This is a genomic window from Streptomyces sp. NPDC002730 (assembly GCF_042888805.1).
Classification (GTDB): domain Bacteria; phylum Actinomycetota; class Actinomycetes; order Streptomycetales; family Streptomycetaceae; genus Streptomyces.
In genome coordinates, this window is the sequence record NZ_JBIAQG010000004.1 from 400,198 (window position 1) to 457,868 (window position 57,671).

Here is a 57,671-nt window from a genome sequence, read left to right on the forward strand (position 1 = left end):
GAGAGCTGGGGCGGGAGCAGGTAGTCCACCTGATCGGCCGCCCAGCCCAGGTCGTCGAGGAGTTCCCAGAACATCTGCGATGCCAGGCCGGGCACAGCCGCTTCGATGGCCTTGTAGTCCTCGGAGATCACCGTCCGGTCGCTGTGCCGGTCTCCGAGGCCGAACCAGTCGATGACCTGCCCCGGCTTCTTGCCGAGGCCCACCAGCCGGTTGAGCACCTGGCGGATCTCGATGCCGTGGCCGAGGGGCTCTGCGCTGAGCACCGCGGCACCTGCTCCATCGCCGAAGAGCACGTAGTTGACGAGTTCGGCGGAGGTACGGGAGCCGGGGTCGAAGTCCGTCTCCAGGTGTTTGGCGCACACATCGCCGCCGATCACCAGCACGGTCGCGCAGCGCCCGGCGAGCAGCAGGGTGCGGGCCACGTCGAGTGCCTGAACGGCCCCGGCGCAGCCGGACTGGAGCTGGTAGGTGGGAACGTTGTCGATGCCGAGACGGTCCGCCACGAGGTTCACGGTGGCGGGCATCAGCTGGTCCGGGGTGGCCGTGCCCATGACGATGCAGTCGACGTCCCCCGGTTCCAGGCCCGCTTCCGTCAGGGCCCGGTCCCCGGCGGTCGCCGCGATGTCGGCGAGGCTGTGCCGGACGTGACCGGTCGCCAGGTCGACGGCGAAGTACCTGCTGGTGTTGCCGATGAACATCTCGGCCCACCGCTCGTCGACGCCCACGATTTTTGCCAGTGTCGCGTTGTCCACCGGTTCGCCCGGCAGACAGGTGCCGACCGAGACCAGGTGCGCGGTGGGGACGGTCATGAGTGCCTTCCTTCCGGTATGGACGGTGTCAGCAGACGGTCGTGCAGATAGCGGGTGAGGTCGCCCACGGTCTCCAGACTCGCGAGCAGCTCCTCGATCGGGAGACTGCCGAGCCGGGGCAGCTCGTTCTCGATACGGGTCTTGAGCTCCATCACCTGGATCGAGTCGAAGCCGAGGTCTTCGTGCAGGCGTGAACGGCCGTGCACCTGGGGCGGTTCGTGCCCGCCGACCTGGCAGATCAGACGGTGCGTCACCTCGGAGACGAGGTGCTGGGGTTCACCGGCACGGGCCGGCGGGCACGACTCTCCACGGTCCGCCGTCGGCGGTGCCGCGGCTGCCGCGTCCGTGGCGAGGGAAGTGGACACGGGCAGTTCTGGTGCGTCGGCGGAGCGCCAGGCGCGGAAGGTGTCGTCGAAGAGATACGGCGGCAGCCGGCGCGGCACCCGGTCCGCCTCCTGGTACAGCGCGTCCCAGTCGGGGGTGAGCCCGGCGCACCACAGTTCCCCGAGCAGCTGGTACAGCCGGTGTCCCGGCGCGCGGTGCCCGGGGTGGGCGGCGTGGCAGCTCACCGGGCGGCCGGTGTCCGGCTTGAGGCGGGCGAGCAGCGGAGTGAGTGCGGCGCGCGGGCCGATCTCCACGATGTGGGTGGCTCCGGCGGCGAACAACCCGGTCGCGGCCTCGGCGAACCGTACCGGCGCGGTGATCTGTTCCGTCCAGTAGTCCGCGTCCAGGTTCTCGTCATCGGCCGTGCGGCGCCCGTACACGGTGGAGAAGTACGGCACTGTGGGCCGGCGCACCGGCACGTCTGCCGCGCGGCGGAACTCCTCCACGACGGGCCGCATCAGCGGCGAGTGGAAGGCGTGTGAGACGGCCAGCGGACGCGAGGCCATACCCCGGTCGGCCAACGCGGCGCGCAGCGCGTCCAGTTCGGCCACATCGCCGGCGACCACCGTGCTGTCCGGGCCGTTGAGCGCGGCAACACACAGCCGCGTATCCTCGCCCAGCAGCGCCTCTACGCCGGTCGCGCCCAGCGGCACCGAGAGCATGCCGCCCCCGTCGGGGAGTGCCTCCATCAGGGCGCCCCGGCGCGCGACCAGCCTGGCGGCGTCCCCGGGATCGAGCGCGCCGGCCGTGCACGCGGCGGCGAACTCGCCGACGCTGTGTCCGATGACGAACGAGGGTCTGATCCCGGCCTCGACGAGGGTGCCGGCCATCGCGTACTCCACCGCGAACAGCGCGGGCTGGGCCAGGCCCGTACGGTCGATGCCCGGGTCGCCGTCGAGTACGGCGTCGCGCACCGACAGCCCGAGGTGGCCGGCGAGAATCTTGTCGATCTCGTCCAACAGCCGCGCGTAGACGGGGGACTCGGTGTACCAGGAGGCGGCCATACGGGGGTGCTGCGCGCCCTGACCGGTGAAGGCGAACGCCACCGCGGGTACCGTCCGCCGCGAGCCGCCGGCCGGCCCGCCGACCTCGGAGCGCTCCGCCGCGTCGCGCAGCCCCGCCACCAGTTCGGTCAGGCCCGCGGCGGCGACGGCCACCCGGTGCGGCAGCCGGGACTTGACCCGGTTGCTGGTCCAGCACAGTTGCGCCAGCCGGTCCTCGGGCAGGCGGGCCAGAGCCTCGGCCTGGGCCAGCAGGTTGGGGCGCAGTTGGCGTGCGGAACGGGCGGACACGGTGAACACTCCCGGCGCCCTGTCGCCGGACCGGTGTACCGCTCGAGGCGCGGAGGACAGTACCGCGTGCGCGTTGGTGCCGCCGATGCCGAAGCTGCTGACGGCGGCGTGCACGGTGCCGGACGGAAGCCGCAGCGGGGACTTGAGCAGCGACAGCCGCCGGTCGGCCAGCTGGAGTTCGGGGTTCTCATTGTCGGCGAAGCGGCTGGGGGGCACGGTCCGGTGATGCAGAGCGAGCGCGGTCTTGACGATTCCGGCGATCCCGGCCGCTCCCTCGGCATGCCCGAAGTTGCTCTTGACCGAACCCAGCGCGATGCTCCCGACGCGGCGGTCAGCGGCAAAGTGACCGAGCGCCTGCGCCTCCATCATGTCGCCGAGCAGGGTGCCGGTGCCATGCGCCTCGATGAAGCGGATGTCGTCCGCGGTGACCCCGGCCGACTGCCAGACGCCCTCGATGAGTTGCTGCTGGGCCCAGCGATTGGGAGCGGTGATCCCATTGCTGCGCCCGTCCTGGTTGACCCCGCTCCCACTCAGCACGGCGTACACCGGCTGCCGGTCGGCCAGGGCGTCGCTGAGCCGGCGCAGCACCAGCACCGCGACGCCCTCGGCCCGTCCGATTCCGTCGGCCGATGCGCTGAAGGGCTTGCATCGTCCGTCCGGCGCGGAGAGGCCGGCCTGGGCGTAGAAGATGTTGATGACCGGCGTCATGATCAGGTTGGTTCCCGCTGCCAGGGCGTAGTCGCAGTCGCCCGCGCGCAGTGCGCCTGCCGCGAGATGGACTGCGACGAGCGACGAGGAGCAGGCCGTGTCCACCGCCAGGCTGGGGCCCTTGAGGTCGAGGTGGTACGAGACCCGGTTGGCGCCCATGAAGTAGCCGTTGCCGGAACCGTAGCGGGCGGTGATCCTGTCGTAGTCCGACAGTTGCAGATACGCCCATTCGTTGGCCATGACTCCGACGAACACTCCGGTTCCGGTGCCGGCCAGGTCCTCGGGGGCGACCGCCGCGTCCTCGATGGCGCGCCAGGAGCACTGCAGCAGCAGCCGTTGCTGCGGGTCCATTGCGGCCGCCTCGCGTGGTGAGATCCCGAAGAACTGTGGGTCGAAGGCGTCCGGATCGTCGATGAAGCCACCGCGTACGGTGTTGCTGCGGCCGGGCGGCCGGGCCTCGGACGTACTGGCGGGACTGGTCGGGGGCGCCATGTGGTAGCGGTCGGCGTCCCAGCGCTGTTCCGGGACGCGGCGGGTACCGTCCCGGCCTCCCATGAGGAGCTCCCAGAACTCCTTCGGGTCGCGGGCACCCGGAAAGCGGCAGTCGAGGCCGACGACCGCGACCGCTTCGCGATCGGTCATCACGCCCCTCCGCCGCTACCGTCGGCGAGGCGTTCGGCGAGATGCGTACTGATCGCGCGGACCGTGGGGAAGTCATAGGCGATCGTCGGGGAGACCGGCAGCCGATGCCGCTCCTCGATCTCGCCGCAGATGCCGATCGCCGCGACCGAGTCGATGCCGTAGTCGGCGAGCGGCGTGGTCGGGTCGATCTCATCGGCGGACCGCTGCAGATGGAAGGCAACGCGGTCGGTGAGCCACTGCTCGAGGTCCGGAGCGGTCAGGCCGGACAACGCGATGTCCAGATTCTCGGGGCGGGTTTCGGGGGCGATGTGCATGGCGTACCTCTCCCTTGGGGGTCCGGGTGGTCTCAGCGACCGGGGGCGGCCAGCGGGGCGGGCTCCGGGTTGTTGTCGGCGCCGCCGTCGATCAGGGCCACGACCGGTCGTTCCAGGCGTTGGTGCAGGACGGGCAGGGCACCGTCGAGGAAGAGCTGCCGCATGAGGGTGCGCTGCGTCTTGCCGCTGGTGGTCTTGCGGATCACACCGGGTCGCACCAGCACCACGCTCGCGGCGGGCAGCTGGAACTCGCGGCTCACCAACTCCCGTACCGACGCGGCGAGTCCCGGCAGGTCCGGCTCGTCGTAGGTGCGCGGACGGATCTCCTGCACCACCACCACATGGGCGCGCTCGGCCCCCTCGTCCAAGACGGTGAACACGGCGCCGCCGCCACGGCGGAACGCGGGCCCCGAGTCCTGCACGGCATGCTCGATGTCCTGCGGGTAGAGGTTGCGGCCGTGGTGGATGAGCATCTCCTTGATCCGCCCGGTGACGTACAACTCCCCGCCGAGCAGGGCGCCGAGGTCGCCGGTGCGGAAGTACCCCGAGCGACCGTCCGCGGTCGACGCCCGGAAGGACTCGGCGGTCTCCTCGGGGCGGTTCCAGTAGCCGGCGGTCACCGAGGGGCCGTGCAGCCAGATCTCGCCGACCCGGCCGTCCGGCAGTACCTCGAGGGTCATCGGGTCCACGAGGAGGACCTCGGTGCCCTTCGGGCGGCCGCAGCCGACCAGGGTTCTGGTCGCCCGGCCGGGTTGTGCGGGCTGCAGCTCGTCCTTCTCCAGACCCTGGGCATCCACGCTCAGTTCGATGTGCGGTCCGGCGGTGTCGCCGCCGGAGACCAGCAGTGTGTTCTCTGCCAGCCCATAGCAGGGGAGCATGGCCTGGGGGCGCAGTTTGTTGGGGGCGAAGCGCGCGCTGAAGGCGCGGATGGTGCCGGCGCGCACCGGCTCGGCCCCGTTGAGTGCCACGCGCAGGGTGGAGAGGTCGAGCCCGGCGGACTGTTCCTCGGTGACCCGGCGGGTGCACAGCTCGTAGCCGAAGTTGGGTGAGGCGGTGCCCTCGACCCGGTAGTCGTGAATCATGCGCAGCCAGCGGTGCGGCTGCTTGATGAACGAGATGGGTGACATCTGGACGCTCGTGCCCCCCATCCACAGGGGGTGCAGGGTCATCCCGATGAGGCCCATGTCGTGGTAGAGCGGCAGCCAGCTGCCGGTGACGACGCCCTTTCTGGTGTCCATGGCCCGCTGGATGGCCTCCTGGTTGGCAGCCAGATTGGCGTGCGTGACCATGACTCCCTTGGGCTCGCTGGTGGAGCCCGAGCTGTACTGCAGGAAGGCCACGTCCTCGTCCCGTACGTGCGGCGAGAGCCAGGCGTCGGGCTCTGTGGCGTCGTCGCCGCCGGCCGCGAGGCACACCACATCGCGTTCTTCGGATGCGGCCAGCCAGGCGGCCAGGGCCTGCCGGTGCTCGGGAAGCGTCAGTACCGCGCCCGCCGAGGCGTCCCGCAGGATGCCCCTCACCCGGGCGAGCCGCTCACCCGGCTCGTCGGGGAGCGGTGCGGGGATGGCCGTGCGCCCGGCATAGAAGCAGCCGAGGAACGCGGTGACGAAGTCCAGTGTGGGCGGGTAGAGCAGCAGTACCGGGCGTGAGTCGCCGCCCTGGGAAGCTTCGCGCAGCCGGGTGGCCACCAGGCGGGCCCGGCGGTCCAGTTCCCTGTACGTGAGCCGCTCGGGCCGCATCTTCCGGCCGTCTTCGTGCAGGTACACGAACGCGGCCCGCTCGGGGTGTTGTTCCACGCCGGCGCGTACGGCGTCCGTCAAGGTCCTGCGCATCTCTTCCCCTGTCGCTCGCCGGCGGTTGCTCCGCCGGTACGGGATACGGGTCAGGCGGCACCAAGTGCCACCCCGGTTCCTCCATCATTGGTGGGTGGTGAAAAGGAGTCGTAAAGGCGCGCTTGATGCGCACGTCGCAGGTCCGGAGTTTCCAGGACTGCGTCGCCCGGAGGCGCTAGAACAGTGGGTACGCGCTTGTGTACGTCGTGTGTTGGCACGCGGTGCCGCCAAGGCGTGATGCCGCCGAGGCGGAGACCGTGGGGGACGACAGGAGGACGCGGCTGTGGTGGAACCAGGTGCGGCGTCCTTCTCGGTCGGCCCTCTCCTCCCCGATTCAGGGCCCTGGGGTGCCGTCAGCGAGAACGTGCGGCGCGACGGGTACGCGGTGTGCCACGGACGGCTGGCCGACTGGGCGTCCGCCCCGTGCACACCGGCGCGCGAACTGCTTGGTGCGGACTGGCCGAGGTATCAGGCGACGCGTGAACCCACGTTACGGGCGCGGCTGTTCGGGTCCCGGTTGCTGCTGCGTCAGGCGGTCGCCGTTGCGGGTGGCGTCGATCCTGGGGGCGTGGTGCTGGGGCGGGGCGCACGCGGGCGCCCCGGCGTAATCGAGCCGGCGGGCTTCGACGGGGGCATCAGCCACACCGCCGGTCTCCTGGTGGTCGGTGTCTCAGGCACGTTCCGGATCGGCGTGGACGTGGAGGCGCAGGACCGGTTGCTGCTCACGCCGGGGCTGCCGGAGAAGGTCTGCCACCCGGAGGAGCTCGCCGCGCTGCGACTGCTCCCGTACGCCGAGCGCAATCGCATGCTCGTACGGCTGTGGACGCTCAAAGAGGCGTATGCGAAGGCCCTGGGCATCGGGTTGGGGCTGGACTTCTCGCGTGTGTATTTTCAGCCGCGCCGGGTCGGCCGGGTAACAACTCTCTGGCGCTCTCGGGCAGCACCGGACTGGCACTTCCAAAGCGGCGTCGTCGCACGGCACTTCGTTGTGGCATGTGCGGTCGGACCGGGGGTCGGTCTTTGATGGCCAGATACGAGTCAAGGTTGTTTCGATACGGCATTGACTCGATGGAGAGTCGGGCCTAGCGTCGAACTGCACGGCATCAGACGGAAGTTCACGCAGCACCCTCTTCTTGCGAGGAGCGGAAACCGTGACAACACAGCCCCGACTCCGTACCGCCGAGCAGGTCCCCGCCCCTGACGCCCGCCGCTGGTGGGTCCTGGGCGTGCTGCTCGTCAGCCTCCTGCTCGTGGTCCTCGACACATCAATACTGAGCGTGGCGCTGAAGACGCTGGCTCAGCCCGAACCCGTCGGCCTGGGCGCCTCGCAGAGCGAGCTGCAGTGGTCGGTCGACTCCTACACACTCGTCTTCGCCGCGCTGCTCTTCACCACCGGTGTGCTCGCCGACCGCTGGGGCCGCAAGCGCACGCTGGTGGCCGGGCTCGTCGTCTTCGGTGCCTGCTCGCTGTGGTCCGCCTACGCGGGCAGCGCCGACGAGCTGATCGTCGCCCGGGCCGGACTCGGTGTAGGCGGCGCGCTGGCGATGCCCGCGACGCTGGCGATCATCATGAACGTCTTCCCACCCGCGGAGCACGCCAAAGCCGTCGGCATCTGGGCCGGCGCGGCCGGCCTCGCCGTTGCCATCGGGCCCATCGCCGGCGGCGCACTCCTCGAACACTTCTGGTGGGGCTCGGTCTTCCTGATCAACATCCCGATCGTCGCGGTAGGAACCGTCGCCGCCCTCGTCGTCGTACCCGAGTCCAGGGACCCGGGGCGCGGCGGCTTCGACCCGGCCGGCGTAGCCCTGTCCGTCGTCGGCCTGACCCTGCTTGTGTACGGCGTCATCAAGGGCGGTGAATCGGACGACTGGGCGCAGGCCCAGGTGTGGGGGCCCATGTTCGGCGGGCTCGCCGTGCTGGCTGTCTTCGTCGCCTGGGAGCGGCGAACCCGGCGTCCCGCACTGGACATCGCCCTCTTCCGCATCCCGCGTTTCTCGGCGGCCGTAACCGTCATCGGCCTGGTGTTCTTCGCACTGCTCGGTGCGACCTTCTTCCTCGTCTTCTATCTGCAGAGTGTGCGCGGATGGACACCGCTGGAGGCCGGGTACTGCCTGCTGCCGCTGGCCGTGGCCCAGTTGGCGTTCTCCCCGCCGGCCAGTCTCGCGGCCGAGCGGATCGGGATCCGGCCGGTGTGCGTCACCGGCATGCTGCTGACCACGCTCGCGTTTCTCACCGTCGCCACCATCGACGAGCACACCGAGCTGTGGCTGCTCGAATCCGTCTTCTTCGTCCTGGGCGTCGGTATCGCGTGCGTGATGCCACCCGCCACGACCGCCGTCATGTCCGCCCTGCCGCGGGAGAGGGCGGGCACCGGATCGGCCGTCAACACCACCTTCCGCCAGGTCGGCGGCGCTCTCGGGGTCGCCGTGCTGGGCTCGGTGCTGTCCACTGTCTACCGCTCCGAGGTGGCCGACCGGCTGGCGGACCTGCCCGCCGCAGTCCGCGACAAGGCCGAGGAGTCCGTCGAAAGCACGCTGGCCGTCGCCGATTCGCTCGGCCCGCGCGGGTCCGGGCTCGCGGCCGGGGCCGTCGACTCGTTCGTGTCCGCCATGCATGTCACCGCTCTGGTCGCCGCTGGAGCCACCCTCCTCGGCGCCCTTGTCAGCCTGCTGTTCCTGCCTCCCCGTAGGAGTGCGGACAGCCCGAACATCCAGGAAGCGGTAAGAACCGACCACACCACGGAGGTCTGAATGGAGGCACAGGTTCAGCCGGAGGCCGAGGGCGACATGCCCGACGGCCTCCGGCCCGCATCCGCGTCGGGGGACCGGCGCGGGCCGAATGCCGCTCCGGTGCGCACCGCCCGGGGCGGCCGCCAGCGCGATCCCGCCGCGGACCGGGCGATCCTGAAGAGCACACTCGGCCTGCTCGGCGAAGGGTGCAGCTTCAGCGCACTGTCCATGGACCTGGTGGCGCAGCGGGCCTCGGTCGCCCGCGCCACCATCTACCGCCGCTGGCGCAACAAGGAGGAATTGGTACTCGCCGCCCTGAGCAGCCTCGACCTCCCCATCCCCCCGCTGGACGGACTCTCGGTGCGGGACCAACTGGTGAGCCTGGTCGACCAGATCCGGAACCGGGGTCAGGACACCAACCTGCACCGTCTGCTCGCCGGACTGCTCGGCGAGGCGGTGCGCCGCCCGCAGCTGGTGGAGCGGTTCGAGAACTCGGTCGTCGCCGCGCGGCGGGACGCAATGCGCCGGGCGTTGCGCGAAGGCATGGACAGCGGAGAGCTGCGTCCCGGCCTGGACGTGGACCAGGCCATCGAGCTGCTCACCGGACCGATGCTCTCCCGGCTGATCCTCCGGCAGCGGCCGGTGGAGTCCGCCGCGTTCGCCGAGTCGATCGTCGACGCCTTCCTCAACGGGACGAGGACTCACCCGGAACCCCGGTAGGCACTCCGCCGCCGACACAAAGGACCAGCGCCACCCCGTACGCACAGATCGGTCACCCCACGCGCCCGATCCAGGGCTTTGGAGCACCACATTCGACCCAGGAGCCGCAGCCATGAAATTCCTCTTCGACGACCCGGCCTTCGATTACGAGGCATTGCGCGCCGCCGGTTACGCCGACCTCGGCGGTGCACAGCTCGGCGAGGTCATCGCCGTCGCCTCGCGCATCCAGGACGGCGACACCGACGCCTGGCGGCGCGAGTGGACCGCCATGGCTGAGCGCGTACACCGGCTGGGCACGGCGGCACTCGGTGAGAAGCGGACCGTCGACGCCCGTGCCGCACTGCTGCGCGCGCACAACTACTACCGGACGGCCGAGTTCTTCCTGCGCGACGACCCCGCCCACGACCCCGAGGCCGGCCGGCTGATGCGCCTCTCCAAGGACACGTTCGCTCAGGCCGCCGAACTGATGGAACGCCCACCGCAGTTCGTCCGCATCCCGTACGAGAACGGATCGCTGCCGGGCCACTTCTACCGGGCCGACGACTCCGCCGGGCCACGGCCCACCATCATTCACCACGGCGGGATCGACTCCACACTCGAGGAGGGCTACTTCTTCGTCGCGGCGGCCGCCGTGGCACGCGGCTACCACTGTCTCTGCTTCGAAGGGCCGGGACAGGGGTCGGTGCTGCGCGAACAAGGCCTCACTTTCAGGCCCGACTGGGAGAACGTGGTCGCCCCGGCAGTGGACTTCGCGCTGGCTCAGCCGGGAGTGGATGCCGAGCGTCTGGCGCTGATCGGCACCAGCCTCGGTGGACTGCTGGCCGTACGCGCCGCGGCGTTCGAGCACCGGCTGGCAGGCTGCGTGGCCCACGACGCGGTCTGGCAGCTCGGCGATGTCGTGGCGCTGCCCCCGTTCGTACTGGAGTGGGTCGAGCAGGGCTGCGACGACTTCGCCAATCCCGTGATGTACGGGATCGCCATCCAGCAGACGTTCACCCGCTGGCTGCTGCGCCAGGCACTGTGGACGTTCGGCGCGGAAACACCCGCCGAACTGCTGCGACGTATGCCCGCTTTCAACCTCTCGGAGGTCGTGGGACAGGTGCGCTGTCCCGTGCTGGTGCTCGACGCCGAGGAGGACATGTTCTTCTCCGGTCTTGAACACGCGAAGAAGGTGCATACGGGGCTGAACAGCGCCAAGACACTGCATGTCTTCACCGCGGACGAGGGCGGGGGCGCCCACTGCCACTCCGGAGCCATGAGTCTCTACCACGACCGGCTGTTCTCCTGGCTGGCCGAGACGCTGGCACCCGACCGGGTGCCGGCCACCTGATCCGACACACATGCAAGGACGAGAGGCGGCCGGCGCAGGGGATTCCCCGAGCCGGCCGCCTCTGCCGCTCCATCAGTGCCGCTTCAACAATTGAATTCCAGCTGTTCAATGGCTGGAAATAGACATTCGGGCCTCATCTCGGCTGTTATCTTCCTTTTAATGACCACGTAACGACGGCCGCGCTAGGGTGTTTATCGGCAAGCGTGTACTCCATGCGACATCAGGGAGTAGACGGGGGATTCCGAACTATCGAATGCGTGACACGCATTCAGGGGGTTTACGTGTCCCTGCACTCTGCGCAAAACGGCCAGCCGCTGCGCTATGAGGTGCTCGGTCGGCTGAGGGTGACCCGTGGCGGTGTCGACCTGACGCCGGCGCCACCGAAGATCGCCAAACTGCTGGCCCTCCTGACCGTTCGGGCGGGGGAGACCGTACCGGGGGACAAGCTGGTCGCGGAGTTGTGGGAGCAGGAGCCGCCGCGCTCTGCGACCGCAAGCCTGCGCGTCTATGTGTCGCAATTACGGAAACTCCTCAGCGAACCCGGAAGGATCTCGCCGATTATTACGGTGTCGCCCGGTTACATTCTCAATGTCAGTACGGCGCAGCTCGACGTCCGGCTGTTCGACGAACTCTACGAAATCGGCAGATCCCATTACTTTGCGGCTGACCATCTGGCCGCATCGGAGCATCTCGGACAGGCCCTCGCCGTGTGGCGGGGGCCTGTCCTGGACGGTATTGCAGGATCTCTGGAGATCAACTCGTTTGCCGCCGTCGAGGAGGAGAAACGGCTCAATTGCATCGAGTTGAATATCGAATCCGCCCTGGCTCTCGGCCGCCACTACGCCGTGATCGAGGAACTCAAGGGCCTGGTGGTCCAGCATCCGCTGCGGGAGCCCTTCTACCGGCAGCTGATGGTGGCTCTCTACCGGGTGGGCCGGCAGGGCGATGCGCTGGGCGTGTACCGCAGGGTCCGGCAGATCATCAGGGAAGAACTGGGGATCGAGCCGGGCCCGCCCCTGCGCCTCGCACAGGAGGCCATCCTCCGGGCCGACCCCGCTGCGGGTATGACGCCTTCCCTTCGCTGACGGTGCGGTGTTGTGCATTGCGATCCCCGGCGAGCGGATCGTGACCTGCTCACCGGGTTAACGCGGCGAAGGCACTGGTGGCGATCCATCACGCCCCTCATGGATCCGAGACTGCTGACGAGACGTGTTGACGTGGGACGAGTGGCGGATACCTCAGGGCCTGCGCAGGTCGAGGACGTGAGCGGAGCAGCCCGGGCCAGAGCGGACGCGGAGTGGGGTGGGGTGGGACGCCGGCGGCGCTGGGCAACTCCGGCGCGACGTGGCACGATCGTGCAGGTGACCAGCAGACCCGCCGCGGCGCACCGCCTGAGCGACCTCGCGCGGCTGCGCCGCGTCCGCGACCGGATCGACCGCGAGTACGCGCAGCCGCTGAACGTCGAGGCCCTCGCCCGCGGCGTGAACATGTCCGCCGGGCACCTCAGCCGCCAGTTCCGGCTCGCCTACGGCGAGTCGCCGTACGCCTATCTGATGACGCGTCGCATCGAGCGCGCGACGGCGCTGCTGCGTCGTGGCGACCTCAGCGTCACCGAGGTCTGTTTCGCGGTCGGCTGCTCATCGCTGGGGACCTTCAGCACCCGCTTCACCGAGCTGGTCGGCATGCCGCCCAGCGTCTATCAGCGCCGGGCGCCAGGCGCGACGGCGGGGATGCCGTCGTGCGTGGCGAAACAGGTGACCAGACCGATCAGGAATCGAGAAGCGCCGGTCACGGGGTCGCAGCTAGCGTGACTGCCATGGACATCACCATTCACACGAGCTTCCTCCCGCATGACGACCCGGACGCGTCCCTGGCGTTCTATCGCGACACCCTCGGTTTCGAGGTCCGCAGCGACGTCGGACAGGGCAAGATGCGCTGGATCACGGTCGGCCCCGTCGGCCAGCCCGGCACGTCCATCCTCCTGGCGCCGCCGGCCGCCGACCCTGGGGTCACCGAGGACGAGCGCCGCACCATCGCCGAGATGATGGCCAAGGGCACCTACGGCTGGATCCTGCTGGCCACCCGGGACCTCGACGGCACTTTCGAGAAGGTGCAGGCCGGCGACGCCGAGGTCGTCCAGGAGCCGACCGAGCAGCCGTACGGCGTTCGCGACTGCGCCTTCCGCGATCCCGCGGGCAATCTGATCCGCATCCAGGAGCTGCGCTGAGCCGTCCGGCTGTCGCAGCCAGGACCTGCACAGACGGCCCCGTGAAGGAGCCCGCGCACGACGTCGGTGGCGGCCGCCTGGTGGGCACCGTCACCGACCCCGATGGCAACGTCCTCGGGCTGCTTCAGGACCGATGAGTGCCGACCTCCCGCTCCCGCGCTCAGCGTCGTCGCGACACCGAGCATCGGCTCGGGGCTGGGCCACACCCGCGACGTGTGCATGATCGAGGGCGAGGGCGAAGTCGAGGTCCTCGAGATCGACGCGCTGCCGCAGCAGCGGGTGACCGGTTCGCCGCGCGCACCGGCTTCGACCCGCGTGCGCCGGCCACCCCGTACCGCTGGTTCCGCATCTCCCCGCGGCCGCATCCAGGCCTGGCGCGCCGCGTGGCCGGGGCCCACAGGCTCCACGGGCCGAAGCGAAGGAGGACCGGACGGTACCGCTCGAAGCTGGTTAGATCGAGCCAGGCGACGCCGACGGAGACCGCGAAGACGGCCCCGCCCAACAGATGGAGACACGATGAGCATGGCCACGAGGACGGACACGCAGTCGCCTGCGCTGCACGCTGCCGACAGCCACGACCTGATCCGCGTGCACGGCGCGCGCGTGAACAACCTCAAGGACGTCAGCATCGAGATCCCGAAGCGCCGGCTGACGGTGTTCACCGGTGTCTCCGGCTCGGGCAAGAGCTCTCTGGTGTTCGGCACCATCGCCGCGGAGTCACAGCGGCTGATCAACGAGACCTACAGCGCTTTCGTGCAGGGCTTCATGCCCACCCTGGCGCGGCCCGAGGTCGACGTACTCGATGGGCTGACGACCGCGATCATCGTCGACCAGCAGCGGATGGGTGCCGACCCCCGCTCCACGGTCGGCACCGCCACCGACGCCAACGCGATGCTGCGCATCCTGTTCAGCCGACTCGGGCAGCCGCACATCGGCTCGCCCCAGGCCTTCTCCTTCAACGTCGCCTCGATCAGTGGAGCGGGTGCGGTCACCCTGGAGCGCGCCGGACGGACCGTGAAGGAGCGTCGCGACTTCAGCATCACCGGCGGCATGTGTCCGCGCTGCGAAGGCCGGGGCACGGTCTCCGACATCGACCTCACCCAGCTCTTCGACGACTCCAAGTCGATCGCCGAGGGCGCGTTCACCATCCCCGGCTGGAAGTCGGACAGCTTTTGGACCGTGCGGACCTACGCCGAGTCGGGCTTCCTCGACCCCGACAAGCCGATCCGCAAGTTCACCAAGAAAGAGATGCAGGACTTCCTCTACCGGGAGCCGACCAAGGTGAAGGTCGAGGGCGTCAACCTCACCTACGAGGGGCTGATCCCCAAGATCCAGAAGTCGTTCCTCTCCAAGGACCGGGAGGCGATGCAGCCGCACATCCGGGCGTTCGTGGACCGGGCGGTCACCTTCACCGCCTGCCCCGAGTGCGGCGGCACCCGGCTCAGCGAGGCCGCCCGGTCATCGAAGATCAAGAAGATCAGCATCGCCGACGCCTGCGCGATGCAGATCAGCGACCTGGCCGAATGGGTCCGCGGCCTCGACGAGCCCTCGGTGGCGCCGCTGCTCACCGCGCTGCAGCAGACCCTCGACTCATTCGTGGAGATCGGCCTCGGCTACCTCTCCCTCGACCGGCCCTCGGGCACGCTGTCGGGCGGCGAGGCACAGCGCGTCAAGATGATCCGCCACCTCGGCTCCTCGCTCACCGACGTCACCTACGTCTTCGACGAGCCCACCATCGGCCTGCACCCCCACGACATCCAGCGGATGAACGACCTGCTGTTGCGGCTGCGCGACAAGGGCAACACGGTACTCGTCGTGGAGCACAAGCCGGAGACGATCGCGATCGCCGACCACATCGTCGACCTCGGCCCCGGCGCCGGCAGCGCGGGCGGCACCGTCTGCTTCGAGGGCACCGTCGAGGGACTGCGGGCCGGCGGCACCATCACCGGCCGTCACTTCGACGACCGGGCCACCCTCAAGGAGACGGTGCGCAAGCCCACCGGGGCGCTGGAGATCCGCGGCGCGTCGGCGCACAACCTGCGCGACGTCGACGTCGACATCCCGCTCGGGGTGCTCGCCGTCGTCACCGGCGTCGCCGGCTCCGGCAAGAGCTCGCTCGTGCACGGGTCGATCCCCGCCGGCGAGGGCGTGGTGTCCATCGACCAGGGCGCGATCCGCGGCTCCAGGCGGAGCAACCCGGCGACGTACACCGGACTGCTCGACCCGATCCGCAAGGCGTTCGCGAAGGCCAACGGCGTGAAACCGGCGCTGTTCAGCGCCAACTCCGAGGGTGCCTGCCCCAGCTGCAACGGCGCCGGCGTCATCTACACCGACCTGGCGATGATGGCCGGCGTCGCCACCATCTGCGAGGAGTGCGAGGGGAAGCGGTTCCAGGCATCCGTCCTGGACCACCACCTCGGCGGCCGCGACATCAGCGAGGTGCTCGCGATGTCGGTGACCGAGGCCGAGGAGTTCTTCGGCGCCGGCGAGGCGCACACGCCGGCCGCACACAAGATCCTCGACCGGCTCGCCGACGTCGGGCTCGGCTACCTCAGCCTCGGCCAGCCGCTCACCACGCTGTCCGGCGGCGAGCGGCAGCGGCTCAAGCTGGCCACCCATATGTCCGAGAAGGGCGGCGTCTACGTCCTCGACGAGCCGACCGCCGGCCTGCACCTCGCCGACGTCGAGCAACTGCTCGGCCTGCTCGACCGGCTCGTCGACTCCGGCAAGTCGGTCATCGTCGTCGAACACCACCAGGCGGTCATGGCGCACGCCGACTGGATCATCGACCTCGGCCCCGGCGCCGGCCACGACGGCGGCCGGATCGTCTTCGAGGGCACACCCGCCGACCTCGTCGCCGCCCGCTCCACCCTCACCGGCGAGCACCTCGCGGCCTACGTCGGCAACTGACCGAGGCCCTCGCGGACACCGTGAGACGATCAGGCCCAACACGCCTGCTGCCTCTGGGCTTCGGCCTTACTGATGACGCTGGTGTGACATCAGCGGCGGGGCAGGGGGACGACGCCCTTGGCGTCGTCCCCCTGCTCTTGGTCCGGGACCGGAGCGGGGAATGTACGGCTGAACATGCTCAGCTCGCGGCGAGCCGCTGGAGCTCGTCGTCCTTGGCTGTCAGGGCTGACAGGGCCGGCTGGTGACGTTCCTTGAGGTGGCCCCAGGTCCGATAGAGGGCCGCGCGGGAGATTCCGGCCTCGCGGGCCGGCGCTCGCCCTCCGGGATCCACAGCTGGATGACGCCGGTGGCTACGACCACTGCGACGCCTCGTCCGGCGGCGCGTACGGTCGGGCTCCTCGCTTGGGCGGGTCCGACCGAGTAGAAGAGAGAAGGGTGCTCACGTCCGGTGCCCCAGCCGCCGGCCGCCGTGGGGCGGTGGCTTGCTCACCTCAGGGAGTCGCCCGTGAAAGCCCTCGTCGCCACCGACTACATGCCGCTGGACCAGATCACGATCACCGAGCTCCCCACACCCACCCTGGAACCCGGCCAGGTGCTGATCAAGGTCGAGGCCGCGGCACTCAACCCGCTCGACCTGAAGCTGATCACCGGCGAGGCGAAGGACCTCTTCCCGGTCGAGCACCCGCTGGTGATCGGAATGGACGCGGCGGGCACCGTTGCCGAAGTGGGGGAGGGCGTTTCCGGATACGCGCCGGGTGATCCGGTGCTCGCCTTCACCGGGCAAGCGGGCGCCGTGTCCGAGTACACGGTGGCGTCGCCCGGTCCCTTGCTCGCCCGCCGGCCTGCGGGCCTGGACAGCCCGCACGGCGCCGCCATCCCCGAATCGGGGCTCACCGCGGTCTGCCTGGTGCGCGCCGTCCGGCTCACGGAGGGCGAGAGCGTGCTGGTGGTCGGGGCGACCGGCGGCATCGGAATGTACGCCGTGCAGCTGGCCCACGCGCTCGGGGCCCGTGTGATCGCCACGGCCATCGCGGACGACGAGGAGTATGTGCGCGGCCTCGGCGCCACCGACACCGTCGACTACAAGAACGCTGATGTGGTGGAGGAGACCCTGCGCCTGGTCCCCGGCGGCGTCGACGTCGTCGTCGACCTGGTCAACTCGGGTGAAGGACTCACGAACACCGCGCGTGCGGTCCGCCCGGGCGGCCGGCTGGTGTCGCCGCTCTTCGGGCCCGACGACCTGGGCCGCGACGTTTCGCCGGTCTACATCGGCTCCTTCCAGGCGGAGCCGGGCGATCTCGACGATCTGGCGGCCCGGGTGGCTGACGGGCGGCTGAAGGTGGAAATCGGTGCACGCTACGGGTTCGCGAACGCTGTACAGGCCGCCGCCGACTTCGCCGGGAAGCACATCCGGGGCAAGGTTGTCATCACCACCTCATGAATGACGGTCTCTGAGCGGAACCGGCGTCGGGGAAGCTCACTGCAGCCGACCCTACGAAAGGCGTGGCTCTCATGAAGCGCAGGATCCTCGGTGGTACGGGTATCTCGGTGAGCGAATACGCGCTGGGCACCATGATGTTCGGCGCCTGGGGCAATGGCGACCAGAACGAGTCCGTCCGTATGATCCACCGGGCGCTGGACGCAGACATCAACTTTGTGGACACCGCAGACGTCTACAGCCTGGGCGAATCGGAGGAGATCGTCGGCAAGGCGCTCAAGGGCCGCCGGGACGATGTCGTACTCGCCACCAAAGGCAGCAGTTCGATGGGCGACGATCCCAACCACAGCGGAAACTCGCGGCGCTGGCTCACCTGCGCCGTGGAGAACAGCCTCCGCCGCCTGGGCACCGACTACATCGATCTGTACCAGGTGCACCGACCCGACGCGGACACCGACATCGACGAGACCCTTTCCGCCCTGTCCGATCTCGTACGCGCGGGAAAGGTACGCGCGATCGGCCACTCCACATTCCCCGCGGAACAGATCGTCGAGGCCCAGTGGACGGCCGAGCGGCGCGGCCACATCCGTTTCCGCACCGAGCAGCCGCCGTACTCGATCCTGGCCCGGGGCGTCGAGGCCGCAGTGCTGCCCACCGCCCAGCGCTATGGCATGGGTGTGCTGACCTGGGGCCCGCTCAGCGCGGGCTGGCTCTCCGGCAAGTACGCCAGGCCGACGGACATCAACCTCACGGCGGGCAGCGGCCGGGCGGCCCTTGAGCGGCACAAGTTCGACCCGTCGGTGCCGGGCAACGCCCGCAAGCTGGAGGCCCTCGGCGAGCTGACGACGCTGGCCGACGACGCGGGCCTGAAGCTCGCGCACCTGGCGATCGCCTTCGTACGCGCCCACCCGGCCGTCACCTCGGTGATCATCGGCCCGCGGACGAGCGAGCACCTGGAGGATCTACTGGCGGGTGTGGACGTCGGGTTGAGCGCGGACATCCTGGACCGGATCGACGACATCGTGCCTCCGGGCACGGACCTGAACCGGGACGATTTCTACTACACGTCGCCGGCGCTGTCCGACGCGTCCCTGCGGCGCCGCTGACGCCGGGGACGGCCCGGGCTGCCGGGGCACGTCGGAAATCTCCTGGAGGGGATCGGGGGCGGCTCCGCTGCCGTGACTCGGGGCATCGCCCTGTCCGAGGCAGTGTTGACACCCGAGTCAGGCAAGGGCGGTACCCCGCACCAGGAGCAGCGCCACATCTGCCGCCGCCACGGCGACCGTCCCGGCGAACCCCGCCTTGCGCCAGTACCGGCCAAGTGCGAGCCCGGCGACCGCTGTCGGCGGCGCCGCCAACAGTGCCGCCGCTCCCCACACACCCGGGGGTCCCGCGGGTCCCAGCACCAGTACCGCCGTTGCCGCCACCAGGGGGACCGGCAACAGCAGCCGGGTGCCGCTGACGCCCAGCCGCTGCGGCAGCCCGCGCATCCCGGTCCCCAGATCATCGCCGATGTCCGGGAGCACGTCGCCCAGATGGGCCGCGATGCCGAGCAGCGCTCCGGCCGTCACGGCCCACCACTGGGGCCAGGGGTGGCCGGGTTTACTCAGGGTGACGACAGCCGGCAGGGTACCGAATCCGATCACGTACGGCAGCCAGGACAGCACCGTCGCCTTGAGCTTGAGGTTGTACATCCATGCCGCCGCCACCGCGGTCAGGTGCACCGTACCGGCGAAGAGACCACAGGCCAGCGACAGAGGCACACACAGCAGGAGGGCGGCGAACGCCGCCGCCCACACCGCGCTCCGGCCCACCGCGCCATCGGCCACCGGTTTGCCGCGGCGGCCGACCGCGGCGTCGCGCCGGGCGTCGAAGGCGTCGTTGCACCAGCCCACCGAGAGCTGGCCGGCCAGCACCGCCGCGCCGATCAGCGCGCAACGCGCCCCGCTCAGGTCGGCGCTGACGGCCAGCGCGGTAGCCAGGACAGTCACAGCGACCACAGGCCCCGGATGGCAGGACAGGGCCAGCCCCACCATACGGCGGAGCGGCCACGCGGTCGTGCCGCATACCTGTGACTGATCCGTAGTGCCCATCGGGCGATGGTAGGCACTCCGGGACGGACGGGTGTGACAGCCGCACGGGCTACTTGAGGTGTCCTCCGCCTTTCTGCGGGCAAGGAATGGGGCCATGATGCCTCCGAAGCGGGAAGCGGGATGACCCGGATCGCGGCTGTTCACGGCTCCCTGGCACCGCACCGCCACACCCAGGGCGAGATCACCGACATGGTGGCCCGCACCTGCCTGCCACCGGGCGCCGATCGCCGTGCCCTCGATCGCCTTCACGAGAACACGCAGGTGCGCACGCGGCACATGGTGCTGCCGTTGGAGCGCTATTGCGAGCTGGATGGCCTCGGCGCGGCCAACGACGTCTTCATCGGTGCGGCTGCCGATCTGGGGGCCGAGGCCGTCCGCGGTGCGCTGCGGACGGCGGGGCTGCGGCCCGCTGATGTGGACCTGCTGATGTTCACCTCCGTCACCGGAGTGGCCGCACCATCCATCGATGCCCGGCTCGTCGGGCGTCTCGGCCTGCGACCCGATGTGAAACGGCTGCCCATCTTCGGCCTGGGCTGCGTCGCCGGGGCCGCCGGTGTGGCTCGGCTGCACGACTACCTGCTCGGCTGGCCCGACCATGTGGCTGTGCTGCTCTCGGTCGAACTCTGCTCCCTCACCTTCCAGCGCAATGACGCGAGGCCCGCCAACCTGGTGGCGACCGGGCTGTTCGGCGACGGGGCGGCCGCTGTGGTCGCCGTCGGCGACCGCCGGTCGTCGACGGCCGGCCCGGAGGTAGTGGCCACCCGCAGCCGTATGTACCCGGACACCGAACGGGTGATGGGCTGGGACATCCGAAGCTCTGGCTTCAGGGTGGTGCTGGACGTGGCCGTCCCGGACGTCGTCCGCCGGTATCTCGCCGACGACGTCCACGGATTCCTGGAGGAGCACGGGCTCAAGCCGAAGGATGTGGCCCACTGGGTGTGCCACCCCGGCGGCCCCAAGGTCCTGGAAGCCGTTTCCGAGGTTCTCTCCTTGCCCGAGGGCGCCCTCGACGTCACCTGGCGCTCGCTGGCCGAGGTGGGGAACCTGTCGTCGTCCTCGGTCCTGTACGTCCTTAGGGACACGCTGGAGCGGAGGCGGCCCGAACCGGGAACGCCCGGTCTGCTGATGGCCATGGGCCCCGGATTCTGTTGCGAACTGGTACTGCTGCGCTGGTAGGTCGGAGGACGCATGATCTGGTACACCGCTCTGGTGCTGGCTGTCGCGGTCGAGCGCTGCGCCGAACTCGCCGTGGCGCTGCGCAACACCCGTTGGAGCCGGGCCCGCGGCGGCATCGAGGCCGGCAGCGGGCACTACCCGGCCATGGTCGCCCTGCACACCGCCCTGCTCGGGGGCTGCCTCGCCGAAGTCTGGCTGGCCGGCCGCCCGTTCCTCCCGCTGTTCGGCTGGACCATGGTGGTCGTGGTCGTCGCCGCTCAGACGTTGCGCTGGTGGTGCATCCGTACGCTCGGACATCAGTGGAACACCCGAGTCATCGTCGTCCCGGGTCTGCCCCTGGTGACCGACGGACCCTACCGATGGCTGCGCCACCCCAACTACGTCGCGGTCGCCGCCGAGGGGCTGGCGCTGCCGCTGGTCCACAGTGCGTGGGTGACTGCCGTCGGCTTCACCGTGCTCAACGCGGTGCTCATGGCTGTCCGCATCCGGTGCGAGGACGGGGCGCTGGCCTCCGCGGCGGCAGCGGACGTACGGTCGTGATCGACCTCCTGGTGGCGGGCGGAGGCCCGGCCGGCCTGGCGGCAGCGATCCACGCCGCTCGGGTGGGTATGGAAGCCGTCGTGGTCGAGCCCCGCGCCGCTCCCGTCGACAAGGCCTGCGGCGAGGGAATCATGCCCAGCGGTGTGGCGGCGCTGCGTTCGCTGGGTGTCGAGGTGTCCGGCCACGACCTGCGCGGGATCCGCTACCTCGCGGGCGCCCGTCGCGCGGAGGCAACGTTCCAAGGCAGCCCCGGGCTCGGCGTACGGCGGACCGAACTGCACGCCGCCCTGTATCAGCGGGCCGTGGAACTCGGGGTGCGGATCGTTCCGGGCAAGGTGGGGGAGATCCGCCAGGCCCACGACCGTGTCAGCGCGGCGGGGCTGACGGCGCGGTGGCTGATCGCCGCCGACGGCCTGCATTCTCCGCTACGCCGGGAGCTCGGCCTGGACCGTCCCGGGGGCGCATCGCGGCGATACGGCATGCGCCGCCACTACCGCATCGCCCCGTGGACCGACTTCGTGGAGGTCCACTGGTCCCGCCACGGCGAGGCGTACGTGACGCCGGTCGGGGACAACCTGGTGGGCGTCGCCGTGCTCAGCCGCGACCGTTGTTCCTACGACGAGCACCTGACGGCGTTTCCCGCTCTCGCCGCTGTGCTCGGGGGCCGCGGGGCGAATTCGGTGCGCGGCGCCGGGCCGTTGCGGCAGCGGGCGCGGAGTCAGCGGGCCGGACGTGCCCTGTTGGTCGGTGACGCGGCGGGCTATGTCGACGCCCTGACGGGCGAGGGCATCGCACTGGCCATGGCGACGGCCGCGGCGGCGGTCAGGTGCCTGGCCGCCGTCCGGCCTCAGGCCTATCCCGCGCAGTGGGCAAGGCTGACGAGACGTCACCGGCTGCTGACCGAGGGCCTGCTGAGAGTAGCTCGGTACCCCGCCACAGCACGTCTGATCGTCCCTGCCGCTCACCGCGCGCCGGCGGCCTTCAGAGCGGCGGTACACGCATTGCAGTAGGTACGGCAGCGGAATCCTGCCGTGCCATATTGCCGTCCTCGGCGTCCTCGGCGTCCTCGCCCCCTCGTCCCGTACTCGGTGCGAGTCCCCCTCCGCACGGCCGCAGAGTGGACTCTGCGATGCTGAAAGGGTGCCGCCCACGCCCCGTGCTCCCCAATCCATAACGGCCGACTCACCCCACCCCGGGGTAAGCCCCCTGCTGACCCAGTCCTGGCTGGACCTGGCATTCCTGCACTGGGCCGCCGATCCGGCAGATGTGGCACCGCTCCTGCCGGCCGAGACCGTTCCCGACACGCTCCATGGGGTCACCTACATCGGGCTCGTCGCCTTCCGGATGCACCGGGTCGGCTGGTTCCGCCTCCCCGGCGTTCCTTATCTGGGTACTTTTCCCGAGACGAATGTCCGTCTGTACTCGAGGGATGCCCATGGGCGTCGCGGGGTGGTCTTCCGATCGCTCGATGCCTCCCGGCTGATCCCGGTGGCGGTCGCGCGCACGGTGTTCCGGCTGCCGTACCTGTGGTCCCGGATGGCGATCCGGCGCGACGGCGACACACTCACCTACACCAGCACGCGGCGCTGGCCAGGGCCGCGAGGCGCGCACAGCCGTATTGCTCTGCGGATCGGCGAGCGCGTCGAGACCCCCAGCGAGCTCGAACACTTCCTGACCGCACGCTGGGGCATGCACAACACGTTCTTCGGACGGTCGGTGTACCTGCCGAACACGCATCCGCGCTGGCCCCTGCACCGTGCCGATCTGATCGAGTGCGACCAGGACCTGGTGGCGGCGGCAGGACTGCCCGAACCTGCGGGGGAGCCGGTGAGCGTGCTGTATTCGCCTGGCGTCCCGGTACGCTTCGGCCTCCCGGCCCGCCCCGGCGGCATTCCTACCCCTTGAAGCGGCCGACCGTGCGCTTGGACCGAGCTGCTGCATGCGGGGCCCTGTCCGCCGGATCATGAGTCTCATCGGTTCTCCGGGATACGGCGGCTGACGTCGGGGGTGCGGGTGGGCACGGTGGCGCGAGCGACCACCGTCACTGTCCCCCAGGCGGCGGGCACTACCGCTGGGACGGGGTGCTGCCCCTGCGGACCCTGTTGGTCCAATGGCCCGAAGACCAGCAGGCACCGACCGACTACTGGATGTCTGGATCAGAAGCCGAGCAGCCCCAACCCAACGGAGCACTAATAGGTGGTGATTTTGAAAAGGAAATCCCGAAGTGCGTTCGAATTCACGCTTTCTTCACCGGTGTTAATGCGGGGCGTTCGGTGGAGCTGCCCCGTTCTCACAACGGAGGCAAGTGTTGAGAGAGGCGTAATGCACTCTCGATTAACTGACCCGTAGTGCCGGGGAATCGTCGCGCCGGTCCACTCCTTCGCATCGCTACTCATGTGACCACGACAGGAGTGCCCATGCCCCTTATTCCCAGGGCGTCTTGGCCGGCAGATCACCGCGACGAGGTCGTCGCGGGTGTGCTTGTCGCGGCGGTGGTCGTGGTCCTTGGATACGCCTCCGGCATCGGCGCGCCGGGGGCCGGTGCCGTGAACAGTGCCTCACCGCCGGCTACTTACCCGTCGGCGCCGCCGTCCGCCTCGCCGCCATCTGCGGGCGCCCCCGAGGTGGACACCCCTGAGACAGATGTGCCCGGCATTGGTGGTGGGTGGCAAGACGGCGGCGCAGGTGCGATGTTGCCGGTGACGGATGCGCCCGGCGGGGGATACGACCACGATCACGGTTCTCAACCTGGAGGCCACTCAGGCCATTCGACCGGCCCCAGCCCCGGCCCCGGCACGCCGTCGTCGCCCAGTCCCTCGCCGTCCGAGTCGCAGGCGTGCAATGACGGCGAGGTTCACCTCGTACAGCCCCTGCTCAACGGTGTCGTCGCGCCCGTGAAGGGATTGCTGGACAGCCTCCTCGTGTCCGCCCCCTCGTCCCCGCCCTCGTCCCCGCCCTCGTCCCCGCCATCGTCCCCGGCGGCGGCCTCGGCTCCGCCCCTGTGCACCGGCCTCATGTCCGGCGTCGTGTCCGCTGTCGTGCCGAGCGCCGGCGTGGAGGCGACGCCGTGACCATCCGCCGAGCGAGCGTCGTCCTGCTCGCGCTCATCGCAGTGCTGCTGTGCGCGCCCGCGGCCTCCGCTCACACCGAACTCACCTCCTCCACGCCCAAGGACGGCGCCCGGCTCGACCACATCCCGAGCACCGTGCAACTCACGTTCAATGAACCGGTTGATCCCGCGGAAGTGCGGGTGACGGCAGGCGGCAAGAAGCTGGCAGTCACCCAGTCCGATGCCGGGCACTCCCAAGCCGTCGCAGTCGCCGTTCCCAAGTCCCTGGGCGCCGCGGGCGAGCGGCTCACCCTGGTGTGGCGAGTGACCGACGAACACGACGGCCACGCCACCGCAGGAATGCTCTCCTTCCAGGTAGGCGCCACCGCCGCGATCGGGGGCGGCGAGGATGCTGTCCCGGCGCCCTCCTCCACGCTGCGGGACTCCGTCACCGTCGCACGCTGGGTCGAATACCTTGCCCTCGTGGTGTTCGTCGGCGGCCTCGGATTCCTCACGCTGCTATGGCCGCAGGGCAGTGAGGACCGCCGTGCCCGCGCTGTCCTCACGCTTGCCTGGCTGTGTGGGCTCGTCGCAACGGTGGCCGGCACTGGGCTGCAGGGGGCGTACGCCGCTATGGGATCGCTCGGCGATGCCCTCGACGCGGCGACGTACGCCGATGCGCTGGCAGGCGAGGCCGGGCTCGCGCGTGCCGCGCGGGCTCTGCTTTGGCTGCTGGCCACTGTCGTACTGGCCGCCGTGCTGCAGGGCGGGGAGCGGACCGCACGCTCGCCGGGCTGGCGGGTGGGCGCGGCCGTGGTCTGCCTCGGGCTGTTGCGCACGGTCGGTATGTCCGGGCACGGCACCGAGGGCACCCACCCCGGCTGGGGTGCGGTCGCCGATCTGGTGCACCTGCTGGGCATTTCGCTGTGGATCGGCGGTCTCGTGCTGCTGCTGACCGGCGTACTGCCGCGGCGCCGACCGGACGAGCTGGCCGCGGTCGTGCACGGCTACTCCACGCTCGCGGGGGTGTCGGTGGCGGCCGTCGCGGTGGCCGGAGTGGTGCTGTCCTGGCAGGTCCTCGGCTCCTTCGGGGCGCTGTTCGACACGTCGTACGGGCGGCTGCTGCTGGTCAAGGTCGCGCTGCTGGTCACCGTGCTGCTCGTCGCGCAGCGCAGCCGGAGCTGGGTGCGCACCCGGCTCGACATCGCCGTACTGCTGCGGGGCGATCCCGCCACCGTACGGCCCTTCGTCTACTCGGTCGCTGCGGAGACGGGCCTCGTGCTGGCCGTCCTCGCCGCGGCGAGTCTGCTCGTCACGGCCGCCCCCGGCCGCTGACCGTTCCAACTGCCCTTTCTATGCAAGGAGTTTGTGCTGTCATGCAGGATGAAGACACCCGGCGCCGCAGGGCGCCGTCCCGGCGGGGCAATCGCGCGCTACTGATCGGCGGGCTGGCCGCAGCGGTCACCTCCGTGACCTGTCTGGCGCTGCTGCAGTCGGCGAGCGGGGCACCGGCGGCGGACACCGCCGCCCCCGCCGCCGCGCAGGCGGCGCAGCCCGCGGCTGCGTCGGACAAGGCAGCCGATCACACCATCGTGATCAAGAACATGGCCTATGCGCAGCCGAAGTTGACGGTCACCGTCGGCCAGACCGTGAAGTGGGTCAACGAGGACTCCGCGCCGCACACGGTCACGGTCACCAGCGGCCCGGAGAAGTTCGACTCCGGCAACCTGGAGAAGGGCGAGAGCTGGTCGTTCACCTTCACCAAGGCCGGCACGTACTCCTACTACTGCGCCGTGCACCCGGACATGAAGGCGCAGATCACCGTCGTCGACAACAGTTCGGGCAGCTCCGGCGGATCCGGCACAGGCGGCTCCGGGGGTTCGGCCTCCGGCGGCGGATCGACCGGCGGGAGCGGTACGGGCGGTTCAACTGGTGGTCACACCGGGGGCCCGTCGGGCGGCTCCGACTCCGGCGGCGGCCATTCGGGAGGTGCGACGGGTGGCGGTGGCCCGACGGGTGGCGGTGGTTCTGATGAGGAGTGCCACAGCGTCCAGCAGGTTCTGCTGCCGATCCTTCAGCACCTCAAGTCCGCCCACCTGGAGGAGTCGCCGGGTGAGCAGATCCAGGACGCGCTGAAGCTCGACAGCTACATCAAGATGCACACGGTCTGGATCGAATCGGTCCTCACACCCGCGGTCGACGGCGGCGGTGCCACCGTCGACGGGACGCTGAGCGTACTGCTGCAGCACGTCAAGTCCGCCCACCTGGAGGAGTCGCCCGGCCAGCAGATCCAGGACATCCTCAACCCCGACGCGTACGTCAAGACGCACACCGTATGGGCCGAGCATCTGATCGCCCCCACCGAGAAGTACCTCACACAGTCCTGCTGAGGGGTCACCGAGCCCCGTTGAGGACCACCGGTCCTTGCCAAGGACCCACGTAGGTACGACGAGCGACGGGCCGGCCGAGTCACAGTCGGCCGGCCCGCCACCCCTGCCATTGTCCCTCCGCCGCCCACAGAGGTGCCCGGATGACCACCGAAACCCTGCCCCTGCCCCCTGTGCCGCCATCTGCCCACGGCCCGCGCCGGCTTCCCCGCCCCGGCACCTACACCGCCGAGACCGGCCGCTGCATCGTCGAACTCACTGCCCGCTACGGTCCGTTCGTCACCCTGCGCCGCCGCCTCACCACGTCCGACGCCGCCCTGACCGTGCCCGCCGACGCCGACGGCTGCGCCCTACGCCTCGAGCTCACCGGCGGACCGCTGGGGCGCTCCGTACTCGTCTTCGAAAGCGACTGTGGCGAACCGGCCGCCGACGGGTCCCGCCTTGTCTGCCCCGGCCAACTGACACTGCGCGGCAAGCCCCTCCCCACCGACCTCCCGCTGCGCGTCGTCGATTGCACCGCCGAGCGGCTGCTGGTCACCGGCACCACCCAGGTGCCCTACCGCCTCCTGCGCGCCGCCACTGGTTTCGCGCTGCCTCATACCCGTCCCGCAGACCGGCTGCGTCTGCTCGTCGCCGCGGAGTTCACGTGATCGCTACGCCCACGACCAGCACCCTTCTGCGCGCCATTCCGGCGCTCCTCCTCGTGGCGGCTGCGAGCCTCATGGGACTCCCGTCCACCGCAGCCCACGCCTCGAGCCAGTACCAAGTCCGCATGTCCGGCTACGCGTTCACCCCGCGCAGCCTCACCATCACCGCCGGGTCCACCGTCACCTGGACCAACCAGGACACCGCACCCCACGACGTGAAGACCACATCCGGCCCGCACTCCTTCCACTCCCCGATGCTCGACAAAGGCGGCAGCTGGAGCCACACCTTCACCAGCCCTGGCACATACGGTTACCTCTGCACGGTCCACCCCGGCATGACGGGACAACTCACCGTGAAGGCAGCCGCTGCCCCGAGCCCGGCTGCCACCCACTCGCACATGCACCAGCCCACCGCTCGGCACCAACACGCCGAGACGCCCGCCGCCCCACCCCGCAGCAGCACCCGCCCGCCCTCCCAGTCCGCAGGCTCGCCGACGCCTTCCACCCCGCCCGCCGCCGCATCCGCACCTGCTCAGGCGCAGGTCGCCCCCAACACCCGGCCCACAGCCTCCGCACACCCTCTGCGGCCGTTGCTGCTCCTCACTGGAGCCGTCGCCGGAGTCGCGGTGCTATGCCTGCTCCTGGTCGGCTCCCGCTCGGCCGCCGCACGCCGGACGGCAAGGAGCGGCGACGTGTGAGCCACGCGCAGCTGACCGTCGCGCTGACCGCGATCTCAGTTGCGCATCGTGCTCTCCCGAGGTCACGCCCCCTCCGCTGGGTGCCACCCCATTCGCTCACGTATCGCTCACGCAGATCAGGGCCGTCTCGGCCGGGACTTGGGCTGCATGTCGCTGAGGACGCTGATGATGCTCCAGGCGCTACCGACGCGTGCGCAGGAGAATACGTCGATGGCCTCGGTGGCGGAGGAGTTCGTGAAGTTCATGGTGAACTCCTGGCGTACCAGGGCGACGTCGCCGGTGATCTCGATGCTGCGGCTGCCGGGCGTTTCGGAGTAGCCCTCTTCTCGCAGGCCGTTGCGCATCTGTTCCTCTGCATAGGCGGCCAGATCCAGCACCGAAACCTCGCGGTCCTGGGGGAAGATGCGCAGGGCCAGCACGGCGGCAGGGTGGAACACGGCATTGAACTGCTCCCAGTCGGGCTGTTCGCCCGGCTTGAAGGCGAGGGCGGCGTAGGCGCGCTCGACGAGGGCTCCGAGTTCCTGTTCGTCGGTCATCGCGCGCGGTGGTTGGATACGGCGGACGCGGGGGAGCCGAACTCGATTGTGTAGGTGTCGATGCCCCGTGCGGCGAGCACGGCGTCGGGGTCGGCGGAGACGAAAGCCCTGGCGCCGGGATCGTCGGAGAGATGGGCGTCGAAGTGGGCCGTGACCAGGCCCTGCCAGGCCAGCTTGGCCTTGTCCCCCGAAACGAGACGCTCTATGGGCTCGACGGACCGGGCAACCCGGGGCCAGTCTCCGGGGCCGTCGGGGAAGAGAGCGGCGAGCTGTTCCGCGAACTCCTTGAGCCACGCCTGGCCGGTATCGATGTCGTCGACGAAGTGGTTGTGGTCGGCGCGGGCGAGGACGACCATGCGCTTGCGCGTGGCCGGCAGGGAGCGGAAGAGGGCGAGCTGGCCGTACAGGGGCAGTAGTGAGTCGCGGTCGGCTGCCAGCACAAGGGCGGGGGCGTCGTTGTGCCAGTCGAGTGCGAGTTCCGTGACGAAGCCGTTGTCGGGGTCGTCCACCGGGGAGTCGCCCCCGGCCGGGCACATCGGGACGACGGCGGTGACGCGGTCGTCCACGGCGGGGGCAACGATGGAGGACCAGCCGCCGAAACTGGCACCTGTGACGCCGACCCCGTGCGGGCGTACCGGAAGGTTTGTCGTCGCGGTGTCGATCAGGAAGGGGATGTCCCTCTTGCGGTTCCGGGCGATGGTGCGCAGATGGTCGTTGTCGTCGTCAGGTTCGCCGTTGTGTTCCGCCGACGAGGTGAGGGAGGGTTCCTCGGCGGTGAGGAAGGCGTTCACGTCCAGGAAGGTGCTGCCGACGACGTCGGGTGAGACGACGACGTAGCCGTGGCTGGCGAGGTGGGTGCCGAGGAAGGTGGCTTCGCGGCGGAAGCCCGCATAGCCGTGGATCAGCAGGATCAGCGGGTGCTTGGTAGACGGGTCGGCCCAATCGGCGTCGCGGACTGCGGTCTGGTGGACGACGTCGGCCGGGCCGGCCTGGACTTCGGCGACCCATCCGGGGCTGAAGGTGTCCCAGTGTTCCGGGTCGAGGTCGTGGCCCCGGTGGCGGTCGTGCGCGGGGTACCAGATCTCGACGGGCAGGGTTCGCTGCCGTTCGGTGTCGGTCCACAGGTCGCTGCGGACTCCGACGGGGTGGGCACCGCGGGTGAAGGGGTCGTAGGTCATGGGTCTCTCCTTGTGGTGCGCCGACCGCTCGGGGCGGCGGGTCGTGGATGGGTCAGAGGAGCGGATCGGTCCGCCCGATCGCTCCGTAGACGGCGGGCCGTCGCCACCGCAGCCATGCGCCGCGGGCGCATCCTGCAGCCAGCGCCGCGAGAACGAGCAGGGGCAGCAGGACATTGCTGCTGTCGCTGCGTCCGGTGAGCTGTTGGGTGTCGGCGATGATCAGCCAGTTCGTGGCCAGCAGGGCGAGCCCGGCCACGAGTGGGCAGAGCAGGACCTGCCAGGCGGGCAGGCCGTGCCGGTTACGGAGGAAGTAGGCGAAGATCGCGAAGGCGGCCAGGACGTTCATGAGGGGCAGCCCTATGACGGCGGGTGCGCTGCCCAGCAGGAAGAGGACCTCGTAGGGGTCGCTCTTGGTCATGGCGCACGCCAGTACCACGGCCAGAGTGAGCAGAGAATGGCCGGCGCTGGCGACCCAGGGCGATCCCAGCCGCGGGTGGACGGCTGCGGCCGCTTTCGGCAGGACGCCGTCGCGGCCGAGGGCGAGCACATAGCGCGTGGCGGCGTTGTGGAACGCCAGGATCGAGGCGAGCCAGCTGGTGACGACCAGTACCTGCATGGCCTTGGCCACCCAGACGCCGGCGAACTCCCGTGCGGCGATGAACAGCATGGCCGTGGGCTCGTTGCTCCCCACGGTTACCGCGCCGTTGTCGCCGAACGCCTGGATGCCGGACCAGCTGATGAACGCATAGAAGAGGGCGAGTACGGCGATGGCGGCGAACGTCGCGCGGCCGATGGTGCGGGCCGGGTCGCGGACCTCTTCGGAGAACAGGACCGTCGACTCGAAACCCGCGAAGGCCGCGATGGCGGCCGCGAGCATCACCCCAGTGTGAGATCCGAACACCTGCTCCGGCGCGAAGGCAGCTCCTGACAGTCCCTCGACACCGCCGCGTGCCGTGATGGCGAGCGCGACGACGAACAGCACCGCGAGCTCACCAATGATCACGATGCCGAGGACGCGCGCGTTGAGCTCGACCCGTAGCAGCCCGAGCACGGCCATGGCGACCGTGGCGATCAGGGCCCAGAGCAGCCATGGGGTCGAGACGCGGAAGAGGTCGTGGACCATGTCCCGCGCAAGGACCGCGAAGAGGCCGATCGCACCTGTGGCGGCTGCCGCGTAGGACAGCACGGCTACGAAGGCGACGCCCAGGCCGAGTGGACGGCCGAGGCCCTCGGCCACGTACAGGTACAGGCCACCGACGCGGCGGACGTGGCGGGCCATCGCCACATAGCCGACAGCGAAAATCGCGAACATCGCACCGCACACCAGGAACATCCCGGCAGTGCCGATGCCGCCGCGTCCTATCGCGAGGGGCAGAGCGCCGACCGAGAACCCGAGCGGGGCGGCAGCCGCGACAACGAAGAACACGACGTGCCGGGCACGGAGGGCCCCTGCGTGCAGGGCAGGTTCCGCCTTGGTGTCGGTGGTCATGCGGGCTCCTGTCACTGTCTGCTGGGGTGCGGCCCTCACGGTGCCAAAGCGCTTTGGCAAAGTCAACAGAGACCTATGATGCGATCATGGCGGAACAGCGGAAGGCCCAGTCGGGGCAGCGGTCCCCGAGCGCCAGGATTACGATCCAGGACGTCGCTACCGAGGCGGGAGTGTCCCTGACCACGGTGTCGCACGTGCTGAACGGCAAGGGGCGCGTCGACGCCCGCACCCGGGACCATGTACGGACCGTCGCGGACCGGCTCGGATACGTACCCAGCCGCACCGCCCGCGGACTGGCCTCAGGCCGCAGTTACACCATCGGCTTGTCGCTGCCACAGCTCGCCGGACTCGCACCGGGCGAGCTCCTCGATTCCGAGTGGTACGGGCGGGTGGTGGTGGCCTCCTCGCAACGAGCCCTCGATCGCCAGTACGCGGTCGCCGTACTGCCCGGCTTCACAGCGACCAAGGACCTCAATCGCTACTCCGTGGACGGCGTGGTGATCCTCGATCCCGTCCATGACGACCCCCGGTTCGCGTTGCTGGAACGCGCACGCATTCCCCATGTCTCGGTCGGCAGGGACCCCTCGCACCCGGACGTACCGGCGGTCCGCCCGGACGCACTCGGCGGTGCCACCGCACTCCTCACACACCTTGCGGGGCGCGGAGCGCGCCGGATACTCATGCTGTCCGCGCCGGTGGAATGGCAGTACGTCCAGGACACCGTGACACACGCACGGCTCTGGTCGGCTCACCGTGGCGTAACGGTGCATCACGGCATCGCAGGCGACAAACAGTTCACCCGCGAGAGCCTGTACGCGAACGTGCGCCGGGCGACGGTCACCGCCTTGAGGGGCGCCGCGCCGCCGGACGCGATCGTGGGTATGTTCGAGGGGTTCGGGGCAGCAATCGCGGCAGCAGCCGCCGCCACAAGCTGTTCCGTGCCGGTGGATGTGCGCGTCGCACAAGACACGGACGACCGCTCCACCCTTGCCGCCTCACCCACCATCACGGCCCTCGACCAGCACCCCGACCAGCAGGCGCGAGCCGCTGTCGACCTGTTGTTGGACCTCATCGCCGAGCGCACTCCGGTCGGCGACGTCGTAACGCCGGTAACACTGCGCGTCCGCGCATCCACCTGAAGTGCGCCGGTGCAGGCCCTCGCTCGATGCCCGTGCGAGGGGTGTGATCCAGGTCGACCGTGAGGTGAACGTGAACAGCGGTCACTGGCGTCGCCACGTCGCACTTGGCGGCCATACCAGCCTTCCCGCGACCGGACTGGTTCGGGCTGTGTCTTGGCTCCCGGGTAGGACGACGGCCGCGTGTTTCTGACGGCGGAGGTTCCGGCTGCGGCGTCACCGACGCCGACGAGGATCCGCTGGTGGGTGTCGGCGCGCCGACGCGCTGCTTGACGCGATCATGGCGGGCGCCGTGGTCGACGGTGGCGGCTTCTCCGACCACGGTGATGTCCGGCTCTCCGTCAAGGAGATCGTGGAGGTCACGCCTGACGACTTCCGCCGGCGGGCCCGTACAGGTCGAGCAAGCGACCGCGCGCGGACTGGAGCCGGTTGGCGATCACCTCGGCGATGCGGAGCGTGAGCGCCTGGCCGAGCTCCCGGTCCTCATCGCACAGGGCACGCACCTTCACAGCGTCGAATTCCAGTGCTCGGACGGGGCCGCCCGCCTCGGCACCGAGATGCCAGCTGCGTGGGGGAAAGAGCCGGGACCAGCCCAGCAGCTCTCCGGGGCCAAGGTGGTCGACGACGGCGGCGCGGCGTCCCGGAACGTGCAGGTCGAGGGCGACGGTTCCATTGAGAAGGTTCCATTGAGAATGATCCAGAAGCGGTCCGCGCGGGCGCCCTCCTCGAAGATGCGGGCGCCGGCCGGGAAGGTTGTCTCCTGGGCGAGCTCCAGCAGCCTGCCGCGGGCTTGGGGTGGCAGGACGTTCAGCAGTGGGGGCACCGTGGTCATTGCTGTCTCCGTCCCTCGGGGCCGTATCCACGGTCCGGGGTTCGTTCCTTGTCCACAGTGTGACGGGAAGCGGGCCCAGGCGGCAGAGGCCTGGCGCCGCCGCGGGTGCTGCGCCGCCCATAAAGGACAGCAGGCCGGGTCTGAAGGAATCGGTCCGCGTCGTGATTTTGCTCTGCCCGAGATCCATGGCTGCCGCCTCCTGCCGTTGTCTCCGGCTTCACGATCACACCCATGTGCCCTTGTGCCGATCGGGCCGGTGAACCCCCACCGAGGGACCGATCGGCCCCTGTGCGTCTGTTGTCTCTCCACCACAGGCTGGGTGGAGAGACAACAGACACACATCGGACAGCTGAGGAGAGGAACGTCATGAAGGCACTCGTTTTCCACGGCCCCGGCCAAGCCTCTTGGGACAAGGTGGCAGATCCGGGCATCCAAGAGCCCACGGACATCGTCGTCCGCATCGACACCACGACCATCTGCGGAACAGACCTGCACATCCTCAAGGGAGACGTGCCCGAAGTGACCCCGGGGACCGTCCTCGGGCACGAGGCCGTCGGCGAGGTCGTCGAGGCGGGAAGTGATGTCGGCACGGTCCGCCCCGGCGACCGGGTGCTCGTCTCGTGCATCTCCCCCTGCGGCCGCTGCCGCTACTGCCGCGAGCAGATGTACGGGCAGTGCCGGGGCAACGGGGGATGGGTGCTCGGCCACCTGATCAACGGCACGCAGGCCGAGTACGTACGCGTTCCCTTCGCCGATTTCTCCGTCCACCCGCTTCCCGCAGCAGTGAGCAGCAGCGACGCCGTGTTGCTGTCCGACATCTTCCCCACTGCGTACGAGGTGGGCGTCCTCAACGGAGGAGTCCGGCCCGGCGACACCGTCGTGGTCGTGGGAGCCGGCCCCATCGGGCTCGCCACCATCGCCACGGCACGGCTGTTCTCGCCCGGCAGGATCATCGCGGTGGACCTGGCCAAGTCGCGGCTGGACGCCGCCCGCGAACTCGGTGCGGACGCCATCGTCAACGCGGCGGAAGACCCTGAGCAGCTGGTCTCGGATCTGACCGAGGGGCTCGGGGCCGATGTGGCCATCGAGGCCGTCGGAGTACCGGAAAGCTTTGAACTCTGCACGCGTGTGGTACGGCCGGGAGGCCATGTGGCCAACGTGGGCGTACACGGCAAACCCGCCACGCTCCACCTGGAAGACCTCTGGATCAAGAACGTGACCATCAGGACCGGCCTGGTGGACACCTACTCCACACCGGTTCTGCTGGGCATGCTGGCTGCCGGTCGACTGCCCGCGGCTGCGATCGCGACCCATCGCTTCGAACTGGGACAGATCGAGGAGGCGTACGACGTGTTCTCACGCGCTGCCGACACGGGTGCGCTCAAGGTCGTGCTCGGTGGCCCGGAGCACAAGGACGTGGAGCGCACGAGCTGACGCCCTGCCGAGCCGGGCGCCTCGGTCGCCGGCCCGTCACATCGGCATCAAGCGGATCAGTCGTCCGTCCCCGATGTTTTATCCGCTATCACCGGTGTATCCGCTGTCGCCGGGGCGTCGCCGCCCAGAGCCCACTCGACATCCACGACGCCCGCAACTGCCCTGACCAGGCGCGACGCCAGCGGAACCAGCCGGGTGTCTGTCAGGGTGCCGCTGAGTGTTCTGACCTTCCACGTGGCCAGGGTCTCGACGATCTCTTTAACGGCGCGCTTCGGTCGACGGCGACCACGGGGGAGGACATCACGTCACTCACGAAGTACGGGGTGCGGTTCATCGGGACTCCTCACTTCGCTGCCTCGTGGCGCGTCGATGCACCGGTTTCCACCATCGCCCCTCGGCGTGCTCGCCCGATTGGGCCAGTGAACCCCTTTCGGGGGCCGACAGGCCCCATATGTACCGATGCCCTCCGGCTCCATCGTCCGGTTGACTTGCGCCGAGGACGACGAGGGTTTGAGATGTCTCCAGCCCTCGCAGGAAGGCGCCCATGAACACGTCGCATGGCACGGCCCCCTTGCTGCATCGGCTGATGCCGGGGCTGGACCTTCTGGCCGGCTACCGGCGCTCCGATCTCCGGGGTGATCTGATCGCCGGGGTGACCGTGGCGGCCTATCTGATTCCGCAGGTCATGGCGTATGCCTCGCTGGCGGGCCTGCCTCCGATCAGCGGGCTGTGGGCGGCTCTGCCGTGTCTGGCGGTCTACGCGCTGCTTGGTTCGTCGCGGCAGCTCTCGGTGGGACCGGAATCAACCACGGCGCTGATGACCGCTGTCGTGGTCGGTCCGTTGGCCGCGGGCGACGCCGGCCGGTACGCCACGCTGGCATCCGCCCTCGCTGTCGTGGTCGGACTGCTCTGCCTCGCCGCGTTCGCGGCCCGCCTCGGCTTCGTCGCCGACCTGCTGTCCCGGCCGATTCTTGTCGGCTACATGGCGGGTGTGGGTCTCATCATGATTGTCGATCAGCTGCCGAAGCTCACCGGGGTCCCGGCCAGCGGAACCTCGTTCGCAGAACAGCTCGGCTCCTTCGTCACCAGGCTGTCGCAGGTCCATTCGGCAACGCTCACGCTCGCCGCAGTGGCTCTGGGACTTCTTCTGCTCATGCAATGGCGGGTTCCAAAAGTCCCTGCTTCGTTGATTGTTGTCGTGCTCGCCACTGCTGCTGTGAGCGCCTTCGACCTGGAGCAGTTCGGAATCCGGGTGATCGGTGACGTTCCCGCCGGACTCCCGAGCCCCGAACTGCCCGATCTCGGTGACCTCTCCGGCCTCGCGCTTCCCGCCGTCGGTGTCCTGCTCGTGGGCTATACCGACGTCATTCTCACCGCGCGGGCGTTCGCCTCACGCAAGGGCGAGAGCATCGACACCAATCAGGAACTCCTCGCCCTCGGGGCTTCGAACATCGGCGCCGGTGTCCTGCATGGGTTCCCGGTGAGCAGCAGTGCGAGCCGCACAGCACTCGCCGACGCGGCAGGCGGCCGGACCCAGATCTACTCGCTCACGGCCCTGGCCGGACTGCTCGCGGTTCTCCTCTTCCTCAGCCCGGTCCTCGCAAACTTCCCGGTAGCCGTCCTGGCAGCCATCGTCGTCTACGCCGCGCTTCGCCTCATTGATCTGCGTGCATTCCATCGGCTCGCCTCGTTCCGTCGCAGCGAACTCCTGCTGGCTGTCAGCTCACTTGCCGGCGTGCTCGCCTTCGACATCCTCTACGGCGTCCTGCTCGCGGTAGGGCTGTCCGTCGCCGAAATGCTTGCCCGAGTTGCCCGCCCGCACGACGCCATCCAAGGGCTCGTCGCCGGCCTCGCCGGCATGCACGACGTCGACGACTATCCGCAGGCCCACACGATTCCCGGCTTGGTCGTCTACCGGTACGACTCCCCGTTGTTCTTCGCCAACGCCCAGGATTTCCAACGCCGCGCGCTGGCAGCCGTGGACGAACATCAAGGTCCGGTCGCTTGGTTCGTCCTCAACACCGAGGCGAATGTCGAAGTCGACATCACGGCCATGGACTCCTTGGAGGAGGTACGCCGCCGACTGGTCGCCCACGGGATCGTCTTCGCACTCGCCCGGGTCAAGCAGGACCTGCGCGACGATCTTGACGCGTACGGGCTCACTGATTCCATCGGCGCGGATCTTATCTTCCCCACGCTGCCCACGGCCCTCGAGGCCTACCATGACTGGCTCCGCCACAATGCTCCGCCAGCAGGGCCCGAAAAGGCTTGAACCTTGGAGGGCCGAACGCCCCCTGCTTTGAACGTGACGTCTGATATCCGCCAGCGCGATCAATGCCGAGTTGAGAGTCTGGGTGCATGACTACGACATCGACGGTCGCCTTCCGCATCCGTGCGCTGCCCGCTGAGGTGTTGGACAGGGTGCGCGCCAGTGGAGTCGACGCCTTCGGGAATCGTGTGGAGCGCATCACCGCCGAGGGCGGCGATCCCCTCCGCTGCTGTCTGCGCAACGCCGAGTCCGGCGAAGACCTGCTGCTTTTCGGTTACCAGCCGCCGCTCCCGGCCAGCCCCTACCGTGAGGTCGGCGCCGTGCTCGCACACGCTGCCCCGTGCGCGGGACCCGCTGACGTCAACAGCTATCCGCCGGACTGGCGCGGACGTCCGCAGGTGCTGCGTGCATACGATGCTCGCGGCTGGATCCACGACGCGACCAGAGTGCACGACGGCCAGGATCCAGAGGGAGCCATCGCTGAGCTGCTCGCGGAGCCTGACGTGGTGCAGGTCCACAGCCGCAACGTCGCCTGGGGCTGCTACATGTTCACGATCACCCGCGCCGGATAGGGCGGGGTCGCACCGACCGGCGTCCGCAACAGTCGCGCCGATGGGCCGCGGTCCCGCTGCGGCCGATGCGATCGTCCACACTCTGCACATGGCCGAGCGAGTGCGGGTGCGTGAGATCGACGACGATGAGGGCAGGCGGCTGCTGCGGATCATCCGCAGAGGCACTGGGTCGGTGGTGACTTGGCGGCGGGCCCAGATGGTGCTGCTGTCCGCGCAGGGCATGACCGTGGCGAAGATCGCGGAGGTTACCTTCACCAGCGCGGACCGGGTCCGGGACGTGGTCCACAACTTCAACGTCGACGGCTTTGACTCCCTCTACCCCAAGTACAGGGGCGGACGGCCGAAGACCGTCATGCCGCCCGAGCGCCGCGAGATCAAGAAGATCGCCAAGTCCCGGCCGGCCGAGCACGGCCTGCCGTTCTCGGCCTGGAGCCTGACCAAGCTGGCGGACTTCCTGGTCGCCGAGGGGGTGGTCGACGACATCAGCCACGAGGGCCTGCGCATCGCGCTCTGCGAGGAAGGCGTCTCCTTTCAACTTAAAGATCTGGAAGACCTCACGCGATTCCGACTACGCCACGAAGAACGCCAGGGTTGAGCACCTCTACGCGATCGCCGACGGCGAGGTCATACCCGACGAGGGCGAGCCCGAAGTCGTTTTCTGTCTCGACGAGTTCGGGCCGCTCAACCTCCAGCCCCGTCCCGGCCGGCAATGGGCTGGCCGAACGCGGTGGCACGCACAAGGACCCCAATAGCGAGCCCCGCCCGCGGCGGCGGGCGACCTGCACCCGCCCGCACGGGGTCCGGCACCTGTTCGCCTCCTACGACCTGGCCAAGGACAAGCTCTACGGCCACGTGAAGAAGACCAAGACGGGGACGAAGTTCCTGGAGTTCTGCCGCTACTCGCGCAGCATCTATCCACCCGAGGTCCGCATCGCGATCGTGGTCGACAACTTCTCCCCGCACCTGACCACCCGGCGCGACACCCGCGTCGGCGACTGGGCCGAGGCCACCAACGTCGAGATCGCCTACACCCCAACCAACAGCTCCTGGCTGAACCGCATCGAGGCCCAGTTCACCGCCCTGCGCCACTTCACTCTCGACGGCACCGACCATGCCGGCCACAAGGAGCAGGGCAGCATGATCCGCCGCTACATCATCTGGCGAAACCGTCACGCTGACGATCAGCGGCTACGAGCCGTGGTCGACAGGGCGAACATTGCTTGATGCGGCACTAGCTCTGTCCCACCTTGCTGTCCGGACGGACGATGACCACCGGACAGGTGGCATGCAGCGCGCACTGCTGACTCACCGAGCCGAGGAGCAGGCTGGCGAAGCCGCCCCGGCCACGGTTGCCCACGACCAACGCCTCTGCCCCGTCCGCCGCAGCGATCAGTACCTCGGCCGGGTTGCCGCGCGTGAGGTGCTCCCGTACGTCGACGGGGCGAACCTCGCCGAGCACCTCTTGGATCTCGTCGGTGAATCGTTGTCGGGCAGACTCCCTGTCGAATTCGGTGTCCACCGCGGGTGCCGACCAAGCTTGTATCCCTGGCAGATCCCACGCGCAGACCGCGTCCACGACGCCTCCGACGAGGCTTGCGTGCCGTACCGCCCATTGAAGCGCCGCGTGCGACGACGGCGACCCGTCGACGCCGACCACAACTCGGGGTGCCGAATCACTGCTGCCCATGCCTGTCACCTCTCCCTTGGCGCCCCCGTATTCCACGCTGCGCTCCTCACGGGCAGTGCGCCAGGCGGGGCTATGGACCCGCGGAGGCGGCAGCCCCTGCAGTCTCAGGGCCGACCGGCCGACCCGGACGATCTTGCGCCGGGACCCGTCTCGCGCCCACAGTGGAAAAGGCCCCACTGCCTACGCAGGTTTGATGACTGACGCGTACCCGCCCATCCGGCTGGACGTGGGCGGCTCTGAGCTGGTGCCTGGCAATGACCGCGGTACTGACGCTGTGGTTCCACCCTGGCGTACTCCGCGACTCCGCGGTCGCACAACGGTGGCTCAGGTCCCAGTGCTGACTCGAGCGTTCTTGGGGCTGTTCGGCCCGGCTCGGGGCCCCTTGGCCTCTCGTGTCAGGGCCGACGTCCAGTGACCCTGGAAGCGCGGCCATAGGGGCACCGCGCGGAGACACATCCCGCGTGGCGGATATCCAACCGGAAGAGGTTCTCATCATGACGCGCAATGTCGCCGTCGGTCTGGACGGCACACCGGAAAGCCTCGCCGCCGCCGAGTGGGCTGCGCGAGAGGCGCTGCTGCGCAGGGTACCGCTGCATCTCGTTCACGTAGAGGAAGGGCCTTCGGCACTGACCCGGCCCGCCATCACCCCTGAGATGCGGCGCACCTGGGCCGAGGAGATGCTGGAGAGGGCTGCCGCCGATGTGCAGCAACGCCATCCGCAGCTGGAGGTCACCACTCGGCACTTCGCGGGGCAGCAGCCACCAGCCGGTCTGGCGACCGCCGCCGGTGAAGCAGATCTGCTCGTGCTCGGTTCCCGAGGGCTGGGCAGCGTCGCGGGCTTCCTCCTCGGTTCGGTCGGTCTGGCCACGGTGAGCGCCACCGAGCAGCCGGTCGTACTCGTACGGGCGGCAAAGGGGCGAGCAGGCGCGCCCTCGGATTCCGCACCGGCCGAAGCGTCGGGCGAGTACCGTGACGTCGTCCTCGGGGTCGACATCCGCCAGGACTGCGACGCGGTCATGGCATTCGCCTTCGATGCGGCAGCCAGGCGGGCCGCCAGTCTCCGAGTGGTGCACGGCTGGACGATGCCGCCGGTCTGCACCCACTACGCAGCTGTCGACGCCGGAGAGGAGATCGCACAGGCGCTGAGCGACATGCTGATGCCATGGCGACAGAAGTTCCCCGCCGTGAACGTCGTGGAGCAAGCACAGTTCGGCAGGGCCTCTCGGCAGCTGGTGTACGAGTCGGCGGACGCCGAGCTCGTGGTCATCGGTCGGCGTATCCAAGACGCGCCGCTCGCAGCGCATATCGGCCCGGTCACCCACGCCGTCCTGCATCACTCGGCCGCGCCCGTCGCTGTCATCGCGCATCGGTGAGCAGCAGGGGGGCGCCCGAGCCCGGGGTCGGCCAGGGGATCAGTGATCCCGCAGTGTCAGCCGGCAGGATTCGCCGGGTGCGAGGGAGACCGCGCGGTCCGGGAGATCTATGACGATCGGCAACCGGTCGGACGGCGGCACGCCGACTTCGAGCTGTCCGGGCCGCATGCGGAGCCGGATGCCCCAGTGGCCTCGATAGCGCAGGGCGAAGCCCCGACCCAACCGCCGACACGGCCGCCGCACCCCTGCTGCTCGACCGCGCGCTGCCACACTTCCGGTTCAGCCGCTCGGAGTGCGCGATGATCGAAGCGCCACCTCCCGCGGTATATGAAGCCACGCGCGAGCTGGACCTGCTCACCATTCACTCGCCGCTGTTCGACCTGGTCATGTGGGCGCGCGGGGTGCCGGACAGGCTTCGCCACAGCCCCTGTCGACGCCCCCGACCGCCCAGCCGTCAGCGGCCCATCATCACCAACGGAGTCCCGGTCCTGGGTCAAAGCCTCACGCCGGGCGATATCGGCGATCGGAGGAATTCACCATCCGGCGGAAAGGTTATCCAGGGTGATCGATTTTGACCGGGAAGGTGTTTCTTTTTATACCCCCGCGTGTCGATTCGGAAAATATTCATTCGACTGAGGGGCTGGGAGGGTCGCCGCACGGGATGAGTCGATACGCTCGCTCAACGCCGGAAGCCCGGGGGAGGGCATTGATGAGCGTCATTGAAAAGTGCACGGTGTACAGTCGATCCCGCGAACTCAAGAGAAGCGGGCTATACCCTTATTACCTCAACTTCAGCGAGCGGGACCGGGGCGTGGCTCGGCTTCAGGACGGCCGCGAGGTCGTCATGTGCGGTTCCAACGACTATCTGGGACTGAGCACTGACCCACGCGTATGTGGCGCCGCCGCTGAAGCGTCGCGCCGATATGGCGCAGGCTGCACGGGTTCTCGTCTCCTGAATGGCAACCTCGATCTCCATGACCACTTGGAGAAGAAGCTCGCCGAGTTCTTCGGCAAACCCGCTGCCCTGGTGCTGACCACGGGCTATCAGACCAACCTGGCTGCTGTCACCGGTCTCTGCGGTCCGGGCGATCATGTTCTCATCGACAAGCGGGCGCACGCCTCCCTCGTCGACGCCGCTCGGCTCAGTCGGGCCAGAGTCCAGTGGTTCGCGCACAATGATACACAGGACCTGACCCGCAAGCTCGATCAGCTTCCCGAGAACGCCGGTCGGATGGTTGTGGTGGACGGCGTCTACAGCATGGAGGGCGACCTTTGTCCACTGCCTGAATTAGTGCGGGTGTGCCGGGAGCACGAAGCCACACTCCTTGTCGACGACGCGCACGGCGTCGGTGTGTTGGCCGAGGGCAGGGGAACGTGCGCCCACTACGGGCTCATGGAGGAAGTGCCACTCGTCACGCTCACTTTCTCCAAGGCTTTCGGATCAACTGGCGGAGCCATCCTCGGTGATGAGGACGTAATCGAGTACCTCCGCCACAACGCACGCAGCCTGTTGTTCTCCGCGAGCTTGAGCCCGGCCAACACGGCAGCCGCATCCGAGTCGCTGCGCATCCTTCAGGAGGAGCCGTGGCGCTCCGAAGCGGTGATCTCCAAGGCGGATTTCATGCGAAGGGAACTGGCGTCGCTCGGTTATTCCATCGGCGCCGGCCAAGCGCCCATAGTCCCCATCGATACGGTGGACGAAAAACGCACGCTCATGGCGTGGGATCTCCTGATCGAGCAAGGAGTGTATGTCAACGCGGTGCTCCCTCCCGCAGCGTCGCCCCGCCTGAGAAGCAGCTACATCTCGGTGCACACCGATGAGCATCTCGCGCGAGCACTCGAGGGCTTCGCCGCAGTCCGCGACCAAGTACTCAACGACTTTTTCAACTCGAACTGACCCGGAGTCAACAGCGCCACCGGCACTCTGCGCACCATCGCTCTTTTCTTACCCCGGTGAGATGCAGGAATCCTCTCGGAGAATGGAAGGACTTGGGCGCTCATTGTTGTGCGTCTGCGGCCGATACGCCTGAATGCGTCCCTTGCCCGCGGCCTTGGCGCCGTACATCGCCAGGTCGGCGTTGCGCATCAATTCTGCGGGGGTGATTCCCGGGGTTGCCACCGCGAGCCCGATCGAAGCGGTGACCACGGCCTCGGTACCGGCGAGGCGGTACGGCATTGTCAAGGCGGACAGCAGTCGCTCCGCCACCTCCCGCGTGCGGGACTCGCACGCTCCGGCGTGCCCCTCCAACAGTGCGGCGAACTCATCCCCACCGAGGCGGGCAACGGTGTCCTCCGCTCGTACCGCGGCCCGCAGCCGCCGCGCTGCCTGGATGAGCAGTTCATCACCGGCTGCATGGCCGGCCGAATCGTTCACTTTCTTGAAGCCGTCCAGGTCGAGGAAGAGCAGTGCGGGCGGGGCACTGTCGGCCGACCGTTTGGCCAGAGCGTGCTTGATCCGGTCAGCGAACAGAGCGCGATTGGGCAGGCCGGTCAGCGCATCGTGGAACGCCAAATGCTCCAGCCGTGCCTGCAGCGCAACTCGCTCGCTCGTATCCCGGCTGTTGACGATCAACCCGTTCGCGTGACGGCTGATCGTCGACTCGACGTGGCGCCATTGTCCGTCGGCCGATCGCATCCGGCAGGACACACGACGCCCAAGGTTGTGACTGCTGAGCTCGTAGTCCTCCCGCAACTTCCTGACGGCCTTTGTCAGCGGTGGCAAGTCGTCGGGGTGGATGAGCAGCGGCAAGTGGGTGCCAAGCAGATCCTCGGGCCGGTATCCGAAAACCTGTTTCACAGCTGGACTGATGTAGAGCAGGACGCAGTCTTCTCCGGCGACAGCGATCACGTCACTCGAACCCTGGACGAGCGTACGGAAGTGATCCTCGCGGGTGGCCACCTCTCTCGCGAGGCAGAGACTCTCGGCATGCACCACGCCCTGACGCGCGCTCAGCGCGAGCAGCACGGTGCCTCCGACGACCGGCGTGACCACATCAAGGCGGTCGCCGGACAAGGTGTGCAGCACCACGGCCACCGCGCAAACGACTACGGGGAGGAAGGCCGCCACCACCCCCGCCACGGGCAACTCCCGCCGGTCCACGCCCAGGACACTGTCGCCGCCGGGCAGCCACGGCGCTGCGGCGATGAGGAACATGCCGGTCATCGAGCATGTCTCGGTGACCGGCAAGGTCGTTGAGACGACAGGATCTGTCGAGAAGATGCGGAGCGTGTCGCTCACCGCGAAGATCGCGAGACCGAGTGCCGCCACGCTGACGGACGCGCGTTGCCCGCGTCGCATGGCGAAGCGCAGGACCAGCAGCAGTCCCAGAACGAGGATGTCCGCGACCACTCGGCCGAGATCGGACAGCGCTGCCAGGACATCACCGCCCAGATCTGCCCGATGCAAGAGGAGTACCCAGCCAAGGGTGAACAATGATCCAGCGATCATCCACCCGTCCAAGAGCCGTCGCAACCAAGTGAGCACCGTGCCGCCGTCGCCGGTCGCGACCACCATCCCGGCCACGCCCAGACCGAGCGCGAGGGCGATGCCGGCCACGGCCAGCAGCTCGATCGCCGCATAGAGCATCCCGGTGGACCCCCGCAGTGCGGTTAACTGGCGCAGTACAAGCTCATGCACGCCGGCCGCGCCCGTCGATACGCCGAGCAGCAACAGGCGCAGTCGTACTCGCCCCGTGGCCGATCGTGCACGCGCGAGGATGGAGAGGACGGCCACACCGTGCGCAGTGGGCACCCCGATGTCTGCAACCAGCAGGCCCAACTGGGCGAACCGCCCGCCCACGGCCGCGGCGACCGCGGAGCCGATGCACACAGCCTGACCGACACCGGCCACGTACAGCCAGCGGTTGCGCAGCTCGACCTGAGGCGGCCCGCCACCGTCACCGCGCTCAAGCACCCTATGCAACACGAACTCCCCGATTGTGCCCAGCTCAGAACCCTCGCCCCGGAATCTCCACCGTGGATGGAAATAGGGACGGTAGAAAGGTAGAAGATCCCCTTCTCTAATCGGCACGTATGATAGGGAGTTCACCTGAAATAATGACAGATGTCTGTACTTCCAGGACTTTGGGTGGTAGTAGGGCCTTGGTGATCTCGACATCGCCGATTGCTTCTGTACGACGCCACCAGGCAAACGTTTCACCGCGGAGGTGGTCTGGGCCGCGCTCGAGGGTCAGCTCCAGCTTTGGGAGTACCGCATGCGGTAGCGGCGGCGATCCTGAGCAGACCAGATCGAGCGGGTGGCAATCAGTCCGACAAGACTCACCGCGATGACCACCAGTCCCGGTGCGAGGGCCCGGGGGCTGACGATTCCGCTCACCGTCGTCGGACCGTTTGCCTGTCCCGGCACGAGTGGCGTGTCGGCCCCGGCGGCAGCCGACGGCTCAGCGGCAGGGTTGCCGGGAGCCTGGCCTGCGCGGTTGCCGTCTGTGGGAGCGGCGGTTCCGGTCAGGCTCACGCCGAGGGCCGCCATCGCCTTGGTCACCGGCTGGAAGTACGTGGTCCCCCCGCTGGTGCAGTCGCCGTTGCCGCCCGAGGTCACCCCGAGCGCCAGCCCCTGCGCGAACAGCGGGCCTCCGCTGTCCCCGGGCTCGGCGCAGACCGTTGTCTCGACCAGTCCGGTGACGGTGCCCTCGGGGTAGTTCACCGTAGCGTTCAACCCGGTCACCCGGCCGGAGCGCAGCCCGGTGGTGCTGCCGCTGCGGAAGACCTGCTGCCCGACGAAGGGATCGGCGGCCGCAGTGATCTGCACACCTTGGCCATCACCGACGTTCACGATGTTGGTTCCGCCGGCGGCCTGGCCGCTCTGGTACTGGATGAGGGCGAAGTCAGTACCAGGGAAGCGACTCTCAGTGGTGGCGCCGACTTGCTGGGCGCCCCGTGTGCCTGTGAACCAGGAGGTGCCGACGGGACCGCAGTGCCCGGCCGTCAGTATGAAGTTGTCCTGGCCGTTGGTCACGTTGAAGCCTGCGGAGCAGCGGCCGTCGCGGGCGAGAATCGGCTCGGCGGCGTTGACCCTGGTGGTGAAGGAGCCTGTGGTCCGGTGCATCTGTACGAAGCCGCCGATCCCCTTGGCGACGTCGGACATGCGCGACCAGTCGGTGGCTGAGACGGTGCTGTCAGCCTGGACGACGACCTTGTTGGACGCGTAGTCCATGGCCCACGCGGTACCGGGCACGCGGGGTGCTTCGCTCAGCGTCTCGGTGGCCGTACGGAGTTGGCGCATGCTGTACCGGACGACCTTGGCGCGCGCCCCCGTCCGCTTGACCTCGGCCGCCGCGTCCGCGTCGGTCACCGCGACGACCTGGCGCCCGTCGGAGCCGATCCAACTGCCGGCGGTGCGTGATACGCCGAGCTCTGAGACGAGACGTGCGCCCACGTCGTTGTTGCCAGAGGTGCTGCCTGCGTCCCCTGGCGGGGCGGAGGGCTCACTCGCCACGGCGTCCGTGATCATCAGCCCGCCGCAGAGCAGTCCGCCGACGGCCGCCAGCCGCGCGATTCGCTGCAGCCTGCGTCGTGCGTGCGTCATCTCTGGCCCCTAAGTCGCTTCGAGGCGGCGCTACGAACGCCGGGGGCCCGGAATTCACGAGCCCTACTTCCATACGTGGCGTGTTGCCATGTGGTTCAGCGCCTACCGGACAAGCCGTTGGGGATGGAACTCGCCACCTGTCCGGCCACCCCGGCGAATTCACCATCAGGTCGCCAACCTCATGCCCTGGGCCAGTGCCCCCGCCGGTCGCACAGTTGGGCCTGGTGAGCCCGCTCTGGGAGTCGACGCGTGCTGCCGGGGGGTGCATACGGCGGTGATCACAAGCCGTCGGGTACGGTGGCCACGCCCCGGGCTCCGGAGGGCCGAGGCCGACAGCGTCGTCGGCCTTCACCGGAACGAGGCATTCATGCCCTATCAATGAGGAATGCACCCCTGCCGATCGGGATCGGCCGATGCGGTGCCCAGACCAACAGACTCATCGACACCTTCCACGAGGCAGCCGTACGCCCTTCACGGCGCCGGTGACGACATCGCCGGTCCTCAGGCCGCCCCGTCCGCGACGCAACAGGGGAGTTTGATGTTCGGCAAGGTATTGGTCGCCAACCGTGGTGAGATCGCGATCCGCGCGTTCCGCGCAGCATTCGAGCTCGGCATCTCCACGGTGGCGGTGTTCCCCTATGAGGACCGCAACTCATTGCACCGGGCCAAGGCGGATGAGGCGTACCAGATCGGTGAACCCGGCCATCCCGTGCGGGCGTATCTGTCGGTCGATGAGGTGATCAAGGCCGCGCGCAGGGCCGGAGCCGAGGCGATCTATCCCGGCTACGGGTTCCTGTCGGAGAACCCGGACCTGGCCGCGGCCTGCGCGGATGCGGGGATCACCTTTGTCGGACCGCCCGCTTCGGTACTGAATCTGACGGGGAACAAGGCTCGTGCGGTCGCGGCGGCGCGGGAGGCCGGCGTCCCGGTACTCAAGTCGTCGGAGCCGTCCGCGGACGTGGACGCGCTCCTTGCGGCGGCCGACGACATCGGCTTCCCGCTGTTCGTCAAAGCCGTCGCCGGTGGCGGCGGGCGGGGCATGCGGCGGGTCGCCGAGCCCGGCGAGCTGCGGGAGGCGATCGACGCGGCGATGCGCGAGGCGCAGTCCTCGTTCGGCGACGCGACGGTTTTCCTCGAGCAGGCGGTGGTGAACCCGCGCCATATCGAAGTACAGATCCTCGCCGACGCCGAAGGCAACGTCGTGCACCTGTACGAGCGGGACTGCTCGCTGCAGCGGCGCCACCAGAAGGTCGTCGAGATCGCGCCCGCACCGAACCTCGACCCGGTCCTGCGCGAGCGGATCTGCGCAGACGCCGTCGCCTTCGCACGCCACATCGGCTATGTCAACGCCGGCACGGTCGAGTTCCTGGTCGATGAACGCGGCAATCACGTCTTCATCGAGATGAACCCGCGTATCCAGGTGGAGCACACGGTGACCGAACAGGTCACCGGCCGGGACCTGGTGATCGGGCAACTGCGCATCGCTGCGGGCATGACGCTGCCCGAACTGCACCTGACCCAGGACGACATCGTTCTGAACGGTTCGGCTATGCAGTGCCGGATCACCACTGAGGACCCCGCCAACGGCTTCCGGCCCGACACGGGCACCATCTCCGCCTACCGCTCGCCGGGCGGACCCGGCGTACGGCTCGACGGCGGCACCGTGCACACCGGTGCCGAGGTGTCGGCGCACTTCGACTCGATGCTGGTAAAGCTCACCTGCCACGGGCACGACTTCGCCAATGCCGCCCGCCGCGCGCGCCGGGCCATCGCCGAGTTCCGTATCCGCGGAGTGTCCACCAACCTGCCCTTCCTCGGCGCGGTGCTCGACCACCCCGAGTTCCGCGCGGGCCGCATCACGACGAGCTTCATCGACGAGCACCCCGAGCTGGTCCGGGCCCGCCCGTCGGCCGACCGCGGCAGCCGCATGCTCACCTACCTCGCCGAGACGACGGTCAACCGGCCTCACGGGCCCCGCCCGGTCGTCATCGACCCCGTCGACAAGCTGCCGGCCACCTCCTTCACCGCGCCGCCGGCCGAGGGCTCCCGGCAGCGCCTCGCCGCGCTGGGGCCGGAGGCCTTCGCCGCCGAACTGCGCCGTCAGAAGGCGGTCGCAGTCACGGACACCACCTTCCGCGACGCACATCAGTCCCTGCTGGCCACCCGGGTGCGCACCCGCGATCTGCTCGCGGTCGCCCCGCACGTCGCGCACACCGCGCCGGAGCTGCTGAGCCTGGAGTGCTGGGGCGGCGCGACGTACGACGTGGCGCTCCGCTTCCTCGCCGAGGACCCGTGGGAGCGCCTGGCGGGAATCCGTGAGGCGGTGCCCAACATCTGCACCCAGATGCTGCTGCGCGGGCGCAACACCGTGGGCTACACCCCTTATCCGACCGAGGTGACGGAGGCGTTCGTCGTCGAGGCCGCCGCCACCGGCATGGACATCTTCCGTATCTTCGACGCGCTCAACGACGTCTCGCAGATGCGTCCCGCCATCGATGCGGTGCGGGCGACGGGAACGGCACTCGCGGAGGTCGCACTCTGCTACACCGCCGACCTCTCGGACCCGGGGGAGTCGCTCTACACCCTCGACTACTACCTCCGCCTCGCCGAGCAGATCGTGGACGCGGGCGCACATGTGCTCGCCATCAAGGACATGGCCGGGCTGCTGCGCCCGCCCGCCGCCCGCACGCTGGTGACGGCCCTGCGGGAGCGGTTCGACCTGCCGGTGCATCTGCACACCCACGACACAGCGGGCGGCCAGCTCGCCACGCTCATCGCCGCGATCGACGCGGGCGTCGACGCTGTGGACGCCGCTGTGGCCTCGATGGCCGGCACCACGAGCCAGCCGCCATTGTCGGCCCTGGTCGCCGCTACCGACCACAGCGAGCGGGAGACCGGCCTGTCGCTGCAGGCAGTCGGTGATCTGGAGCCGTACTGGGAGGCGACCCGGAAGGTCTACGCACCCTTCGAGTCCGGTCTCGCCTCACCCACCGGCCGGATCTACCACCACGAGATTCCCGGAGGCCAGCTGTCGAACCTGCGCCAGCAGGCGATCGCGCTGGGCCTCGGCGACCGCTTCGAGCTGATCGAGGACTGCTACGCGGCGGCGGACCGGATGCTGGGCCGTCTGGTGAAGGTGACTCCCTCGTCGAAGGTCGTCGGCGACCTGGCGCTGCATCTCGTCGGAGCCGGGGTCGAGGCCGCGGACTTCGAGTCCGACCCGGGCAAGTTCGACGTGCCCGACTCGGTCATCGGATTCCTCCGCGGTGAACTGGGCGACCCGCCCGGCGGCTGGCCGGAGCCATTCCGCACCCGCGCTCTGCACGGCCGTCCGGAGAAGGCCGAGACGCCGACGCTGTCCGACGAGGACCGGCAGGGCCTTCGGGAATCGCGCCGGGCGACGCTCAACCGGCTGCTCTTCCCCGGCCCGACCAAGGAGTTCGACGCCCACCGAGAGGCATACGGCGACACCTCCGTCCTGCCCACCCGGGACTTCCTCTACGGCTTGGAGCCTGAGACCGAGCACACCGTCACGCTCGAGCCCGGAGTCACCCTGCTGATCGAACTGGAAGCCATCTCCGAAGCCGACGAGCGGGGCTTCCGCACGGTGCTGGCCACGCTCAACGGACAACTGCGGCCGGTCCCGGTCCGGGACAAGTCCATCGCCACGGAGGTCAAGGCGGCGGAGAAGGCCGAGCGTGGCAACGAGCGCCACGTCGCGGCCCCCTTCGCCGGAGTGGTCACCCTTCAGGTGGAGGAGGGCGCCTCGGTGTCCGCCGGCCAGACCGTCGCCACCATCGAGGCAATGAAGATGGAGGCTTCCATCACCGCCCAGACCGCCGGCACGGTGAGCCGGCTCGCGATCGGCAAGATCCAGCAGGTCGAGGCGGGCGACCTGCTCATCGAGATCAACTGACGCTCGTGGTGAAGGGGTGGCCTGGTGAATGGATCTCCGGGCCACCCGTCAGGGCTTGACCGTGAGACACCGTGGCGTGATAGTCGCGCTGCTGGACTCGTACGTTCCGACGGGTGTGGGCAGCGGGGAGGCTCCCGACGAGCCCGGCGCTCCGATGCAGTGCAGACGGGCGACGGGCGCGCGCCGCTCCGATCAGTCGGCTTCGCCTCGACACTGGGCCATCTGGTCGAGCAGCCGCGACATCAGGTGCGCGGCGTCGCCGGGCAGGGGCACGCCGGGTATGCGGGCCCTGTGGTGCCCCCCTCCGCTGCGCGGGGGCGGGCCGGCGCCGGCCGGAGGGAGCGCGCCCCCTGCGTCGGCCGGGCCCCGGGCCGCTCAGGTGTCTCTCATGCGTCCTACTGGTCCGCCACTTCGAGGACGAGCTTGCCGTGGTTCTCGCCGCGGAAGAGCCGCAGCAGGGTGTCGTGGAACGCGTCGATCCCGCCCTGTACGACGTCCTCCCGCGTCTGCAGTTTCCCCTCCGCCAGCCACCCGGCCAGCTCGGCAGCGGCCTCGGCATACCGGTCGGCGTAGTCGAACACCACCATGCCGGTCATGGTGGCGCGGTTCACCAGCAGGGACAGGTAGTTGGCGGGGCCCTTGACCGGCTCCACACTGTTGTACTGGGAGATCGCGCCGCAGATGACGATGCGGGCGCCGCGCGCGAGCCGGGTCAGCACCGCGTCGAGGATGTCGCCGCCGACATTGTCGAAGTAGACGTCCACACCGTCGGGGGCCAGCTCGCGCAGCGACTTCTTCACATCGTCGGTCTGGTAGTCGATGGCGGCGTCGAAGCCGAACTCCTCCACCAGCATCCGGCACTTGCGCTCGCCGCCGGCGATGCCGATGACCCGGCATCCCTTGATCTTGGCGATCTGGCCCACCACGCTGCCCACGGCCCCGGCTGCGCCGGACACCACGACCGTCTGGCCGGTCTCCGGGCGGCCGATGTCGAGCAGCCCGAAGTAGGCCGTCATACCCGTCATGCCCAGGGTGCCGAGGTATACCGGCAGCGGCGCCAACTTCGGGTCGATGCGTATGACCCCCCTGCCGTCCGAGACGCAGTACTCCTGGACGCCGAAACCGCCCGACACATAGTCGCCCTCGGCGAAGCCGGGGTGTCGGGAGGCGATGACCCGCCCGACCGCACCCGCGCGCATCACCTCGCCGAGCTTCACTGGCGGAATGTACGACTTACCCTCATTCATCCAGCCGCGCATCGCGGGGTCGAGCGAGAGCTGCAGCACCCGCACCAGCAGCTCGCCCTCACCCGGCTCGCCGACCGGCTCCTCGGTCCGTTCCCAGTCGGTGGGACGGGGCAGCCCCACCGGGCGGGCGGCCAGACGGACTTGGTGGTTCATGCGGCTCATGCGGGCTTCTCCTCGACGCGGTGACCGACTGGTCGGTATGTCACTCACGAATCTAGCTCCCGCCACCCCGCCCGGCAACGCCCCCTGGCCTCGGATACCGGGGCACGCTCACCGACGGCCACGCTCCCGCCGATCAGGGCAGCGACAGCTCCGCCCAGATGACCTTCCCCTGGGGGGTGTAGCGGGTGCCCCAGCGTTCGGCCATCTGCGCCACGAGGAACAGGCCGCGGCCTCCTTCATCCATCGTGGCCGCGTACCGCAGATGGGGCGAGGTGCTGCTGCCGTCGGCGACCTCGCAGGTCAGGGTGCGGTCGCGCAGCAGTCGCACGGTGACCGGTGCGGAGCCGTAGCGGAGAGCGTTGGTGATCAGCTCGCTGAGCACCAGCTCCATGGCGAACGCGAGCTCGGACAGACCCCAGTCGTCCAGCTTCTCTGCCACGGCGGCGCGCATCCCTGCCACGGCGGCGGGATCGAACGGCACGTCCCAGTTGGCGACGTGGTCGGGCGGAATCGCCCGTGTACGGGCGATGAGCAGCGCCACGTCGTCCTTCGGCCGGCCGGGCAGGAGCTCGTCGAGCACCGCCTGACAGCTCTCCTCCGGCGACCGGTCGGGATGGGACGCCAGGGCCTGACGCAGCAGCTCGATCCCCACGTCGATGTCCCGGGTGCGGTCCTCGATGAGCCCGTCGGTGTAGAGGACGAGTTGCGTGCCTTCTGCCAGTTCCAGTTCGGCGGTCTCGAACGGCATACCGCCCAGGCCGAGGGGCGGCCCGGCCGGCAGATCGGGGAACGACACACTGCCGTCGGGGTGGACCAGCGCGGGCACGGGGTGCCCGGCCCGCGCCATGGCGCAGTGGCGGGAGACAGGATCGTAGATCGCGTACAGGCAGGTGGCGCCCGTGACCCCCGCGCCGGCGGCCGCCTCCACCTCCTCCTGGTCGATGCGCCCGACCAGGTCGTCGAGATGGCTGAGGATCTCGTCGGGCGGCAGGTCGAGCGTGGAGAAGTTGTGCACCGCCGTGCGCAGCCGTCCCATCGTGGCCGCCGCGTGCAGGCCGTGACCGACGACATCCCCGACGACCAGCGCCACGCGACTGCCCGGAAGCGGGATGACATCGAACCAGTCGCCGCTCACCCCGGACAGCGCCGGCAGGTAGCGGTGGGCGACCTCGAGGGCGCTCTGCTCGGGCAGGGCCCGCGGCAGCAGGCTGCGCTGCAGAGCCACGGCCAGGGTGTGCTCACGGGTGTAGCGGCGGGCGTTGTCGATGCTGACCGCCGCCCGGGCGACCAGTTCTTCCGCCAGGGACAGGTCGTCCTCCTCGAACGGCTGGGGCTTCTCCGAGCGCCAGAAGTTGGCCACGCCCAGGATGACGCCCCGCGCCTGGAGGGGCACGGTGATGAGCGAATGGATGCCGTACTCGACGATCATCTGTGTCCGCTCCGGGTCCTGGGCATGCCAGCCGGGCGCGGCGGACAGCTCGGGCACCAGCTCCGGCCGGCCGCTGCCGAAACCCCGTGCCTGCGGTGTGGAGGGGAGGAAGTCGATCAGGCGGTCGAGTTCGTAGAGGGGATGGTCGTCCCGGATGCCGTGGACGGCGGTGCGGCGCATGTCCGTGGCCGTACCGGCCGGCTCCTCCCCGCGCAGCACCGGGTCGGCCAAATCGACGGTGACGAAGTCGGCGAATCGGGGGACGGCGACCTTCGCCAGTTCCTCGGCCGTACGCACCACGTCGAGGGTGGTCCCAATGCCCAGACCGGCGTCATACAGCAGTCTCAGCCGCTCGCGGGCCGTCTCCGCCCTGCCGTACAGCGCCCGCAGCTCCGTGGAGTCACGCAAGGTGGCGACCGTCCCCTTGGGGCCACCGTGACGATCCGTGGGCCGCTGGTTCACCGCAAGCAACCGCTCCCCGGCCAGGTGCACCTCGTCCGTGGCCACGCGGCCCGAGACCAGGAGCTCCACCGTGGGGGGATCAAGACTGGGCAGCTCCGAGATGTGCCGTCCCTCGGCGTCGGGCGGCAGCTCCAGCAGCCGCCTGGCCTCGTCGTTCGCCAGCAGCAGCTGACCTTCGGTGCCGACGATGAGCACGCCTTCGCGGACGGAGTGCAGCACGGCGTCGTGATGCTCGTACATGCGGGTCATCTCGGCCGGGCCCAGACGGTGGGTCTGCCGCCGCAGCCGCCTGGCCACCAGCGCCGTTCCGCCCGTGGCCAGGGCGAGCGCGGCCGCTCCGGCACCGAAGATGATCGGCAGCTGTCGGTTCACGACGCTGGTCACGTTCTTGACCTTCAAACCGGCGGACACCAAGGCCACGACTTTGCCCTTGTTGTCGAAGATGGGGACGGTCGCCTGTACCTCGTGGCCGAGCGGGCCGTGGACGCTCTCTGTGTACACGTGGCCGGCCAGCGAGGGCTCGATGGTGCCGACGAACCTCTTCCCGATCCGGTCCGGCTTTGGATGCGTGTAGCGGATCCCCTTCGTGTCCATGACCACGATGAAGTCGACGCCGGCCGCCTTCCGCCCCGCCTCGGTGAGAGGCTGGAGCACCTTGGAGGGATCAGGGGTCTTCAGGGCGGCCAGAACGCCCGGAGAGTGCGCGAAGGTCTCGGCGACGGCAATGGAACGGTTCTTCGCCTCCCTACTGCTGTCGAGCCGGGACTGCAGCACAAGCGCGAGCACCGCGGTCGCCACGAGCAGCACCACCACAGCCACCTGCAGGGCGAAGACCTGCCCGGCGACGCTCCGGGGATGCTTGTCGGTCAGTGACCGAACCGGTGAGCTCCGGAATCGGCCGAAAAGTTTGACCACGTTGACCTTTCTAGCACCGCACGGTGCTCTGCGGCCAAACATTGATGGTCTGCGGAGTCGAGGGCTGGCTCTTGACAGGGCACCGAAATCATTGCAAGGCGGTGGGTCGGGGGCTGATCACATGAAGGTGTGTTCAGTGCCGGACGCCCCCTTCTGCAATTCCACCCGACAACCCCTCCGCCGCCCACGCAAGTCAGGCAGGCCGACCACACTCGGGCAGTCCGTCGTCTCAAGCACGGTTGCAGTACGGGTACTCCAGCAGCGCTTCGCCATTCCTACTGGTCAGAGGCATGATTTTGAGTGTAGGCCGTACCTGGTGCCGCAGCCGAAATGATGGCCCAGCGCCCTGGTACGGGCCAAGCGTCGGCATTCTGGAGCGGCAGGACTGTACTCACGACGCGAGGGGACGCCATGGAGCTCTCCGAAGGCTCGGCCTGCTCGACGCCACCCCTGCGGAGCCGCAGGCCCGGCACGTACCAGCTGCAGGCGGCCATAGTGGCCTGCCATGCCGCTGCCACCGACGCCGCTACCACCGACTGGGCGCAGGTCGCAGCCCTGTACGGGCAGCCGGCAATGCTGGTGCTCTCCGCCGATCCGACGGCCGGCGGAGAGCACGGGCTGACCCCGGACCACTCCTGGAGCCCGGACCCTGCCCTGATTACGGGCTGCCGAGGTTTCCGGTTGGCCCGACGATCCGCGCGTCACTCGTTCGTCGGTTGGGTGAACCGGACGGGACATGTCACCAAGAGGAGGGCCGGCATGTTGCTGCGGGACAAGAACGCCGTGGTCCACGGGGCAGGAGGAGCCGAGCGCGCGGGCATGACGCTCGAACAGGCCCCGGAGGCCTCTCCGGAAGATCCCGGAGTCCTGCTTCAGCGTTCCCCGTCGCTGGAGACCGTGGTCAACATCAGTTGCGGCGCGGTCGTCGACGTATAGACGGCGCTGAAATTGCCCGGTTCCGGCGCCGGTGCGATCTGCGTCAACAGGGTCAGATAGTTCGAGGTTTGACCGTCATGGGGATGCGGTCGGCGTGTGCCACCGCTGAGGCCACTTCCTTGGGTGTGTGTCCGGGCGCGGGGACCAGCTGCCAGCGGGCGAGAATCGTCGCGATGGCGATGGTCGCCTCTGTCCAGACGAACCTGTCACCGATGCACTTCCTGTTGCCTGCCCCGAATGGGATGTAGGCCTCACGCCCGAGCCCGGCGGCCTCCTGTCGTTCCGGCAGCCACCGGTCGGGATCGAAACTGTCGGCTTTCGCGTAAAGACCCGGATCACGGTGGATGGCGTAGAGGCTGAACGCGACCTCGGTACCTGCGGGGAAGGTGATGCCGCTGAGTTCCACGGGTACCGTCGTGCGGCGCATCAACAGGGTGACGCCATGCAGTCTGATCACCTCGTCCAGCACCCGCCGGATCCCCTCCAGCCGGGGTATGTGCTCGATGGTGACCGGCCGGTCGCCGACGACCTCCTGGATCTCCGCGACCAGCTGCTTCTCGACCTCGGGATGGGCCGCCAGCTCGTGGAACGTCCAGGCGAGCATTGCCGCCGTGGTCTCGGCACCGGCGAAGAGGATGGTGCTGAGCTCATCCCTGACCTCGGTGTCGGAGAGCGCCTCTCCGCTCTCCGCGTCCTGGGCCGCGAGCAGCAACGACAACAGATCGGGCCGGTCGGTGGCCTTGGAGCGACGGGCCGTCATGACGACGAGGTCGATGACTTCGCGGAGGTTCGCCGCCGCTGCGTCGAAGTCGCGGTTGGCGCGGATCGGCAGGCGGTCCAGGAGCTTGGGGGAGGCCGCCCGTATGAGCAGGTTCTTCAGCAGGACGGGCAGGTTCTCACGTACGGCCTCCACCGCCGGCAGCCCGATGTCCGTGGAGAACATCGTCGCCGCCAGCGTCTCGATGGCGTACCCCGCCATCGCCTGCTCCAGCTCGATCTCCTGCCCCGGTGTCCAGGAGTCGGCCAGGGCGCGTGCGTTGCCGCTCATGATCCCGGAGTAGCCCGCGATGCGCTCCTTGGAGAACATCGGCTGCACCATGCGCCGGTGCTTGCGGTGCACCTCTCCGTCGGCGTTGGCCAGGCCGTTGCCCGCGAGCGGCCGCAGCCGGTCGAAGAAGCGACCCTTCTCGAAGCTGCGCGCGTTGGTCACGGTCACCTCGTGGACGAGCTTCGCCGAGGTGACGACGTACATGGGCATGGTTCCGAGGTCGACGCGGACTATATCCCCGTGCTCCCGTAGCGACTTCAGGAATCCGAGGGGGTCACGCCACAGCTTCACGGCGTGCCCCAGAAGCGGCACTGCTCCGGGGGCGCGCGGTACCGTTCGGGGCTTGACCGACTGCAATCCAACTGACACCGGGGAGATCCTTTGCTCTAGGCAGTGCGATGCACCGGACAGTGCGTTCCGCGCGCCGTGCGGTCTAGTCCTGAAGGAGATCTCACCACTGGGAGTCCAGCAGCGCGAGTCCGCATCGTCCGGCCGGATCGATCGCCCTCGCAGCTGAGGAAGTGCGCCAAGTTGGGTCGTGTGCAGGAGAGTTCACCGCGGACCTGCCTGCCCGACCCGAGTGGGCCATGGATATGCTGCGGGCGCTCCGCTACCTCACAGCCTGTGCGAGGTAACACCTGGCACAGCGTCTGGCGACTCCGAACCATCGTGGTGCATCCCCGGAGAGAGCCGATGGCGCGCGCAGAAAGTCCGTCCGCACGTCGGTCCTCTGACCCAAAGGCACTGCTGATGATTGCGAAGTCGACGGGGAACAGCGGGCTGAATCCATCGCCGTCCTTATTACAACGCCGTTGCTTCTCGGAGGCCTCGTGACAACCTCGAACTCAGACCCCAGCACCTCCTCCGTGCCCGTCCCGCCTCCGGGTTGCCCCGCGCATGCTCAGGGGCCCGTCGGGCTGCAGCGGATGTACGGGCCCGAGGCTGAGGGCCCGCCGAACGAGCTGTATGAGAAGCTCCGTCGGCAGCACGGCCAGGTGGCGCCGGTGCTGCTCCCCGGCGACGTGCAGGTCTGGTTGGTCCTGGGGCACCGGGAGAATCTGGATGTAATGCGCCAGTCCAGTCTGTTCTCCTGTGACTCCCGTAATTGGAACGTCCAACTGCCTGCGGACTCCCCGCTGCTCCCGATTACCGCGTGGCAGCCGCTGGTGGCATTCGCTGATGGCGCGGAGCACGCGCGGCTGCGCAGCGCGATCACCGAGAGTCTGGGGAACTTCAACCGCCACGGAGTCCGCCGCCACGTCGTCCGGTACACGAACCAGCTGATCGACAACTTCGCCGCAACAGGCCACGCGGACTTGGTGGCTGATTTCGCCGAGAAGCTTCCGATTCTGGTCCTGGCCCGGCAGTTCGGCATTGCCGAGCAGTACGCGCTTCCGCTTGGCCAGGCTGTGCGCGACATGGTCAAGGGCACCCCGACGGCTCTCCAGAGCAACCAGTTCGTCGTGGACACCATGTCGGGGCTGGTCAAGGGCAAGAAGGACAAGCCCGGGGAGGACTTCGCCAGTTGGCTCATCGGTCACGAGTCAGATCTCACCGACGACGAAGTCATGGAGCATCTG

42 protein-coding genes and 3 pseudogenes (2 of these 45 only partly in view) are annotated in these 57,671 nt (G+C 69.1%); 29 read left to right on the top strand and 16 right to left on the bottom strand.

What is annotated here, in order from left to right; all coding sequences use genetic code 11:
- The 4 genes in view from ACFYXH_RS12905 to ACFYXH_RS12920 are tightly spaced (at most 32 nt apart) and all read right to left on the bottom strand, a layout consistent with a single transcriptional unit that may run on beyond the window.
- Positions 1 to 809, bottom strand: partial view of a 3-oxoacyl-ACP synthase III family protein gene (locus ACFYXH_RS12905; protein WP_389562115.1) — the 5' portion only. 214 nt of this gene lie to the left of the window's left edge; 809 of the gene's 1,023 nt are visible here — the first part of the coding sequence; its start codon is at positions 807 to 809; its stop codon lies beyond the left edge, outside the window.
- The gene (locus ACFYXH_RS12910) at positions 806 to 3,835 is read right to left on the bottom strand and encodes a type I polyketide synthase (RefSeq protein WP_389562116.1); all 3,030 of its coding nucleotides are present in this window, start codon (positions 3,833 to 3,835) and stop codon (positions 806 to 808) included. Before ACFYXH_RS12910 ends, ACFYXH_RS12905 begins: the two co-directional genes overlap by 4 nt.
- Positions 3,835 to 4,149, bottom strand: a complete 315-nt coding sequence (locus ACFYXH_RS12915; protein WP_389562117.1) for an acyl carrier protein — start codon at positions 4,147 to 4,149, stop codon at positions 3,835 to 3,837. The genes ACFYXH_RS12910 and ACFYXH_RS12915 overlap by 1 nt, the downstream gene beginning before the upstream one ends.
- A gap of 32 nt (positions 4,150 to 4,181) precedes the next feature.
- Entirely contained in the window at positions 4,182 to 5,981 is a 1,800-nt protein-coding gene (locus tag ACFYXH_RS12920) for a fatty acyl-AMP ligase (RefSeq protein ID WP_389562118.1), read from the bottom strand.
- Positions 5,982 to 6,264: 283 nt separating this feature from the next.
- Between ACFYXH_RS12920 and ACFYXH_RS12925 the strand changes: the two genes are divergently transcribed.
- The 9 genes and pseudogenes from ACFYXH_RS12925 (at position 6,265) to ACFYXH_RS12965 (ending at position 15,897) form a co-directional block, all read left to right on the top strand.
- The gene (locus tag ACFYXH_RS12925; RefSeq protein ID WP_389562119.1) at positions 6,265 to 7,005 is read left to right on the top strand and encodes a 4'-phosphopantetheinyl transferase family protein; all 741 of its coding nucleotides are present in this window, start codon (positions 6,265 to 6,267) and stop codon (positions 7,003 to 7,005) included.
- Between the two features lie 127 nt (positions 7,006 to 7,132).
- Positions 7,133 to 8,731, top strand: coding sequence for a DHA2 family efflux MFS transporter permease subunit (locus tag ACFYXH_RS12930; protein ID WP_389562120.1), 1,599 nt, complete (start codon positions 7,133 to 7,135; stop codon positions 8,729 to 8,731).
- On the top strand, positions 8,732 to 9,430 hold the full coding sequence (locus ACFYXH_RS12935; protein WP_389562121.1) for a TetR/AcrR family transcriptional regulator: 699 nt from the start codon (positions 8,732 to 8,734) through the stop codon (positions 9,428 to 9,430). It begins immediately after the preceding gene.
- A gap of 112 nt (positions 9,431 to 9,542) precedes the next feature.
- On the top strand, positions 9,543 to 10,760 hold the full coding sequence (locus ACFYXH_RS12940; RefSeq protein WP_389562122.1) for an alpha/beta hydrolase family protein: 1,218 nt from the start codon (positions 9,543 to 9,545) through the stop codon (positions 10,758 to 10,760).
- A 257-nt stretch (positions 10,761 to 11,017) separates the two neighbouring features.
- On the top strand, positions 11,018 to 11,845 hold the full coding sequence (locus tag ACFYXH_RS12945; RefSeq protein ID WP_389562123.1) for a BTAD domain-containing putative transcriptional regulator: 828 nt from the start codon (positions 11,018 to 11,020) through the stop codon (positions 11,843 to 11,845).
- A 276-nt stretch (positions 11,846 to 12,121) separates the two neighbouring features.
- Complete coding sequence (locus ACFYXH_RS12950; protein WP_389562124.1) at positions 12,122 to 12,571, top strand: helix-turn-helix transcriptional regulator; 450 nt, start codon at positions 12,122 to 12,124, stop codon at positions 12,569 to 12,571.
- Positions 12,572 to 12,576: 5 nt separating this feature from the next.
- Complete coding sequence (locus ACFYXH_RS12955) at positions 12,577 to 12,987, top strand: VOC family protein (protein ID WP_385301125.1); 411 nt, start codon at positions 12,577 to 12,579, stop codon at positions 12,985 to 12,987.
- Positions 12,988 to 13,028: 41 nt separating this feature from the next.
- Positions 13,029 to 13,124 (top strand): annotated as a pseudogene (locus ACFYXH_RS12960) (VOC family protein); the annotation flags it as partial.
- Between the two features lie 379 nt (positions 13,125 to 13,503).
- On the top strand, positions 13,504 to 15,897 hold the full coding sequence (locus ACFYXH_RS12965) for an ATP-binding cassette domain-containing protein (RefSeq protein ID WP_389562125.1): 2,394 nt from the start codon (positions 13,504 to 13,506) through the stop codon (positions 15,895 to 15,897).
- 178 nt (positions 15,898 to 16,075) lie between these two features.
- On the opposite strand, the gene ACFYXH_RS12970 is transcribed toward ACFYXH_RS12965, so the two are convergent.
- Positions 16,076 to 16,228, bottom strand: a complete 153-nt coding sequence (locus ACFYXH_RS12970; RefSeq protein WP_389562126.1) for a hypothetical protein — start codon at positions 16,226 to 16,228, stop codon at positions 16,076 to 16,078.
- A 174-nt stretch (positions 16,229 to 16,402) separates the two neighbouring features.
- Here ACFYXH_RS12970 and ACFYXH_RS12975 point away from each other — a divergent pair, with 174 nt between their 5' ends.
- Positions 16,403 to 17,338: an NADP-dependent oxidoreductase gene (locus tag ACFYXH_RS12975; protein ID WP_389562127.1), complete on the top strand. Its 936-nt coding sequence runs from the start codon at positions 16,403 to 16,405 to the stop codon at positions 17,336 to 17,338.
- A gap of 71 nt (positions 17,339 to 17,409) precedes the next feature.
- Positions 17,410 to 18,441: an aldo/keto reductase gene (locus ACFYXH_RS12980; protein ID WP_389562128.1), complete on the top strand. Its 1,032-nt coding sequence runs from the start codon at positions 17,410 to 17,412 to the stop codon at positions 18,439 to 18,441.
- Positions 18,442 to 18,558: 117 nt separating this feature from the next.
- On the opposite strand, the gene ACFYXH_RS12985 is transcribed toward ACFYXH_RS12980, so the two are convergent.
- A complete protein-coding gene (locus ACFYXH_RS12985) occupies positions 18,559 to 19,428 on the bottom strand; it encodes a UbiA family prenyltransferase (RefSeq protein WP_389562129.1) in 870 nt (289 codons plus the stop codon).
- A gap of 120 nt (positions 19,429 to 19,548) precedes the next feature.
- On the opposite strand from ACFYXH_RS12985, the gene ACFYXH_RS12990 reads away from it, so the two are divergent.
- The 8 genes from ACFYXH_RS12990 (at position 19,549) to ACFYXH_RS13025 (ending at position 27,925) form a co-directional block, all read left to right on the top strand.
- Positions 19,549 to 20,604 (top strand): type III polyketide synthase, encoded by a 1,056-nt coding sequence (locus ACFYXH_RS12990; RefSeq protein ID WP_389562130.1) that lies wholly within the window; start codon positions 19,549 to 19,551, stop codon positions 20,602 to 20,604.
- A 12-nt stretch (positions 20,605 to 20,616) separates the two neighbouring features.
- Positions 20,617 to 21,144, top strand: a complete 528-nt coding sequence (locus ACFYXH_RS12995; RefSeq protein ID WP_389562131.1) for an isoprenylcysteine carboxyl methyltransferase family protein — start codon at positions 20,617 to 20,619, stop codon at positions 21,142 to 21,144.
- Positions 21,141 to 22,154 (top strand): NAD(P)/FAD-dependent oxidoreductase, encoded by a 1,014-nt coding sequence (locus ACFYXH_RS13000; RefSeq protein ID WP_389562132.1) that lies wholly within the window; start codon positions 21,141 to 21,143, stop codon positions 22,152 to 22,154. The genes ACFYXH_RS12995 and ACFYXH_RS13000 overlap by 4 nt, the downstream gene beginning before the upstream one ends.
- Before the next feature lie 130 nt (positions 22,155 to 22,284).
- Positions 22,285 to 23,049 (top strand): DUF2071 domain-containing protein, encoded by a 765-nt coding sequence (locus ACFYXH_RS13005; RefSeq protein ID WP_362690796.1) that lies wholly within the window; start codon positions 22,285 to 22,287, stop codon positions 23,047 to 23,049.
- A 1,162-nt stretch (positions 23,050 to 24,211) separates the two neighbouring features.
- Positions 24,212 to 25,528, top strand: coding sequence for a CopD family protein (locus tag ACFYXH_RS13010; RefSeq protein ID WP_389562133.1), 1,317 nt, complete (start codon positions 24,212 to 24,214; stop codon positions 25,526 to 25,528).
- 41 nt (positions 25,529 to 25,569) lie between these two features.
- Complete coding sequence (locus ACFYXH_RS13015; protein ID WP_389562134.1) at positions 25,570 to 26,583, top strand: plastocyanin/azurin family copper-binding protein; 1,014 nt, start codon at positions 25,570 to 25,572, stop codon at positions 26,581 to 26,583.
- 140 nt (positions 26,584 to 26,723) lie between these two features.
- The gene (locus ACFYXH_RS13020) at positions 26,724 to 27,230 is read left to right on the top strand and encodes a hypothetical protein (RefSeq protein ID WP_389562135.1); all 507 of its coding nucleotides are present in this window, start codon (positions 26,724 to 26,726) and stop codon (positions 27,228 to 27,230) included.
- Entirely contained in the window at positions 27,227 to 27,925 is a 699-nt protein-coding gene (locus ACFYXH_RS13025) for a cupredoxin family copper-binding protein (protein ID WP_389562136.1), read from the top strand. The genes ACFYXH_RS13020 and ACFYXH_RS13025 overlap by 4 nt, the downstream gene beginning before the upstream one ends.
- 116 nt (positions 27,926 to 28,041) lie before the next feature.
- On the opposite strand, the gene ACFYXH_RS13030 is transcribed toward ACFYXH_RS13025, so the two are convergent.
- From ACFYXH_RS13030 to ACFYXH_RS13040, 3 genes are read right to left on the bottom strand one after another with little or no spacing between them, the layout of a single operon-like run.
- Positions 28,042 to 28,461, bottom strand: a complete 420-nt coding sequence (locus tag ACFYXH_RS13030) for a hypothetical protein (protein WP_389562137.1) — start codon at positions 28,459 to 28,461, stop codon at positions 28,042 to 28,044.
- Positions 28,458 to 29,639, bottom strand: a complete 1,182-nt coding sequence (locus ACFYXH_RS13035; protein ID WP_389562138.1) for an alpha/beta hydrolase family protein — start codon at positions 29,637 to 29,639, stop codon at positions 28,458 to 28,460. Before ACFYXH_RS13035 ends, ACFYXH_RS13030 begins: the two co-directional genes overlap by 4 nt.
- Positions 29,640 to 29,691: 52 nt before the next feature.
- On the bottom strand, positions 29,692 to 31,128 hold the full coding sequence (locus ACFYXH_RS13040) for an APC family permease (protein WP_389562139.1): 1,437 nt from the start codon (positions 31,126 to 31,128) through the stop codon (positions 29,692 to 29,694).
- A gap of 86 nt (positions 31,129 to 31,214) precedes the next feature.
- Between ACFYXH_RS13040 and ACFYXH_RS13045 the strand changes: the two genes are divergently transcribed.
- The gene (locus tag ACFYXH_RS13045; protein WP_389562140.1) at positions 31,215 to 32,267 is read left to right on the top strand and encodes a LacI family DNA-binding transcriptional regulator; all 1,053 of its coding nucleotides are present in this window, start codon (positions 31,215 to 31,217) and stop codon (positions 32,265 to 32,267) included.
- Between the two features lie 356 nt (positions 32,268 to 32,623).
- Here the strand turns inward: ACFYXH_RS13045 and ACFYXH_RS13050 are convergent.
- Positions 32,624 to 33,096: pseudogene (locus ACFYXH_RS13050) on the bottom strand (Crp/Fnr family transcriptional regulator).
- Between the two features lie 366 nt (positions 33,097 to 33,462).
- On the opposite strand from ACFYXH_RS13050, the gene ACFYXH_RS13055 reads away from it, so the two are divergent.
- From ACFYXH_RS13055 to ACFYXH_RS13070, 4 genes and pseudogenes are all read left to right on the top strand, one after another.
- A complete protein-coding gene (locus ACFYXH_RS13055; RefSeq protein WP_389562141.1) occupies positions 33,463 to 34,530 on the top strand; it encodes a zinc-dependent alcohol dehydrogenase family protein in 1,068 nt (355 codons plus the stop codon).
- Between the two features lie 544 nt (positions 34,531 to 35,074).
- Positions 35,075 to 36,802 carry a SulP family inorganic anion transporter gene (locus ACFYXH_RS13060; RefSeq protein WP_389562142.1) on the top strand — a complete coding sequence of 576 codons (1,728 nt, stop codon included), beginning with the start codon at positions 35,075 to 35,077 and terminating at the stop codon, positions 36,800 to 36,802.
- Between the two features lie 86 nt (positions 36,803 to 36,888).
- Entirely contained in the window at positions 36,889 to 37,371 is a 483-nt protein-coding gene (locus ACFYXH_RS13065; RefSeq protein WP_389562143.1) for a DUF1203 domain-containing protein, read from the top strand.
- An 88-nt stretch (positions 37,372 to 37,459) separates the two neighbouring features.
- A pseudogene (locus ACFYXH_RS13070) lies at positions 37,460 to 38,595 on the top strand (IS630 family transposase).
- Positions 38,596 to 38,602: 7 nt separating this feature from the next.
- Here the strand turns inward: ACFYXH_RS13070 and ACFYXH_RS13075 are convergent.
- Entirely contained in the window at positions 38,603 to 39,058 is a 456-nt protein-coding gene (locus ACFYXH_RS13075; protein WP_327321492.1) for a universal stress protein, read from the bottom strand.
- A 494-nt stretch (positions 39,059 to 39,552) separates the two neighbouring features.
- Between ACFYXH_RS13075 and ACFYXH_RS13080 the strand changes: the two genes are divergently transcribed.
- Together ACFYXH_RS13080 and ACFYXH_RS13085 are read left to right on the top strand one after the other, a co-directional pair.
- Positions 39,553 to 40,431 (top strand): universal stress protein, encoded by an 879-nt coding sequence (locus ACFYXH_RS13080; protein ID WP_389562144.1) that lies wholly within the window; start codon positions 39,553 to 39,555, stop codon positions 40,429 to 40,431.
- Between the two features lie 709 nt (positions 40,432 to 41,140).
- On the top strand, positions 41,141 to 42,328 hold the full coding sequence (locus ACFYXH_RS13085; RefSeq protein ID WP_389562145.1) for an aminotransferase class I/II-fold pyridoxal phosphate-dependent enzyme: 1,188 nt from the start codon (positions 41,141 to 41,143) through the stop codon (positions 42,326 to 42,328).
- Between the two features lie 48 nt (positions 42,329 to 42,376).
- On the opposite strand, the gene ACFYXH_RS13090 is transcribed toward ACFYXH_RS13085, so the two are convergent.
- Both ACFYXH_RS13090 and ACFYXH_RS13095 read right to left on the bottom strand, forming a co-directional pair.
- Positions 42,377 to 44,281, bottom strand: a complete 1,905-nt coding sequence (locus ACFYXH_RS13090; protein ID WP_389562146.1) for a diguanylate cyclase domain-containing protein — start codon at positions 44,279 to 44,281, stop codon at positions 42,377 to 42,379.
- A 339-nt stretch (positions 44,282 to 44,620) separates the two neighbouring features.
- Positions 44,621 to 45,976, bottom strand: a complete 1,356-nt coding sequence (locus ACFYXH_RS13095; RefSeq protein WP_389562147.1) for a S1 family peptidase — start codon at positions 45,974 to 45,976, stop codon at positions 44,621 to 44,623.
- A gap of 538 nt (positions 45,977 to 46,514) precedes the next feature.
- Here ACFYXH_RS13095 and ACFYXH_RS13100 point away from each other — a divergent pair.
- On the top strand, positions 46,515 to 49,892 hold the full coding sequence (locus ACFYXH_RS13100) for a pyruvate carboxylase (protein ID WP_389562148.1): 3,378 nt from the start codon (positions 46,515 to 46,517) through the stop codon (positions 49,890 to 49,892).
- Positions 49,893 to 50,287: 395 nt separating this feature from the next.
- Here ACFYXH_RS13100 and ACFYXH_RS13105 read toward each other — a convergent pair whose 3' ends face one another.
- Both ACFYXH_RS13105 and ACFYXH_RS13110 read right to left on the bottom strand, forming a co-directional pair.
- Positions 50,288 to 51,301 carry an NADP-dependent oxidoreductase gene (locus ACFYXH_RS13105; RefSeq protein ID WP_389562149.1) on the bottom strand — a complete coding sequence of 338 codons (1,014 nt, stop codon included), beginning with the start codon at positions 51,299 to 51,301 and terminating at the stop codon, positions 50,288 to 50,290.
- Between the two features lie 133 nt (positions 51,302 to 51,434).
- Positions 51,435 to 54,107: a SpoIIE family protein phosphatase gene (locus tag ACFYXH_RS13110; RefSeq protein WP_389562150.1), complete on the bottom strand. Its 2,673-nt coding sequence runs from the start codon at positions 54,105 to 54,107 to the stop codon at positions 51,435 to 51,437.
- Positions 54,108 to 54,518: 411 nt separating this feature from the next.
- Between ACFYXH_RS13110 and ACFYXH_RS13115 the strand changes: the two genes are divergently transcribed.
- Positions 54,519 to 55,043, top strand: coding sequence for a hypothetical protein (locus ACFYXH_RS13115; RefSeq protein ID WP_389562151.1), 525 nt, complete (start codon positions 54,519 to 54,521; stop codon positions 55,041 to 55,043).
- Between the two features lie 52 nt (positions 55,044 to 55,095).
- Here ACFYXH_RS13115 and ACFYXH_RS13120 read toward each other — a convergent pair whose 3' ends face one another.
- Entirely contained in the window at positions 55,096 to 56,448 is a 1,353-nt protein-coding gene (locus tag ACFYXH_RS13120) for a cytochrome P450 (protein WP_389562253.1), read from the bottom strand.
- A gap of 569 nt (positions 56,449 to 57,017) precedes the next feature.
- Here ACFYXH_RS13120 and ACFYXH_RS13125 point away from each other — a divergent pair.
- Positions 57,018 to 57,671, top strand: the 5' end (the start) of a protein-coding gene (locus ACFYXH_RS13125; protein WP_389562152.1) for a cytochrome P450. 672 nt of this gene lie beyond the right edge of the window; 654 of the gene's 1,326 nt are visible here — the first part of the coding sequence; it begins with the start codon at positions 57,018 to 57,020; its stop codon lies off the right edge, out of view.

Bases quoted from the DNA above. Each gene is read 5' to 3' on its own strand.
- ACFYXH_RS12955 (WP_385301125.1), top strand. From the start codon at position 12,577: ATGGACATCACCATTCACACGAGCTTCCTCCCGCATGACGACCCGGAC.
- ACFYXH_RS13100 (WP_389562148.1), top strand. From the start codon at position 46,515: ATGTTCGGCAAGGTATTGGTCGCCAACCGTGGTGAGATCGCGATCCGC.
- ACFYXH_RS12920 (WP_389562118.1), bottom strand. From the start codon at position 5,981: ATGCGCAGGACCTTGACGGACGCCGTACGCGCCGGCGTGGAACAACAC.
- ACFYXH_RS13020 (WP_389562135.1), top strand. From the start codon at position 26,724: ATGACCACCGAAACCCTGCCCCTGCCCCCTGTGCCGCCATCTGCCCAC.
- ACFYXH_RS13035 (WP_389562138.1), bottom strand. From the start codon at position 29,639: ATGACCTACGACCCCTTCACCCGCGGTGCCCACCCCGTCGGAGTCCGC.
- ACFYXH_RS13055 (WP_389562141.1), top strand. From the start codon at position 33,463: ATGAAGGCACTCGTTTTCCACGGCCCCGGCCAAGCCTCTTGGGACAAG.
- ACFYXH_RS12940 (WP_389562122.1), top strand. From the start codon at position 9,543: ATGAAATTCCTCTTCGACGACCCGGCCTTCGATTACGAGGCATTGCGC.
- ACFYXH_RS13015 (WP_389562134.1), top strand. From the start codon at position 25,570: ATGCAGGATGAAGACACCCGGCGCCGCAGGGCGCCGTCCCGGCGGGGC.
- ACFYXH_RS13045 (WP_389562140.1), top strand. From the start codon at position 31,215: ATGGCGGAACAGCGGAAGGCCCAGTCGGGGCAGCGGTCCCCGAGCGCC.
- ACFYXH_RS12915 (WP_389562117.1), bottom strand. From the start codon at position 4,149: ATGCACATCGCCCCCGAAACCCGCCCCGAGAATCTGGACATCGCGTTG.
- ACFYXH_RS13095 (WP_389562147.1), bottom strand. From the start codon at position 45,976: ATGACGCACGCACGACGCAGGCTGCAGCGAATCGCGCGGCTGGCGGCC.
- ACFYXH_RS12995 (WP_389562131.1), top strand. From the start codon at position 20,617: ATGATCTGGTACACCGCTCTGGTGCTGGCTGTCGCGGTCGAGCGCTGC.
- ACFYXH_RS13115 (WP_389562151.1), top strand. From the start codon at position 54,519: ATGGAGCTCTCCGAAGGCTCGGCCTGCTCGACGCCACCCCTGCGGAGC.
- ACFYXH_RS13065 (WP_389562143.1), top strand. From the start codon at position 36,889: ATGACTACGACATCGACGGTCGCCTTCCGCATCCGTGCGCTGCCCGCT.
- ACFYXH_RS13105 (WP_389562149.1), bottom strand. From the start codon at position 51,301: ATGAGCCGCATGAACCACCAAGTCCGTCTGGCCGCCCGCCCGGTGGGG.
- ACFYXH_RS12910 (WP_389562116.1), bottom strand. From the start codon at position 3,835: ATGACCGATCGCGAAGCGGTCGCGGTCGTCGGCCTCGACTGCCGCTTT.
- ACFYXH_RS13080 (WP_389562144.1), top strand. From the start codon at position 39,553: ATGACGCGCAATGTCGCCGTCGGTCTGGACGGCACACCGGAAAGCCTC.
- ACFYXH_RS12980 (WP_389562128.1), top strand. From the start codon at position 17,410: ATGAAGCGCAGGATCCTCGGTGGTACGGGTATCTCGGTGAGCGAATAC.
- ACFYXH_RS13040 (WP_389562139.1), bottom strand. From the start codon at position 31,128: ATGACCACCGACACCAAGGCGGAACCTGCCCTGCACGCAGGGGCCCTC.
- ACFYXH_RS12985 (WP_389562129.1), bottom strand. From the start codon at position 19,428: ATGGGCACTACGGATCAGTCACAGGTATGCGGCACGACCGCGTGGCCG.
- ACFYXH_RS13085 (WP_389562145.1), top strand. From the start codon at position 41,141: ATGAGCGTCATTGAAAAGTGCACGGTGTACAGTCGATCCCGCGAACTC.
- ACFYXH_RS12965 (WP_389562125.1), top strand. From the start codon at position 13,504: ATGAGCATGGCCACGAGGACGGACACGCAGTCGCCTGCGCTGCACGCT.
- ACFYXH_RS12935 (WP_389562121.1), top strand. From the start codon at position 8,732: ATGGAGGCACAGGTTCAGCCGGAGGCCGAGGGCGACATGCCCGACGGC.
- ACFYXH_RS13075 (WP_327321492.1), bottom strand. From the start codon at position 39,058: ATGGGCAGCAGTGATTCGGCACCCCGAGTTGTGGTCGGCGTCGACGGG.
- ACFYXH_RS12990 (WP_389562130.1), top strand. From the start codon at position 19,549: ATGACCCGGATCGCGGCTGTTCACGGCTCCCTGGCACCGCACCGCCAC.
- ACFYXH_RS13060 (WP_389562142.1), top strand. From the start codon at position 35,075: ATGAACACGTCGCATGGCACGGCCCCCTTGCTGCATCGGCTGATGCCG.
- ACFYXH_RS13030 (WP_389562137.1), bottom strand. From the start codon at position 28,461: ATGACCGACGAACAGGAACTCGGAGCCCTCGTCGAGCGCGCCTACGCC.